Below are 56,406 nucleotides of genomic sequence, written 5' to 3' on the forward strand. Positions count from 1 at the left end.
TGACAGATGGTTCGAGCGGGTTTCTCAACCCCTCAAACCTTCCTCAATTTCTTTCTGTGTGAGACTCGATTACTTTTGCCTTCGGCAATTCCGGAAAATCGCCGCGCGCCGTCATCGAGCACCCACATCTGTCGGCTGTTAGTTTTTAAAGAACATTCGCACGAGGCGCCTTGCCTTCGCTGCGTTGCTGCATCAGCAGCAGAGAAACGAGATTATGAAGAACCTTCCGGTATTCGTCAACAGGTTTTTTGCATCATCGCTTGAAACCCCGCCGACTACACCACCGCGCCGTTTCTGCCGCGGCCCTCGCCGCGTCGCGCCGCAAACCGCGCGCCCCAGCGAAGGACGCGAATCTTAGGCCATCCAAGGCCCAATGACAAGGGCGTGGGCGGAAGTTTTTTATCCACCGCTATTTGCTCGACGTACCCGGCGCCTTCTCCACTTGCGTCACCGCGTCGGAAGATTGGCTGCCCATTCTCGCCGCCAATTCGCGAGCGTCGGGTGAACCGATCGTCCAGTCGTGTAGCACCGTATAAGCCACAGCAAGAAGCGTCGGCCCGATAAACACGCCGAGGAAACCAAACGCGAACGCGCCGCCCAGAATGCCGAGCATCACGAGGATCAGCGGCATGTCACTGCTTTTGCCGATCAGGATAGGCTTGATGACGTTATCGGACATGCCGACGACCAGCACGCCCCAAACCACGAGAAAGATCGCCCAGCCCGTTTCGCCGCCGTGATAAAGCCAGATCGCGGCGGGCAGCCATACCACGACGGGCCCGCCGGGAATCACCGACAGGAAGAAAGTCGCGAGCCCAAGCAGCGCCGGCGCCGGCACGCCCGAGATCCAGCAGCCGAAACCGGCCAACACGCCCTGCACGAGCGCCGTCCCGAGGATGCCGTACACCACGCCCTTTACCGTGCTGCCCGCCAAAGTCAGCAGATAGTCGGCGCGCTCGCCCGCAACGCGGCGCATGCCCGCGTTGAGCCACGCGGCAGCGCCCTCGCCGCCCGTATAGAAGAAGAAAGTGAGGATGATGCTGAGCGCCAGCATTCCGAGACCGTGCGTGACGGCGAGCGCCGCAGCGAGTATCCACTTGCCGGCCGGCGCGGCCAGCACGCGCAGCTGTGCGACCATTTCCGAGTTGCTGCTCGTCACGCGCTCCCAGAACGACTCAATATTCGAGCCGACAAGCGGAACGCGCGCGACCCAATCCGGCAAATCCGGCAAGCCCGAATTCATCAGACGCTCGACGAACGCGGTGATGTCCTTCGCATGCGCGCCCAGCGCAAAACCCGCATAGACGAATGGCCCCAGCACGACGACGAGAATGATGAGCACGATCAGCGTCGCGGCCCATTTACGCCGTCCGCCGAGAGTCGCGGACAATCTGCGATATAGCCCCCACGAGCTGTAGCTGAGAATCGCGCCCCACAGCAGCGCCGTCGTGAACGGCGCCAGCACCAGCAGCGAGCCGCCGACCAGCAGCAGCAGCGCGAACACGGCTGCGAGCCGCTCGATCAGTTGGTCCGATTTCACCATGCGCCTCTCCCGATTGCCATTCCGGCCAGACCGCGGCGACCAACGCGCAGATAGCCAAACGTCCGCAAAAAAGTATAGGAAAGCGCCAACGAAAGCACTGATCGGCGGCAACGATGCTGACAGAACGCGTCGTCACCCGCCCTCTCGCGGCGGCGAGACGCCCGCGCGACGGGCCAACGACTGCCAGCAATGCGTGTCGATAATATGTCGACGCAGAAAGGACTAGAATATATGGTTCTCTGCACACAACCTCCGGATTTATGCGCTCGCGAATCGCCAAACGTCTCCCTCCCGATGCCGACAAGCTGGTCGGTCTTTCGCTCGCGCTTTTCGCCTCGGGCAGCCGCACCGAGGATCGCTTCTGGGAAGCCAAGCTGGACGCGCTGCTCGCAAAAATAGTCCGCAACGGCAACCAGACGACCCTCGACGCTGCGCTCGACCATCTTCAGCAGAATCATCCGGACGCCTACGGCGCCCTCGCTGACATGGCCGAAACGCACAGCGAATCGCTGACCGTCGAGCACGACGGCGTCCAGTACGAAGCGTTGCTGATCGCCGCGCCCGTGCTGGCGTGGACGCGTTATGTGATTCCGTCGGGCTCGCTCAAAGGCGATGCCGCCGACGCGCTGCGCGCGCATCTGCAGGCGCATGTGCTGGCCGATGGCACCCGCGTCGCAATGGCGCCGTTCATGTATAGCATCGACCAGTTGCCGCGTCACCACGTCGAAACGTGGCGCCTCGCGCAGCAACTCGCGCAGGCGGCCGTCGGCGGCGGCAACGCGAAGATCAACTTCGGCGAGCTGCCGGAAACATCACCCATTCTTGCCGATCCGCGCTTCCTGCTGGCCGTCGTCGCGGCGCCTGTCGGCGCGCCCGTGTTCCGCTGGCAGGAAGAAGAGCACGGCTCGCGCATCGAGCGCGGCCAGTGTCTCGAGCAATGGGCCACGCAAGGCGGCGCCAACCTGGCCGTCGTGCTGCCGGGCTGCGAGTTCGAATGCCTGTTGCCCGATGCGTATTACTCGGCCTGCCGCGACGCCGACGAGCGCGTGCGCCCGTACACCGTGCGCACGGCAGTGCGCTATCTGTTCGACACGATCGGCGCGACGCCCGACGAATTGCGCGCGGTGGTCGCGGGCTTCGGCGAGCGGCGCATCGACGAATACCGCATCGGATTCACGCGCCGCGGCAGCAACGATGTCATCTACGGCGTCGTGTGGCCGCTGTACGGCCGCGAGAACGGCGACCCGGGCATCGACGAAGAACCGCAGGAAGCAATGGCGAGCGACGGCCCGCTCGAAGACATCGTCGCGCTGCTGAAAGAAACGGGCATCACCGAAATTCGCCGTCACGCGGGCCGCTTCGAGCCGGAATATTGTGACGACTGCGGCGTGCCGCTTTATGCAGATCCGCTCGGCGAGATCGTTCACGCTGAAATGCCCGAAGATGCCGAGCCCGCGCAACCGCATTTCCACTGATCACTTCAGAATTTTCTCTGCATCGAATCAAGCCCCGCTGAATGCGGGGCTTTTTTTATGGCACTCGTCCTATGCCACCTGGACAGGCCGCCACGAGACAGGGAATTTGTCATCATCGTTGCGATGGTGCATCGCTGCACGACGACAATCTCGTCGTGTGCAACGCGCCGCCACGACCGATCGATCAGGAGGCAGTGCATGCGATTTTCAGTTCTCAACTCGGACGCCGAACGCAGGGAAGGACTCAAGGCGCTTCTGCGGCAAATCGACCGACAGGCACGCTTCGGCGAAGCGCAGGACTGGCCACAGGCCGAGCGCACGTTGCGGCGCCTCGAGCCGGACCTGCTACTGATCGACTGGGAAGACTGGATGTCGCCCGCCGACGCACGCGCGCTGCTCGCCAACCATCCGGGCCTGCCTGTCGCAGTGCTGGTCGACGATATATCGCCGGCTCACGTGCGCGCGCTCGTCGAAAAAGGCGTGCTCGGTGTCATTCCACGCACGACCGATCCACGCGTGATCGTGCGCGCGCTCGAAATGGTTCTGCTTGGCTGTCACTACATCCCGGCCGACGCACTGTCGCTCGACACGCCGACGCACGGCGGCAAGCCGGCACGTCCTCGGACGGAAGTGCGCTCGCTCGAACTGATACCGAAGCCGTCGAAGCGGCCGCGCTTCGCGGGCGGCCTTTCGCCGCGACAGGAACAGATCATGCGCTGCGTCCATATGGGCAGCACGAATAAAATGATCGCACGCGCATTAGGCATCAGCGAGGGCACCGTGAAAATCCATCTGGCGACGATCTTCCAGCAGCTCGGCGCACCGAACCGCGCAGCCGCCGTCGCCATCTACAACGGCTGGCTCACCGCGCAGCTCGAAGTGCTGCGCAGCGGACACAATCGCATCCCACGGCCCGCGCGCGTGACGTCGAACGTCGCGCCGCTTCGTCAGCGCAAGCCGCGCACGTTCCGGTATCCGTTGCCTGCCAACGACAACCCGAATGCGCTACCGATGGCGGCCGAAGCGACGACGCCTTACGGTGCACGCCGCAAGAGCCGCGCGTCCGACGAAGGCGATGTAAAGGTCGAAAGGAAGCAACCGTGAATCGACATAAAACGTTGCTGGCACGGAATCCGCTCACACCTTTGGGCCTTCAACGAGTAATATGAAGACATGGGTTTCCTCTATACGCCGCTTCCGTTGTGGGTCGCTGTCGGTGGCTGGATCGCCGCTGCGGCTCTGCTCGCGCTCACGTTCTGGAAGAACCCATTCAAGCGATTGCAGGAACCCGTGCTTCAGCATGTGTGGCTCGCGATCATCGTCGCCGTATCGGTGCTGTGGGCGACGAACGCATGGCTCGAAGACGGCACCGTGATTCACCTGCTCGGCGCAACGCTCGTCGTCACGCTGTTCGACTGGGGTCTTGCGCTGATCGCGATGGCCGTCGTCACCGGCCTCGCCGCCGTCGTCTTCGATGCACCGTGGCAAGGCATCGCGCTCACGTTCCTCGTATTCGGCGCAGTGCCCGTCGGCGTGTCGACGCTTCTACAGCGCGCAAGCATCGCGTGGCTGCCGCGCAATCTGTTCATGTTCATCTTCGGGCAGGGATTCGTCTCGCCTGCCATTGCCGTTTCGGTTGCGTCGGCGGTTGCACTGGGAACGCATATCGCGCTTGCCGACGGTTCGATGTCCGTTATCCCGGCCGGCTATGTGTTTAGTGTGTTCCTGCTTGCCTCGGGCGAATCGTGGTTCACAGGCATGTCGACGGCCTTGATCGCCGTCTATCGTCCGGCCTGGGTCACGACTTATGATGTGCGGCGCTATCGTCTCGGCGGCCCGCGCACCTGAGTGCTTCGGGAGTTAACCGATGTCTGAAACGCCCACGCCTGCGCGTCTGCAGGCTGACACGCAAGCGGCACAGGCTCACCCATCTCTGCTTGAGTTGCCTCACGACGACGCCGCAAAATATTTCTGCCAGGATTGAACTCAACCCCGTCGATGGGCATCTTATGTGCCTGAAGTCTCCACAGCATTTTTTACCCAGATAGATGGAACGCACCAACGCACCGCGCCGATTGCTGCGGTTGGTCGGCCGGTTAGCGGTGTGGGCTGCGAGCGCATCGCTCGCGTGCGCTATGCCCGCCTTCGCCGATCAGCTCGGGCAGCACAACGACCTCGTCAACAAATTCGTCAACGAAATGCACGCCGATCCGCTTGTCGCGGATTGCGCCGCGCATGGCAATTTCGTCGCGAGCACATCGACGGCTTTCGATCACGTGGAGTTTCCGCCCAGCTCGTTCGATAGCGCGCATGCGGCCATCACCCCCTGGAACGATTCGTTCGACGAAGGCAAGCAGAAGGTCAAGGTCGACAACATCGTGACCGTCGAAGGTCTCGGCATTCCGCAAGGCGGCGGCGATCCGTCGCAACTCAAGTTCCGCTGCGGCTATGTCGGGCCGCAGATGCTCGCGTTCAGCTGGAACGATCCTGTGCCGCCGTTGCACGCGCGGGACTCGCACGGCACGAAAGGCAAGCACGCGGCCGGCGGCAAGGGCTCGAAGAAGAAGTCGGGCGGAAAATCGACGAAGGGCGGCGCAGCCAGCAAACCGGCTAGCGAAAAGAGCAGTAAATCGTCGGGCAAGGCGGTCACGACCAAAAGCAGCGCGACAAAGAGCAATGCCTCAAAGGCAAGCACGAAGAAATCGGCGGCAAAGAAAAAGCAATGACGCTCGCTTGACGGCAGCGTCGAACGTCCGATCAAACGACCAGTAAAAAGCGAGGCCACACATCATGCGTGGCCTCGCTTTTTTTTGCATACTTTTTTGCACACCTTTACTGCGCGTCAATTCGATGCGTACGAGCAGCGAAGCGCCGTCAGGCAAACGCCTCCATATGCCAAAGGATCGCCTGCAGCATCGCCGCGCCGAGCGACGCACTGCGCTCGCCGTTCCAGCCCACGCGTTCGTCGGGCAGATTCGCGTTGTCCTTGAACGGCATTTCCAGCGTCAGCGACAAGCAGCCGAACTCGTTGCCGATGTACTTCGATGCAAGTTTGAGCGCATCCTGCCGATACTTGCTCGCTTCATAACCATACTTGTCCTGGAAGTCGGGACTCGCGCGCTTGAAGCCTTCGACGAACGCCGTCTGTTCCTGCCGTTGCCGCTCGGTAAATCCCGGCAGCATTTCGGAGCCCGCAACGAATACATACGGCAACGCTTCGTCGCCGTGAATATCGAAGAACAGATCGCAGCCGGTCGCGTGAATCGCGTCGCGCACAAGCAGCACTTCGGGGCTGCGCGCGGCGTCCGGCTCCATCCATTCGCGATTCAGATTGGCGCCCGCCGCATTCGTGCGCAGATTGCCGTGAACGCTGCCGTCGGGATTCATGTTCGGCACGATAAAAAAGTCGGCGTAATCGTAGAGCTTGCGCGCGACCGGGTCACCTGACCAGTCGCCCCACCCCGCGAGCCGCTTCACCAGCCCTTCGACGAACCATTCGGCCATCGTCTCGCCCGGATGCTGGCGAGCAATGATCCAGATTTTTTTCTTCTGCTTCAGCGTTCCGTCGTCGAGCAGCGTCGGCGTGCCGAGCGTCAGCAGCGACATCGGCCGCCCTTCGACCGTCTTGCCGAGTTCCGTCAGCGCGGCATGCGGCATCTGTTGGACAGCGCCGAGAAATTCCGAGTGGCGCTCTTCGCTATACGGCTCGAAGTACGCGTAATAGATGCTGTCGAAATCGGGCGTGTGATCGATGGTGAGGACGCGGCCGTCGTACGAGGTCGGCACGCGGAACCAGTTCACGCGGTCGTAGCTCGCGCATGCCTGATAGTTGCGCCAGCCTTCGGCGAACGCGCAGTCGGCGGCGTTCTCGAACGTCATCACGCAGCGCTCGCCGCGCGCGCCCGTCAGACGGAAATAGAACCACTGCGCAAAGTCGGCGTGGCTGTCGGGACGCACGCGCAAACGGATGTTGTCGGCCTGCTCGCACGACAGGACTTCGATCGCGCCGGCATCGAAGTTGCTCGTAATGGATAACGTCATGATCTCTTTTCCTGCTCTCGTGGCGCGGCGTCAGTCCGCGATGCGCCGGCGAAATACGTAAGTGGAATCGTTCGATGCGTCGGCGTCGAACCCATAGCCTTCCGCATCGAAGCCCTTGAGCTGCTCGGGCGCATCGAGGCGATGCTCTACCGCGAAGCGCGCCATCAGCCCGCGCGCGCGTTTCGCGTGAAAGCTGATGATCTTGTAGCGGCCGCCCTTCCAGTCCTCGAACACGGGCGTGACGACGGGCGCGGCGAGCAGCTTCGGCTTGACGGACCTGAAGTATTCCGTCGACGCGCAATTGATCAGCACGCGCGAATCACCGGCCTTTTTCTCAAGCTGCCGGTTAAGCGCCTGCGTGATCCGCTCGCCCCAGAACGCGTACAGATCCTTGCCGCGTTGGTTCGCAAAGCGAGTGCCCATTTCGAGCCGGTAAGGCTGCAACAGATCGAGAGGACGCAAGAGCCCATACAGGCCTGACAGCACGCGCACATGCTGCTGCGCGTAGTCGAGATCGGATGCGGAGAGCGACTTCGCATCGAAGCCTTCGTACACGTCGCCGTTGAACGCGAGCACGGCCTGCTTCGAATTGGACGAGTCGAATTTCGGCGACCAGTCGGCGTAACGCTGAAAGTTCAGATGCGCGAGTTGATCGGAAATGTCCATCAGCGACGCAATGTCTTGCGGCGACAGACGCCGCAGATCGCCGATCAGTTCGGCGGCGTCATCGACAAAATCGGGGATAGTGTGCTTCTTGACGTGCGGCGGGGTGTCGTAGTCGAGCGATTTGGCCGGCGACAGAACGATTATCATAGAGGCTTTCAGGCACGCCGTGCCTGGCGGTCAAAGACGAAAGCCAGATTGTAACGAATGCCCGAAACCCCTGCCTTGCCTCAACAGAACGCCTCCGCGGCCACGCCCGCTGTCGTGCTCGATTCGAACGTGTGGATCGACATTCTCGTGTTCGACGATCCGCACACGCGCCCCATTCTCGCCGCGCTCGAACGCGGTGCGTTGCGCGCGCTGATCGACGCGCGGTGTCTCGCCGAGCTGACGCACGTGCTCGACTATCCGCAATTCGAAAAGCGCGCCGTCGACAAAGCCGCCGCGCTCGCGAGGCTCGCGCGGCTGTCGACGCTCGTCGAGCCGCCCGTTTCCGCCGATCACGCTGACAACGTCGACGACGCGCGCCCGCTGCCCAAATGCAAGGACCGCGACGATCAGAAGTTTCTCGAGCTTGCGCACGCGGTGCAGGCCGACTGGCTGATTTCGAAGGATCGCGCAGTGCTGAAGCTCGCGAAGCGGATTGCGCGCGATTTTGGTTTCCGGATCGCGCAGCCTGCGCCGTTCGTCGCCGAGTGCGCGCTCGCCAGCGACGAGTGCGCCGCGGCCTGAGGCCATCACGAAGCCATCCTGAAGCGGTCCAACAGCTGAAGGCCCATGCGCTTCGAGCCCGGCTCGCAGATGCGCCGCGCAGATTTTCCCTACAATCGAGCATCACACCCGACTCCAACCACATCGACGACCGCGGCCTCGGCAACCAGGCGCCGCATTCGGACCGCGAGATGAACGCACCGCACGACACGACGACCACGCCCATGACGACCACGTCCCCTTCGTTCCCCTCCCGCCTGCCGAATGTCGGCACGACGATCTTCACCGTGATGAGCGCGCTTGCCGTCGAAAAGGACGCAGTCAATCTCGGCCAGGGCTTTCCCGATTTCGATTGCGATCCGCGCATCGTCGAGGCGGTGTCGAATGCGATGCGCGACGGTCACAACCAGTATCCGCCGATGGCAGGCGTCGCACCGCTGCGCCAGGCCATCTCCGACAAGATCTCAAGCCTGTACGGCCGCCGCTACGACGCGACGACGGAAATCACCGTGACGGCAGGCGCAACGCAGGCGCTTCTGACGGCCATCCTGTGCGCCGTGCATCCGGGCGATGAAGTGATCGTCGTCGAGCCGACTTACGACAGCTATCTGCCGTCGATCGAGCTTGCGGGCGGCAAGCCCGTTTTCGTGACGCTCGAAGCACCCGACTACGCGATTCCGTTCGACAGGCTCGCAGCCGCGATCACGCCGAAGACGCGCATGATCCTGATCAACACGCCGCACAACCCGACGGGCACGGTCTGGCGCGCGGACGACATGAAGAAGCTCGAGGAGATCGTGCGCGGCACCAACGTGCTGATCCTGTCCGACGAAGTCTACGAGCACATGGTCTACGACGGCGCGCCGCACGAGAGCGTCGCGCGCTATCCGGAGCTTGCGCAGCGCAGCTTCGTCGTGTCGAGCTTCGGCAAGACGTATCACGTGACGGGCTGGAAGGTCGGCTATGTGGCCGCGCCGGCGCCGTTGATGTCCGAATTCCGCAAGGTTCATCAGTTCAACGTGTTCACGGTCAACACGCCGATGCAACTGGGTCTCGCGCATTACATGCAGGACGCGGCGCCGTATCTGGATCTGCCCGCGTTCTATCAGAAGAAGCGCGACTTCTTCCGCGCCGGCCTGGAAGGCACGCGCTTCAAGCTGCTGCCGTGCACGGGCACGTATTTCCAGTGCGTCGACTATTCGGCCATCAGCGACATGCCCGAAGCCGGGTTCGCGCAATGGCTGACGAGCGAGATCGGTGTCGCGGCGATTCCCGTGTCGGCGTTCTATCACCAGCCGCACGAATCGGGCGTCGTGCGCTTCTGCTTCGCGAAGAAAGAAGACACACTCGCGACCGCGCTCGAACGACTGGCGCGTCTCTGACATGGCGCGCGCGATGTCGCGAACGAACCGCGGTTCTTCGCCATCGCGCGCGAAGCGGTTCAGCGCGCCCGCGTCGTCACTTCTTCCTTTGCGCTTCGATGTACGCCTTGCGGTCGTCCGTCACGCGCTGCGCAGCCGGCCGCGCATTGATCGCCTTCACGTACGGCTTCCAGTCGATGCCGACATCGAGCAGAAAATCGCGTCCGTAAATCGCCTGCGTCGCCATGCCGACGAGCGGCAGGCTCGCAAACCCGGCGACGTCGGCGATGCTAAACCGGTCGCCGCGCAGATACGGCGTGAGCTTCGCAAGCCGTCTGAAGCCGCTTATGTGTTGGATCAGCAGTTTCTCGGTGCGGCCCTTGGTGGCATCGGTGATCGTGCCGCCGAAGAACGCCTGCTTGTACAGATTGCGCGCCGTCAGTTCGAGATGCACGTCGACGAACGTGATCAGCTCGCGCTCTTTCGCGGCTTCCCAGGGGTCAGGCGAGAACATCGCCTTTTCCGGGTAGGCGGCAGCCAGAAATTCGATGATCGCCTGCGACTCGCACAGGCTGCCATGCTCCGTTTCGATGAACGGCACCTTGCCGAGCGGCGAATGCGCGAGAAACGCCTCGTCCTGGCTCGGCATCACAAGCACTTCTTCGAACGGAATGCCGAATTCGAGCAGCGCAAACTTCACTTTGTTGTAATAGTTGGACAGCGCAAAACCGTGCAGCTTGATCATCCAATGTCTCCCTGCGGATGGTTGTCGAAAGTCGTTTGTCGTTCGTCGCGCGTTGCGCCTCCGCACATCGCGCAGCGCGCCGCCGGAACCGACGCGCACCGCGTCAGGCGACGAACGCGATCGATCTGAAACGAACGCACTATTTTAAAATAACCATGGAGTGAGTCACATCATGTCATCCGTCACCTCTCGCCAGTACAGCATCGACACCGTCGGCATCGTCGGAACGGGCGCGATGGGCCGCGGCATCGCGCAGATCGCCGCGCTCGCTGGCCTCAAGGTCCGCCTCTACGATACCAATTCCACCGCGGTCGGCGCCGCGCGGGATTACCTGTCGGACACATTCGCGAAGCTCGTCGCCAAAGGCAAGCTCGACAACTCGCGCTCGCTCGCCGCCCTCGCCTGCGTGACGGGCGCGAACGCGCTCGATGAACTCAAGGACTGCGATCTCGTCGTCGAAGCAATCGTCGAAAAACTCGACGTGAAGCGCGGGCTCTTCAAGGAACTGGAAGGCATCGTCAGCGAGCGCTGCATCCTCGCGTCGAACACGTCGTCGCTGTCGATCACGGCGATTGCGGCCGCATGCGCGGACCCGTCGCGCGTGTTCGGCTATCACTTCTTCAACCCGGTGCCGCTGATGAAGGTCGTCGAAGTGATCGACGGCCTGCGCAGCGATCCCGCTGCCGGCGACGCGCTGATGGATCTGTCGCGCCGCATGGGTCACACGCCTGTGCGCGCGAAGGACATGCCCGGCTTCATCGTCAATCACGCGGGCCGCGGCATGAACACGGAAGGCCTGCGGATCGCGGACGAAGGCATCGCGAGCTTCGTCGACGTCGACCGCATCATGCGCGAGCAGGCGGGCTTCCGGCTCGGGCCATTCGAATTGCTCGACCTGACGGCGCTCGACGTATCGCATCCCGTGATGGAATCGATCTATCACCAGTTCTACGAAGAGCCGCGCTTCACGCCGTCGCCGATCACGGGCACGCGGCTCGCGGGCGGCCTGATCGGACGCAAGGCGGGCGAAGGCTTCTACAAGTATGTCGACGGCAAGCAGCAGGTAGATGCCGAAGCGCCCGCGCCGACGGAACTGCCCAAGCGTGTATGGGTCAGCAACCGCATGCCCGCCGCGCGCGATGCGGTGCTCGAACTCGTCGCGAAGGCCGGCGTCGCCGTGGACGACGGCGCGACGCCCGCCGCCGATTCGCTGATCGTCGTGACGCCGCTCGGTCTCGATGCAACGACGGCCGCCGTCGACGAAAAGCTGGACGCGAGCCGCGTCGTCGCGATCGATACGCTGTTTCCGCTCGTCGGCGCGCAACGCCGCACGCTGATGACGACGCCTGCGACCACGCGCGCCACGCGCGATGCCGCGCATGCGCTCTTCGCGCACGACGGTGTGCCCGTCACCGTGATCCATGATTCGACGGGCTTCGTCGCGCAACGCGTGGTCGCGACCATCGTCAACATCGGCTGCGATATCGCGCAACGCAGGATCGCTTCGCCGCAGGACATCGATCTCGCCGTGACGCTCGGCCTCGGCTATCCGAGGGGACCGCTTGCGCTCGGCGACGCGCTCGGCGCACAAACCATCCTCACGATCCTGCGCAATATCTTCAGCGTGCTCGGCGATCCGCGCTATCGTCCGTCGCCGTGGCTCGCGCGCCGCGCGCAGCTCGGCATGTCGCTGACGCAGGCCGATGCAGCAGACAACAGCGACGCAAAGGAGCAAGCATAATGGCCGCCGAACTGCTCGCCAGCCGCCCCGCCGAAAGCGAATCGACGCTCTTGCTGACGCTTTCGAATCCGGGCGCGCGCAACGCAATGCACCCGGACATGTACGCGGCCGGCATCGAAGCAATGGATACGGCCGAGCGCGATCCGTCGATCGGTGCCGTCGTCATCACGGGCGCAGACCAGTTCTTCTGCGCCGGCGGCAACCTGAACCGCTTGCTGGAAAATCGCGCGAAAGATCCGTCCGTGCAGGCGCAAAGCATCGATCTGCTCGGCGAATGGATCTCCGCGCTGCAGGCCTCGTCGAAGCTCGTGATCGCGGCCGTCGAAGGCGCGGCGGCGGGCGCGGGCTTTTCCCTCGCGCTCGCATGCGACCTGATCGTCGCCGCCGACGACGCGAAGTTCGTGATGTCGTATGCGCGCGTCGGCCTCACGCCCGACGGCGGCGGCTCGTGGTTTCTCGCGCGCGCGTTGCCCCGCCAGGTCGCAACGGAAGTGCTGATCGAAGGCAAGCCGATCGGCGCGACGCGTCTTCATGAGCTTGGGGTCGTGAACCGGCTCGCGAAGCCGGGCGCCGTGCGCGATGCAGCCATCGCATGGGCCGACGATCTCGGCAAGGTGTCGCCGAACGCGAAGGCGCGCATCAAAGGCCTGATCGCGGCGGCGGGCATGCAGTCGCTGCCCGATCACCTCGTCGCGGAGCGCGACAGCTTCGTCGCGTCGCTGCATCATCGCGACGGGCTCGAAGGCATCACGGCGTTCCTCGAAAAGCGCGCGCCCCGCTACAAATGAGCACGCCGACGCAATCGGGCTATCAGTTGCCGAAGCGCCGCCGCATCTATCTGATGCGGCACGGCGACGTTACGTACTTCGATGCGTCGGGCCACACCATCGATCCGGAACGCGTGCCGCTCAACGAGAACGGCTGCGCTCAGGCGGACGCCGCGGGCCGCGCGTTCGCCGTGCAGAACGTGCGCTTCGATCGCGTGATCGTCAGCGGCTTGCCGCGCACGGTCGAGACGGCGCAGCGCGTGCTCGCGCAAATGAACCGGCAGGATCAGCAAGTGGAGATCGAGCCCGCGTGGGAAGAGATACGCAGCGGCAAGCCCGGCTCGATTCCCGCTGCCGATCTCGAAGCGGCGTTCCTCGGCGTGTTCGACGGCATCGTCGCGGAAGACACGCGCTTTCTCGGCGGCGAGACGATCGGCGAACTGTTCGATCGCGTGCTGCCCGCCGTGGCCGCGCTGCGCGACGACACATCGTGGGATGTCGCGCTGCTCGTGCTGCATGGCGGCGTCAATCGCGCGATCCTGTCGCACGCATTGACAGCAGGCGGCCGCACGTTCTTCGGCCATATCTCGCAGGCCACGGGCTGCATCAACGCGCTCGACGTGGGCGACGCGCCGCGCGACTGGGTGGTGCGGCTCATCAATCACTCGCCGCCATCGCCGCTGCATCGCGACGTGCGCAACACGACGATGGAAATGCTTTACGCGCAATTCACTCGAACGAAACGTAGCTAGTCGTCCAATCGTTCATCAACGGAGGAGACATGCCGCAAGACGCGACACCAGCCGGATCGACGACTCATACCGACTACTCCGCTTTCGAAGGCACGCGGCCTGTCAGCGAACGGCAGCGCATCGACGTCGATGTGCTTTCCGTGTGGCTCGCGCAGCACATCGAAGACTTCGCGGGGCCGCTGACGCTCGAACAGTTCGCGGGCGGCCAGTCGAATCCCACCTTCAAGCTCATCACGCCGGCGCGCTCGTACGTGATGCGTGCGAAGCCCGGCCCTTCCGCGAAACTGCTGCCGTCCGCGCATGCGATCGAACGCGAATACCGTGTGATGGATGCGCTGCGCGACACCGACGTGCCCGTCGCGAAGATGCTCGCGCTGTGCGACGACGAAAGCGTGATCGGCCGCGCGTTCTACGTGATGGAGTTCGTGCAGGGCCGCGTGCTGTGGGATCAGTCGCTGCCCGGCATGACGCCTGCGCAGCGCGGCGCGATCTACGACGAGATGAATCGCGTGATCGCCGCGCTGCACAGCGTCGATGTGGAGGCGGCGGGCCTTGCCGGCTATGGCAAGGCGGGCAACTATTTCGCGCGGCAGATCGGCCGGTGGAGCAAGCAGTACCTGGCATCGGAGACCGAGCCGATCGACGCGATGAACCGCCTGATCGAATGGCTGCCGCAGCACATGCCCACAGCGACGGGCGAGCGTGCGTCCGTCGTGCATGGCGATTTCCGGCTCGACAATCTGATCTTTCATCCGCACGAGCCGCGCGTGCTCGCCGTGCTCGACTGGGAGCTGTCGACATTGGGTGATCCCCTCGCCGACTTCGCGTATCACTGCATGGCGTGGCACGTCGATCCCGCGCAGTTTCGCGGTATCGCGGGGCTCGACTGGGCCGCGCTCGGCATTCCCGACGAGGCACAGTACGTGCAACGCTATTGCGAGCGCACGGGCTTCGCGATTCACGGCGACTGGAACTTCTATCTCGCGTACAACATGTTCCGCATCGCGGCGATCCTGCAAGGGATCATGAAGCGCGTGGTCGACGGCACGGCGGCAAGCGAGCAGGCGCTCGACGCAGGCCGTCGCGCGCGGCCGATGGCCGAACTCGCATGGCGCTACTCGCAGAAAGTGCGCTGATTGAACGTCGCCGCTGGCGTTCAGTCAGTCTGTAGAGCGGATTCAAAGTCATCCACGAGGGCAAGATGAATTTCGACTACACCCCGAAGGTCCAGGCATTGCGCGAGAAACTGCTCGCTTTCTTCGACGAATACATTTATCCGAACGAGCAGGCCTATGCCGACGAGGTCGCGCGCAATCGCGAAGCAGGCAACGCGTGGCTGCCGACCGAGCTGATCGAAGGCCTGAAGCAAAGCGCTCGCGATGCGGGCCTGTGGAATCTCTTCTTGCCCGACTCCGAGCGCGGCGCGGGTCTCACGAATCTCGAGTACGCGCCGCTGTGCGAGATCATGGGCCGCGTGCCGTGGGCGCCCGAAGTCTTCAATTGCAGCGCTCCCGACACGGGCAACATGGAGACCGTCGAGCGCTACGGCAGCGACGAGAACAAACGCGAATGGCTGGAGCCGTTGCTGCAAGGGCAGATTCGTTCGGCGTTCCTGATGACGGAGCCGGAAGTCGCGTCATCGGATGCGACCAACATTCAGACGAGCATCGTGCGCGACGGCGAAACGTATGTGATCAACGGGCACAAGTGGTGGTCGTCGGGCGCGGGCGATCCGCGCTGCAAGCTCTTCATCGTGATGGGCAAGACCGATCCCGACGCGCCGCGTCATCAGCAACAGTCGATGATTCTCGTGCCCGCCGACGCGACGGGCGTCACCGTGCATCGTCCCCTGACGGTGTTCGGTTACGACGAGGCGCCGCACGGCCATATGGAAATCACGCTCGACAACGTCCGCGTGCCTGCCGCCAACATGCTGCTGGGCGAAGGACGCGGCTTCGAAATCGCGCAAGGACGTCTCGGGCCGGGGCGAATCCACCACTGCATGCGCCTGATCGGACTCGCGGAACGCGCGCTCGAACTGATGTGCAAGCGCACGCTGCAACGCGTCGCGTTCGGCAAGCCAATCGCCGCGCAGACGGTCACGCAGGAGCGCATCGCTGAGGCGCGCTGTCTGATCGAGCAGGCGCGTCTGCTGACGCTGAAGACGGCGTACATGATGGACACCGTCGGCAACAAGGGCGCGCGCGGCGAGATCGCGATGATCAAGGTCGTCGCGCCGAACATGGCGTGCCAGGTGATCGACTGGGCGATGCAGGCACACGGCGCAGCGGGCATGTGCGACGACTTTCCGCTTGCGTATGCGTACACGACGGCACGCTGGCTGCGCTTCGCCGATGGTCCCGATGAAGTGCATCGCAATGCGATTGCGAAGATTGAACTCGCGAAATATGCGGACGCGGGTGCTGCGTCCGCTTCTCACGCTGGAAGTTAGTTCGTGGTAACGCTGCTGCAGTGCCCGGCTGTCTATCCGGAACACTTGCGGCGCCCTTGTCACGGCGTCAGCGGCCTCAGGCGAACTGTGGTCTAATTTTTTTGTCTCTGCGACGGTTTTTTGCTGGGGTTTTGCTTGGCGTGCCGCAGGCATCCGCGTGTGCGCCTACGCGGCGCGAAGGTTGCCCCGGTGCGGGGCGGCACTTACTTTCTTTGCCGCAGCCGCAAAGAAAGTAAGCAAAGAAAGGGGCTCACGCCGTCAGTGCCAGTTTTTACCCACGGGCTCTCAACGTTCCAGGGCCTCGATCAGTACCTTGGTCACGAGGCGCACAATCCCGCGATGAGTGACGTACCGCCACGATACGCGGTTGATTTGCCAAGGCGCTGCAGATTGAGGCCGTAAAGGATCAGCCGCTGCTCAAGCTGGTATACGTACGTTTTTGCAGGCGCTTGCCGGTCGTTACTGAAGCCGCGATTAGAACCCGGAACGTTGAGGGCCCGTGGATAAAGGTCAAGCGCTGGCGGTGTGAGCGGCTTTCTTTTGCCTGCTTTTCTTTGCCGCTGCAAAGAAAAGTAGGCGCCGCCCCGCGCAGGGGCAACGCCCGCGCCGCCAGGCGCATCGCGGATGCCAGCGACAAAGGCAAACCAAAACCAAACAGCGTCGCTGACAACGAAACACAAGGAGCCACGATGATCGACGTCTATAGCTGGGCAACCCCGAACGGACACAAGATTCACATCATGCTCGAGGAGACGCGCCTCGAATACAAGGCGCATCCCATCAACATCGGCGCCGGCGATCAGTTCACGCACGAGTTTCTGGAGATCAGCCCGAACAACAAGATTCCCGCCATCGTCGACAGCGACGGACCGAAGCGCGCGGACGGCAAGCCGTTTTCGCTGTTCGAGTCCGGCGCGATCCTGATCTACCTCGCCGAAAAGACGGGCAAATTTCTCCCCGCCGGTCCCGCCGCACGTTACGAAACGCTGCAATGGCTGATGTTCCAGATGGGCGGCATCGGTCCGATGCTTGGCCAGACGCACCACTTCCGCGTGTATGCGCCGCAGCCGATCGAATACGCGATCAACCGCTACACGAACGAAGCAAAGCGCCTGTATGGCGTGATGGATACGAAGCTCGGCAAGACGCGCTATCTTGCGGGCGACGACTACACGATCGCGGATATCGCCACGTATCCGTGGACGCGCTCGTGGCAGAACCAGGGCTTGCAGATCGACGAGTTTCCAAACGTGAAGCGCTGGCAGGAAGAGATCGCCGCGCGCCCCGCCGTGCAACGCGGCGTCGAAGTGCTGGCGTCGGAGCGCGTGCCCTTGATGGACGAAAAGGCGAAGGAAGTGCTGTTCGGCGCAACTCAGTACGCGAAGCACTGAGCGAATGCGTCGGTGATGCGTGCCCTTGCGATGCTTTCAAGTTCAACATCGCAACGGCGCTCGAGGGCGTTGCTAGAAATAGTGTCGCGTGATGAACTCCGCGACGCACACGGGGCGCTCGCTGCCTTGCCGTTCGAGCATCACATTCCACACGATCTGCACGCCGCCCTCTTCGACATCCGTCACGCCCGACACGGCAAAGCGCGCGCGCAACTGCGAACCCACGGGCACAGGCGCAGTGAAGCGCACGCGATTGAGCCCGTAATTGACGCCCATGCGCTGCTCGAAGCCGAACGTGCCGACGAGCAGCGCCGGAATCAGCGACAGCGTCAGAAAGCCATGCGCGATCGGTCCGCCGAACGGCGACTCGCGCTTGGCGCGCTCGAGGTCGACATGAATCCACTGATGATCGCCCGTCGCGACAGCAAAGCGATCGATGCTCGCCTGATCGACTTCGACCCAATGGCTCACGCGCGGCGACTGGCCGATGAGCGCGCGCACGTCGTCGGCATGGCCAAGGGTCAGCTCGGGCGTCATGCGGCCGCCCCGGGATTGCGCAGCCCGAAGATCGCCTTCGAACGCACCGTGATCACGAGTTCGCCGCTCTGATTGATGCCCCGCCATTCCGTCGACACGATGCCGCGATCGGGCTTGCTCGCCGATACGCGCTTGTCGAGGATGCTGTTGGTCATGCGGATCGTGTCGCCGGCGCGCACGGGCTTGAACCAGCGCAAGTCGTCGATGCCGGGCGAACCCATCGACGTCGAGCCTTGCAGCATGTTGCGCACGAGCATGCCCATCATTACCGAGCACGCGTGCCAGCCGCTCGCGATCAGCGTGCCGTACGGCGACGCGGCAGCACCGGTATCGTCGACATGGAACGGCTGCGGATCGTACTGCTCCGCGAAGCGGATGATCTCGTCGCGAGTGAACGTGTGCGTGCCGACTTCATATGTCTTGCCGACTTCCATGTCCTCGTAGCTCAAGCCCATCGGTCACCTCGTTGCATATGTTGAAGGCGGCGCTTACGCGTCGGCCGTCGCGAACCCCGGCAGCGCGGCAAAGCGCGCAAGATGATGATCGACATCGCCGAGCGTGGTCTCGATGATCGCAAGGCGCTTGAACAGATGCGCGGCCGCGACCTCGTTCGTCACGCCCATGCCGCCGTGCAGTTGCACCGCCTGCTGGCCGACGAAGCGCGCGGCCTGGCCCACGCGCACTTTCGCTGCGGACACCGCGCGGCGGCGCTCTTCCGCGTCGTCGCTGCTGTAGCGCACGGCCGCGAGATACGTCGCTGAACGTGCCTGCTCGGTGTGAATCAGCATCTCGACCATCCGATGCTGCAACACCTGGAATCGCGCGATGGGCACGCCGAATTGCTGGCGCGTTTTCGTGTATTCGACGGTCGCGTGATTCAGCGCATCGAGCGCGCCGATCGCCTCCGAGCACAACAGCACGATGCCGTAGTCGGCGATGTGCTCGAACGCCGTGGCGCCCGCATGCCTGCCGTTCAACTTGCGCGCCGGCGTCGCGTTGAACGCGAGAGTCGCTGCGCGCTGGCCGTCGATCGTCCGATAGTCGGTGACTTGCGCGGTGGTCTGCGTACTCGCGGTATCGCGTGCGACGACGAAGAGCGCCACTTCGCCGTCGAGCCGCGCGGGCACGATCCAATGATCGGCCTGCGCGCCGTGCAGCACGACCGACTTCGTGCCGCTCAGCACGTAGCCGTCGCCTCGACGCGTCGCCTTCGTTTCGATCGCGAACAGATCGTAGCGCGCGCCCGGCTCATGAAACGCGACGGCGAGCTTGATCTCGCCTTGTGCGGCGCGTTCGAGCAGCGCGGCGTCGTCGCCTTCGCCCGTACCGGACAGCTTCAGCGCTTCGATACCGACAGCCGTCGACCAGTACGGCTCGACGACGAGCGCGCGCCCCAGCTCCTGCATCACGACCAGCATGTCGACGGTGCCGCCGTTGAAACCGCCTTGCGCTTCGGGCACGGGCAGCGCGGTCAAGCCGAGCTCGGTGAACGCGGACCAGTGCTCATTCGATACGCCCGCTTTCGAGCGCACGATCGCCTGACGCGCTTCGAAGCCGTAGTGCTTGTCGAGGTAGCGGCGCAGCACGTCCGCGAGTTGCTGTTGTTCGTCGGTGAAATTGAAGTCCATGCGCCGCTCCTCACAGTCCAAGAATCATCTGCGCGATGATGTTCTTTTGAATTTCGTTCGAGCCGCCGTAGATCGAGGTCTTGCGATAGTTGAAGTAGTACGCGGCGAGCGGCGCGGCATCGTCGTCGCCCGCGATGCTGTGCGCACGTTCGCCTTCGAGGAACGGCACATCGAAAGGCGCGGCAAGCGGGCCAACGGCTTCGAACATCAGCTCCGTCAATCCCTGCTGCACTTCCGTGCCCTTGATCTTCAGCATCGACGCCTCCGGTCCCGGACCGCGCCCGCCCGCTTCGTTCGACACAACACGCTGCACCGTGACTTCGAGCGCCATCAGTTCGATCTCGAGGCTCGCCACTTTCGCGGCAAACAGCGGATCGTGCAGCAGCGGCTTGCCGTTCTTTTTCTGCTTCAGCGCGAGATGCTTGAGAAACACGAGTTCCCGCTTCGACTGGCCGACTCGCGCGATGCTCGTGCGCTCATGTCCGAGCAGATACTTCGCATAGGTCCAGCCCCGGTTCTCGTCGCCGACGAGATTCTCGACAGGAACCTTCACGTCCTCGAAGAACACTTCGTTGACTTCGTGATCCTCGTCGAGCGTGATGATGGGACGCACGGTGATGCCCGGCGTCTTCATGTCGATCAGCAGGAACGAGATGCCCTCCTGCTTCTTCGCGCCGCCGTCGGTGCGCACGAGGCAGAACATCATGTCGGCGTGCTGGCCGAGCGTCGTCCAGGTCTTCTGGCCGTTGACGATGTAATGGTCGCCGATGCGTTCGGCACGCGTGCGCAGCGACGCCAGGTCCGAGCCCGAGCCCGGCTCCGAATAACCCTGGCACCACCAGTCGGTGCCGTCGAGAATGCGCGGCAGATAGCGACGCTTTTGCGCTTCGCTGCCGTACTTCATCAGCACGGGCGCGACCATCGACACGCCGAACGGCAACACCGCCGGTGCGCCGATGCGGGCGCATTCTTCGTCCCAGATATGGCGCTGCGTCGCGTTCCAGTTCGGGCCGCCATATTCGACGGGCCACGCGGGCGCCGACCAGCCCCGCTTGCCGAGCAGCTTGTGCCAGCTCGCGAAGTCGTCGCGATTCAGACGTTTGTGGTTGAGGACTGTGTCGCGCAGCTCGTCAGGCAGATTCGCTTCGAGCCAGGCGCTGACGTCGGCGCGGAACGCGTCGTCGGCGGGGGAATAGTTCAGATCCATGCGCAGTGTCTCCTGGCCGCGGCCTGTCGCCGCTAGGAGCACTGCAATCGATGGCTATTGCAGTGGCTCTTTCAGTGCGGCGGGTACGGGCAGCGGCATCACATCGATGCCTTCTTCGACGAGGGCGCGTGCATCTTCGGGCGTCGTGACGCCCCGGATGCTGCGAGCGGGCGCTTCGTTGTAGTGAATGCGCCGCGCTTCCTCGGCAAAGCGGTCGCCCACGTTCTCGGTCTTTTCCAGCACCTCGCGCAGCGCACGCATCACGTGCGCCTGCAATTCGCTAGCGTTCGCGGGAGCCTTGTCGGTCGTGGCGTTCGTCGCCTTCGACAAATTCAGGCGTGGCGCCGACGGCAAACGGCTCACTTCGGTCGCACCGCAAATCGGACATTCGATCAGCTTGCGGGACAACTGCGATTCGAAGTCATCGGCGGAAGCGAACCAGCCTTCGAACCGATGATCGTGCGGACACTGTAGATCGAGGACCTTCATGTGGAGTCAGGGCTTGCGTATGAGTTTAGCGCAAAATTGAAATTTGTGAACGATCGTTCGTTAAAATTCTTCTGCTTTGGCTCGGGCCGGGTCACATAACGCTCCGACATTTGCGCAAAGCACGAGGTGCACGCAGAACATGGTGATCGGTAATTTTAGCGCGTTGGTGCACGACGCGTCGAAGCGTCCCTGGCCCGCACCACAACGAACGTCGGGGAAGGAAAAACGGCAGCGCGAGGGCTGCCGTTTTGCGGGTGGTCGCTGAGTGGATGCGGGCAGCGTATCAGCCCGCCTCTGCCGAGTTCGTCGGCCACTCGCCCGACAAAAGCTTCTCGAGCCAGAACGTGCCGATGATCGTCTTCACGTCGCTCAGCTGACCCGCGCGTATCCATTCCGACACGTCCGTCACCTTCGCAATAAATGTTTCCAGGAACTCACCGTCGTCGAGCTTGCGTTCGCCTGCCGTCAGGCCGCGCGCGACATAGATGTCGATGAACTCCGTCGAGTACGAAATGATTGGGTGAATACGCGTCAGATAGACGTACTCGCGCGCCGTATAGCCGGTTTCTTCGAGCAGCTCGCGCTTTGCGCAGGTCAGCGAGTCTTCGTCCGGGTCCAGCTTGCCGGCCGGATACTCGTACATCACCTTGCCCATCGCGTAGCGGTACTGGCTCTCCATCAGCACGCGGCCGTCGTCGAAGAGAGGAATCACCATCACGGCGCCGGGATGCTTGACGTATTCGCGCGTCGCGGTTTTGCCGTCGGGCAGGCGCACGGTATCGCACTTGACCGTCATGAAGGGCCCTTGATAAGCCACTTCGCTTTTGATGCAGGTCTCGATGAGCGCAGCGTCGTGATCGGGAAGTTCTGCCATGTGCGGCCTCTTGCGGCGAGAGGCGCGACGGCTGGAACCGTCAGCGCCGTTTGACGAGATATTGAAACGTGAAGCCCGGGAAGGCGAACACGATGAACAGGCTGAACGTGATCGCGTAGAACTGCCAGCCCTGTTCGAAGCGGTTGCCGGCGCGCGCTTCGAGCAGGAAGCCAAGCGCGCCGACAATGAAATACAGCACGATCAGTTCGCCGATTCTGATCCACGCGCTTTTCTTCGCGGCCCTCAAGGGCACGACACCGAACAGGCGTTGATTCAGAAACGGCAAGTTCGCGCCCGCGAGCGCCAACAGCACGACGAACCACCCCGCTGCCGACATTACAGCGGCAGCGTGTGCGAGATCGCGTTCAGGCAGATCGACATCAGCGGACCGGGAACGATGCCGAGCACCAGCACAGCGACGCCGTTCAGTGCCAGCAGCGTACGCTTGCAGGCGTCGCCCGCGAGCGGCGTCGTATCGACGGGATCGTCGAAGTACATCAGCTTCACGATGCGCAGATAGTAGAACGCACCGAACAGCGACGTGATCACAGCGAGTACGGCGAGCCACGTGAGACCCGCGTTCATCGTCGCTTCGAGAACCGCGAGCTTCGCGTAGAAGCCGACCGTCGGCGGAATGCCGGCGAGCGAGAACATCATCACCATCATCACGAACGCGAACACGGGGCTACGCTGGTTGAGGCCCTTGAAGTCGTCGAGCGTCTCGGCTTCGAACTCGCGGCGCGCGAGCAGCATCACGACACCGAACGAGCCGAGCGTCGTCAGCAGATAGATGATGCTGTAGAACATCGCCGAGCCGTATGCGCTCGCGGCCGACCCCGTCTTGCCATCGACTACGCCGGCCAGCAGGCCGAGCAGCACGAAGCCCATGTTCGAGATCGCCGAGTACGCCAGCATCCGCTTGACGTTGCGCTGGACGATACCCGTGATGTTGCCGACGATCAGCGACAACGCTGCGAGGATGACCAGCATCTCCTGCCAGTCGACGGCGAGCGGCAACAGGCCCATCACCAGGAAGCGCAGGCCCCACGCGAACGCCGCGACCTTCGGGCCGCCGCCGACGATCAGCGTCATCGCGGTCGGCGCGCCCTGATAGACGTCGGGCACCCACATATGGAACGGCACGGCACCCATCTTGAACGCGACACCCGCGACGATGAAGATCACGCCGAACAGCAGCACGACGTCGTTGATCCGGCCCGATGCAACAGCCTTCAGCACTTCGTTCAGTTCGAGCGAGCCCGTAGCGCCATAGAGCATCGAGATGCCGTACAGCAGGAAGCCCGAAGCCAGCGCGCCGAGCACGTAGTACTTCATCGCGGCTTCGTTCGACGGGGCGGCATCGCGGCGCAGCGCGATCACCGCATACAGCGACAGCGACATCAGTTCCAGACCGAGGTACAGCGTCAGGAAGTTGTTGCCCGAGATCATGATCAGCTGGCCCAGCAGCGAAAACATGCCGAGCAGGAAGAAGTTGCCCTCGTACAGGCCGCGGTCTTCCAGGTACTTGCGCGAGTAGATGATCGTCAGCGCGTAGCCAAGCGACACGACCGCCTTCATCACGCTGGCGAACGGATCGACCACATACATGCGCGAGAAGAAGTACTGCGGCCCGGCACCCGGCGCGAAGGCTTCGATGGCAAACCAGACGCCGGCCACCACCGACGAAACGAGCGCAATGAAATACGTCGTCTTTCGGCTGTCGGGCCCGGCAAAGGTGTCGTTGAGCCACGCGACGACGATGGCGGCCATCACCAGCGCGTCAGGCAACAAGGCGGTCATAGGAGCGTTTTGCATGATCTTTTAAATTCCTCCGCTCTGCATTACTGCGGTAGCGGCAGCTTCGACTGCGCGACGTGGGAGAGGAGGTTTTCCACCGACACGTGCATCACTTCGGTAAAGGGCTTCGGATAGATGCCCATATACAGCGTCAACGCGGCGAGCACCGCCAGCATGACGAACTCGCGACGGTTGATGTCGACGAGGCTCTTCACGTGGTCGTTCACAACCGCGCCGAAGTACACGCGCTTGTACATCCACAACGTATAGGCCGCGCCGAGAATCAGCGTCACGGCCGCGCCGAACGCAATCCAGAAGTTGTACTGGACAGCGGCCAGAATCACCATGAACTCGCCGACGAAACCGGACGTGCCCGGCAGGCCGCAGTTCGCCATCGAGAACAGCATCACGAGCGCCGCGAACTTCGGCATCGTGTTGACGACGCCGCCGTAGTCGGCGATCTGACGCGAGTGCATGCGGTCGTACAGCACGCCGATGCAAAGGAACATCGCGCCGGATACGAAGCCGTGCGAGATCATCTGCACGATTGCGCCTTCCGTACCGAGCTGGTTGAAGATGAAGAAGCCGAGTGTGACGAAACCCATGTGAGCGATCGACGAATACGCCACCAGCTTCTTCATGTCCGCCTGCACCATCGCGACGAAGCCGATGTAGATCACGGCGATCAGCGACAGCGTGATCACGACGGGCGCGAGGAAATGGCTTGCATCCGGCGCGATGGGCAGCGAGAAGCGCAGGAAACCGTATGCGCCCAGCTTCAGCATAATTGCCGCCAGCACGACCGAGCCGCCCGTCGGCGCTTCCACGTGCGCGTCAGGCAGCCAGGTGTGGACGGGCCACATCGGCACCTTGACGGCGAACGCGAGGAAGAACGCGATGAAGAGCAGCACCTGCGGCGTCATCGACAGCTTCGCGGCTTGCCACGTCGCCAGATCGAAGGTGCCCGTCTGCGTATACAGGTACAGCAGGCCGACCAGCATCAGCAGCGAGCCCATCAGCGTATAGAGGAAGAACTTGAACGCCGCGTACACGCGGTTCGCCCCGCCCCACACACCGATGATGATGTACATCGGGATCAGCGTCGCTTCGAAGAACACGTAGAACAACAAGCCGTCGGCCGCGCAGAACACGCCGACCATGATGCCCGACAGGATCAGGAACGCCGCCATGTACTGCGCGACGTTCTTCGTGATCACTTCCCACGCGCTGATCACGACGATCACCGTGATGAGCGCCGTCAGCACGACGAACCACATCGCGATACCGTCGATGCCAAGGTGATACGTGATGTTGAAGCGCTCGATCCAGTTTGCCTTCTCTTCGAACTGCAATGCTGCCGTGCTCGAGTCGAAGTCCGTGATCAGCGGAATCGTCACGATGAAACTCAGGACAGAGCCGATCAGCGAAATCCAGCGCGCAGGACCGGGATTACGATCTGAACCGATGGCCAGAACCACCAGGCCGAAAATAATCGGCATCCAGATTGCGATACTTAGAATCGGAAACGTCGTGTGCATGTGAAGTGTCTCCAGCCTGTTCTTATTTGCCGCCGAGCGTTACAAACAGGGTCAAGAGCCCCAGCATGCCGATGATCATGGCAAACGCGTAATGGTAGATGTAACCCGATTGCAGGAAACGGATCACGCTCGCGAACCAGCCGATAAAGCGCGCGCTTCCGTTGACAATGCCGTCAATGACCACGACGTCGCCTTCCTTCCACAGGCCACGGCCGATTGCCACGGCGCCGCGTGCGAACACGACTTCGTTGATCTTGTCCATGTAGTACTTGTTATCCAGCAGCGTATAGATCGGACCGAACGTGCGGCGCAGCGTAACAGGCAGATCCGGTCGCTGCAGGTACAGGAACCACGCCACCACGACACCCGCGAGCGCCAGCCATACGGGCACGCCCGTTGCGGCGTGCAGGCCCATCGAGGCCCAGCCCTGGAATTCTTCCGCCATCTCGTGCAGCGCCGGATGGTTTTCGCCGATGAAGATGACCTTCTCGAACGCCACGCCGTGCTGGAAGAAATCGCCGTACAGCATCGGGCCGATGCCGATTGCGCCGATCACGATCGACGGAATCGCGAGCAGGACCAGCGGCAGCCACACCACCCACGGCGTTTCGTGCGGCTCGTGAGCGTGGTCATCGTGACCGTGGCCGTGATCGCCGTGTCCGTGCGCAGCGGCTTCGGCGCCCATCGGCGAGTCGGGATGCTTCGGACCGCGGAAACGCTCTTCGCCGTGGAACACCATGAAGTACATGCGGAACGAGTACAGCGCCGTCACGAACACGCTTGCGACAACCGCGAAGTACGCGAAGCCTGAACCCGGCAGATGCGACAGCTTCACCGCATCGATGATCGAGTCCTTCGAATAGAAGCCTGAGAAGAACGGCGTGCCGATCAGCGCGAGCGAACCGACCAGCGACGTGATCCACGTGATGGGCATGTACTTGCGCAGGCCGCCCATGTTGCGCATGTCCTGGTCGTGGTGCATGCCGATGATGACCGAGCCCGCGCCGAGGAACAGCAGTGCCTTGAAGAACGCGTGCGTCATCAGGTGGAACACGGCGACGGGATACGCCGACACGCCGAGCGCGACCGTCATGTAGCCGAGCTGCGACAGCGTCGAGTAAGCGACGACGCGCTTGATGTCGTTCTGCACGATGCCGAGGAAGCCCATGAACAGCGCAGTGATCGCGCCGATCACCGTGATGAACGACAGCGCCGAATCCGACAGCTCGAACAGCGGCGACATGCGCGTCACCATGAAGATACCCGCCGTCACCATCGTTGCCGCGTGAATCAGCGCGGAGATCGGCGTCGGGCCTTCCATCGAGTCCGGCAGCCACACGTGCAGCGGGAACTGCGCCGACTTACCCATTGCGCCGATGAAAAGGCAGATGCACGCGACCGTCAGCAGGCCCCAGTCGGTGCCCGGGAACGTCAGCGAAGCCAGTTCGTGGCTCTTCGCAAACACTTCGCCGTAGTTCATCGAGCCGCCGTACGCGAGGATCAGACCGATGCCCAGGATGAAGCCGAAGTCGCCCACGCGGTTGACCAGGAACGCCTTCATGTTCGCGTAGATCGCGCTTTCACGCTTGAAGTAGAAGCCGATCAGCAGGTACGACACGAGACCCACCGCTTCCCAGCCGAAGAACAGCTGCAGGAAGTTGTTGCTCATCACGAGCATCAGCATCGAGAACGTGAACAGCGAGATGTACGAGAAGAAACGCTCGTAGCCCGTCTCTTCGTCGGCCATGTAGCCGATCGTGTAGACGTGGACCATCAGCGACACGAAGGTCACGACGCACATCATCATGGCCGTCAGCGTGTCGACGAGAAAGCCGATTTCGAACTTCACCTTGCCGGCCGTCATCCATTCGTACACGGTCGCGTTGAAGCTCGCGCCGTTCAGCACGTCGAGGAAAACGATGCACGAAAGAACAAACGAAATCGCGACGCCGAGGATCGTGATCGAGTGGGCCCCCGCACGCCCGACCGTCTTGCCGAACAGCCCTGCGATCAGCGAGCCGGCCAGCGGTGCGAGCGCAACCGCCAGCAACAGGTTTTCATTGAGTGTCGTTGACATAAGAGCCTGTGCCTGAAATTAACCTTTGAGCTGATCGAGATCCTCGACGTTGATCGTGTCGAGGCTACGGAACAGGGTCACCAGAATTGCGAGGCCGATCGCAGATTCGGCTGCCGCGACGGTCAGCACGAAGAAGACGAAGATCTGGCCATGCACGTCGCCGAGGTAATGCGAGAACGCGACGAAATTCGTGTTGACCGCCAGCAGCATCAGCTCGATCGCCATCAGGATGATGATGACGTTGCGACGGTTCAGGAATATGCCGACGACGCTGATCGCGAACAGGATCGCGCCGAGCACGAGGTAATGGGCAAGTGACAACATTTTTCTCTCCTCTGCGTCAGCTGTTCTTGCCGGCGCCAGCGTCGCCGGTAATGGCTTCAGGTTCAGCCAGACGTTCCTTCTCCGCTGCCATCTTGACCACGCGCACGCGGTCTTCGCGGCGCACCTTCACCTGCTCGGACACGCGCTGGCGCTTGCTGTCCTTGCCGTGACGCGCGGTCAGCGCCATCGCCGCGATGATCGCGACCAGCAGCACGAGGCCGGCCACTTCGAACGCGAAGATGTAATCCGTGTAGATGACCTTGCCGATCAGGCGCGTGTTCGACCAGTCGGCGGCGCCCGCGACGGCGGCCGTCGTGTCGCGTACGGGTTGAACCGTCGCGCCGTAGCCGTGCCACAGGATCAGCGCCGTTTCGACCACGATGATGGCGCCCACCACGGTCGCCATCGGCACGAAGCGTTTGAAGTCGCGCCGCAACACGTCGAGATTGATGTCCAGCATCATCACGACAAACAGGAACAGCACCATCACCGCGCCGACGTACACCAGCACCAGCAGGATCGCGAGGAATTCCGCCTGCAGCAGCATCCAGATCGCGGCCGCGTTGAAGAACGCGAGCACGAGGAACAACGCGGACGCCACCGGGTTGCGCGAAGTGATCACCTTCAGCCCTGACACCGTCAGGAGCAGCGCGAAGATGTAGAACAGTACGGTCGTGAATTCCATGATTACCGATTCATCGTTAGGCCATCGTCAGGCTTGGTGCTTCGGCGCGCGTCTTCTGATACATCGCTTTGTCTGACGCGACACCCAAGCGGTCTGGCAGCGCCGCACGGTTTTGCGCCTGGTAAGCCGCGCGGCGTCGAACTGCTATATCAACCCAAATCAACGATAGGGTGCGTCGGCTGCCTTGTTTGCAGCGATTTCCGCTTCGTAACGGTCGCCGACTGCCAGCAGCATGTCCTTCGTGAAGTACAGGTCGCCGCGCTTTTCGCCGTGATACTCGAGGATGTGCGTTTCCACGATCGAATCGACCGGGCAGCTCTCCTCGCAGAAACCGCAGAAGATGCACTTGGTCAGGTCGATGTCGTAGCGCGTCGTGCGGCGCGTGTTGTCCGCGCGCGTTTCCGATTCGATCGTGATGGCAAGCGCCGGGCACACCGCTTCGCACAGCTTGCATGCGATGCAGCGCTCTTCGCCGTTCTCATAGCGGCGCAGCGCGTGCAGCCCGCGGAAACGCGGCGAAATCGGGGTCTTCTCTTCGGGGAACTGCACCGTGATCTTGCGCTGGAACGTATAGCGTCCCGTCAGCGCGAGGCCTTTCAGCAGTTCGGTCAGAAAGAAGGTCTTGAAGAAGTTTTGGATTGCGGTCATGGTTCGTCCGCCTCCTTAATTCCAGATATTCAACGGCGACATGATCCAGAGGCCGACCACGATCACCCAGATCACGGTAACCGGCAGGAACACCTTCCAGCCCAGACGCATGATCTGGTCATAGCGGTAGCGCGGGAACGTCGCACGCGCCCAGATAAATACCGACAACAGGAAGAATACTTTCAGCACCAGCCAGAAGATGCCCGGAATGAACGACAGGAACCCGAACGGTGCACTCCAGCCGCCGAGGAACAGGACGGAAGCCAGCGCCGAGATCACGATCATGTTGATGTACTCGGCGAGGAAGAAGAGCGCGAACGCCATGCCCGAGTAGTCGATCATGTGACCTGCGACGATTTCCGACTCGCCTTCCACCACGTCAAACGGATGCCGATTCGTTTCGGCGATACCCGAAATGAAGTACACGACGAAGGCAGGCAGCAGCGGCAACCAGTTCCACGACAGGAACGTCACGCCGTGGCTCGCGAAGATGCCGCGCATCTGCGATCCGACGATGTCCGACAGGTTCATCGTGCCTGCCGTCATCATCACGACGACGAGCGCGAAGCCCATCGAGATTTCGTACGACACCATCTGCGCCGCCGCGCGCATCGCGCCGAGGAACGCGTACTTCGAGTTCGACGCCCAGCCCGCGAGAATCACGCCATACACGCCCATCGACGAAATCGAGATCGCGTACAGCAGGCCCGCGTTGATGTCGCCGAGCACGGCGCCCGACTGGAACGGAATCACCGCCCACACCGCGAACGCGGGGACCACCACCATGATCGGCGCGATCAGGTAGATCCAGCGGCTCGCTTGCGTCGGCTGAATGACTTCCTTCAGGAGCAGCTTCAGCACGTCGGCGATCGGCTGCAGGAGACCCGCCGGGCCGACGCGGTTCGGGCCAAGACGCACGTGCATCCAGCCGATCAGCTTACGTTCCCACAGGATCAGGTAAGCCACGCACAGCAGGATCGCGACGGACACCACGAGGATGCGCACGAGTGCCCACACCGTAGGCCAGGCCACGCCGAGAAGCTGGCTGCCGCCCGCGTTGATCGTATCGAACAAGGTCATTTACGCCTTCTCCACCACCAGTTCACCGAACAGGCTGCCCAGCGCTGCACCGGCTGGCGTAGCCGCCGATACGCGGACGACCGTCTCCGCAAGATTCGCATCACGCACGGCCGGAACCTGCACCGAGCGATCGCCCTGACGAACGCGCACCGCGTCGCCTTCCTTCAAATCCAGCTTGTCGAACAGCGCCGCCGGCAAACCGACCGTGTGGGCGGCACGCGCGGCCGCCGTCAGCTGCAACGACTCTGCACGGCGCACGAGCGGATCGGCGTGATAGATCGGCACATCGGCGATGCGCTCGAACGTGCCTTCCGCCGCCTTCGCCGCGCTGCTGCGCGCGATGGCCGCGGTCGTCTCGTTCGACAGGCGCGACGTCAGATCGCCATCGCCCAACGCGTCGACGCGCACTTCTTCAGCCGTGTCGTAATCGAAGCCCGGCACGCCGAGCAGGCTGCCCAGCACACGCAGAACCTTCCATGCGGGGCGCGTATCGCCCAGCGGACGCACGACGCCGTTGAACATCTGCACCGTGCCTTCCGCGTTGATGAACGTGCCGGCCGTTTCCGTGAACGGCGCGATCGGCAGCAGGACGTCCGCGTACTCGGCGCCCGTCTGGAACGGCGACATCACGACGACCATTTCCGCCTGGTTCAGCGCGGCTAGCGCCTGCGCCGGGTTGGCGGTATCGAATTCCGGTTCGAGGTTCAGCAGCAGGTAACCCTTGCGCGGCTGCTCGAAGACTTCGCGGGCGTTCAGACCGCCCTCGCCCGGCAATGCGCCGACGAGATGCGCGCCGACGGTGTTCGCCGCTTCTGTCAGGAAGCCGAGCGAGGCGCCCGTTGCATCAGCGATCCATTGAGCCGCTGCGTGAATGCGCGCGAACTCCGGATGCTGGACAGCGCCGTTGCCGAGCAGCACGACGCGAAGCTCGCCCGTGGTGAGCGATGCCGCCGTCTGCTTCGCGACATCCGACACCTGCGCGCCTGCGAACGCCTCCGGCAACGCGACGCCCTTCGCTTCCGACACGGCGGCAGCGATGCCAGCCAGCTCATTGAGCCATGCCGACGGTGCCGCAGCGATACGTGTAGCTTGCGGAATCAGCGCGTCGTCGCGCGTGGCTTGCAGCAGCGTGATCTTCGCGCCACCCTTGGCTGCCTGACGCAGACGCGCGGCGAACAGCGGATGATCGCGGCGCAGCGACGAGCCGATCACCAATGCCGAGTCGAGCGTCGACAGATTAGCGATAGCCGTACCCAGCCACGGCGTGCCGTTTGCGCCTGCCGGGAAGTCCGTCTGACGCAGACGGAAATCGACGTTCGACGTTCCGACCGCTTCTGCGATCTTCTTCAGCAGGAACAGTTCTTCGACCGTGCTGTGCGCGCTGCCAAGCGTGGCAAGCGCGTCAGCGCCGTGATCCGCCTTGATTCCCTTCAGACCCTTGACGACGTATTCGAGCGCCGTCTGCCAGTCCGTCTCGACCCACTGGCCGCCCTGCTTGAGCATCGGGCGCGTCAGACGTTCCGGGCTGTTCAGGCCTTCGTACGAGAAACGGTCCTTGTCCGAAATCCAGCACTCGTTGATTGCTTCGTTTTCGAACGGCAGCACGCGCATCACGCGGTTGTTCTTCACCTGCACGACGAGGTTCGCGCCGACGGAATCGTGCGGGCTCACCGACTTGCGGCGCGACAGTTCCCACGTACGGGCGCTGTAGCGGAACGGCTTGCTGGTCAACGCGCCGACGGGGCACAGGTCGATCATGTTGCCCGACAGTTCGGAGTCGACCGTCTTGCCGACGAACGACGTGATTTCCGAGTGCTCGCCGCGGCCCAGCATGCCGAGCTCCATCACGCCGGCGATTTCTTCACCAAAGCGGACACAGCGCGTGCAGTGAATGCAGCGCGTCATTTCTTCCATCGAGATCAGCGGGCCGACGTTCTTGTGGAACACGACGCGCTTCTCTTCGCTATAACGCGACGACGACTTGCCGTAACCGACGGCCAGATCCTGCAGCTGGCATTCGCCGCCCTGATCGCAGATCGGGCAATCGAGCGGGTGATTGATCAGCAGAAACTCCATCACGGATTGCTGACCCTTCACCGCCTTTTCCGATTTCGTGCGCACGATCATGCCCGCCGACACCGGCGTCGCGCATGCAGGCACGGCCTTCGGCATCTTCTCGACATCGACGAGACACATCCGGCAGTTGGCCGCAATCGACAGCTTCTTGTGATAGCAGAAGTGAGGGATGTAGGTATCGACCTTATGTGCAGCCTGAATGATCATGCTGCCTTCGGCCACCTCTACTTTCTTGCCGTCTATTTCAAGTTCAACCATGATGGTCAATCTTCCTTAACCTGTTACCGCTCAATCGTTCGCCCGCTCGCCGCTGCGCTTTTGCGCGAAGCGGCGGCTCTCGCGCTTGCCTGTGGCTTTACTCTGGCTTTACGCGGCGATCGTTTCCGATGCCGCCGCTGCGCCCTCATGACCGCCGACGAGGCAACGCTTGTTGGCGACGTGATACTCGAATTCGTCCCAGTAGTGCTTGAGCATGCCGCGCACGGGCATGGCAGCCGCATCGCCGAGCGCGCAGATCGTGCGGCCCATGATGTTCTCCGCGACTGAGTTCAGCAGATCCAGATCTTCCTGGCGGCCGAGGCCGTGTTCGATGCGATGCACGACGCGATACAGCCAGCCCGTGCCTTCGCGGCACGGCGTGCACTGACCGCACGACTCTTCGTAATAGAAATACGACAGGCGCAACAGCGAGCGCACCATGCAGCGCGTCTCGTCCATCACGATGACGGCGCCCGAACCCAGCATCGAACCCGCCTTCGCGATCGAATCGTAGTCCATGTCGGTTTGCATCATGATGTCGCCCGGAACCACGGGCGCCGACGAACCGCCGGGAATCACGGCCTTGATCTTCTTGCCGCCGCGCATGCCACCCGCGAGTTCCATCAGCGTCGAGAACGGCGTGCCGAGCGGGATTTCGTAGTTGCCCGGACGCTCGACGTCACCCGACACCGAGAAAATCTTCGTGCCGCCGTTGTTCGGCTTGCCTATTTCGAGGTAGGCCTGCGGACCGACTTCCAGCAGAAACGGCACGGCTGCGAACGTTTCCGTGTTGTTGATCGTGGTCGGCTTGCCGTACACGCCGAAGCTCGCCGGGAACGGCGGCTTGAAGCGCGGCTGGCCCTTCTTGCCTTCCAGCGATTCGAGCAGTGCGGTTTCTTCGCCGCAGATGTAGGCGCCGTAACCGTGGTGCGCATGCAGCTGGAACGAGAAGCTGGAGCCCATGATGTTGTCGCCGAGGAAACCGGCTGCGCGCGCTTCCTCCAGTGCCTCTTCGAAGCGCTTGTAGACTTCGAAGATTTCACCGTGGATGTAGTTGTAGCCGACCGTGATGCCCATCGCGTACGCGCCGATGGCCATGCCTTCGATCAGCGAATGCGGGTTCCAGCGCAGGATGTCGCGGTCCTTGAACGTGCCCGGCTCGCCCTCGTCCGAGTTGCAGACGAGATACTTCTGCCCCGGGAACTGGCGCGGCATGAAGCTCCACTTCAGGCCCGTCGGAAAGCCTGCACCGCCGCGGCCGCGCAGACCCGAAGCCTTCACGTCGGCGATCACCTGCTCCGGCGGAATCTTCTCTTCGAGGATACGGCGCAGCTGCTTGTAGCCGCCGCGCGCCACGTAGTCTTGAAGATGCCAGTTGTCGCCGTTCAGGCCGGCGAGAATCAGCGGTTTGATGTGACGATCGTGCAAAGACGTCATTTCGAAAGTTCCTCGAGCAGCTGGTCGATCTTCTCGCGGCTCATGAAGCTGCACATGCGATGGTTGTTCACGAGCAGCACAGGAGCGTCACCGCACGAACCCATGCACTCGCCCTCTTTCAGGGTGAACTTACCGTCCGGGGTGGTTTCGCCGAAGTCGATGCCGAGCTTCTGCTTCAGATATTCGGCGGCGCTGTCCGAACCGCCATCGGGACCGAGCTGGCACGGCAGGTTCGTGCAGAGCGTGATCTTGTGTTTGCCGACGGGCGACGTCTCGAACATCGTGTAGAAGGTCGCGACCTCCTGCACGGCGACGGCCGGCATGCCGAGATAGTCCGCGACGAACTCCATCAGTTCGGGCGACAGCCAGCCATGCTCCTGCTGACCGACGGCCAGCGCCGCCATCACGGCGGACTGTTTCTGATCGGCGGGGTACTTCGTGATCGCACGATCGATTTCTTTCAGGCCTTCAGCTGAGATCATTTTCAGACACGACTCTTTCAATTCCTACCGAACGAAAACCTGTCGCGCACTGCGTGTTGCGACAGACCCGGCGTTCCTTTGCTTGACGCGCGCCCCGCTTCTCATGCGTTATCGGCTACGTGAGCGCGCGCCTTGATGAATACTGCTCGTGAATTCGCCTAGCGATCGACTTCACCGAACACGATGTCTTGCGTGCCGATGATCGTCACGGCGTCGGCGATCATGTGACCGCGCGCCATTTCGTCGAGCGCGGACAGGTGTGCATAACCCGGCGCGCGAATCTTCAGGCGATACGGCTTGTTTGCGCCATCCGACACCAGATAGATGCCGAACTCGCCCTTCGGATGCTCGACGGCCGCGTATGTTTCGCCTTCCGGCACGTGGAAGCCTTCCGTGAAGAGCTTGAAGTGGTGAATCAGCTCTTCCATGTTCGACTTCATGCCGACGCGCGACGGCGGCGCGACCTTGTGATTGTCCGTCATCACAGGGCCGGGATTCTTGCGCAGCCATTCAATGCACTGTTTCGCGATACGCGTGGATTGACGCATTTCTTCGACGCGCACCAGATAGCGGTCGTAGCAATCGCCGTTTACGCCCACGGGGATGTCGAAGTCCAGCTGGTCATACACTTCGTACGGCTGCTTCTTGCGCAGATCCCACTCGATGCCCGAGCCGCGCAGCATCGCGCCCGTCAGGCCCAGTTGCAGCGCGCGCTCCGGACTCACGACGCCGATGCCGACCAGACGCTGCTTCCAGATGCGGTTGTCGGTGAGCAGCGTTTCGTACTCGTCGACGTACTTCGGGAAGCGGTTGAAGAAGTCTTCGATGAAATCGAGCAGCGAGCCCTGGCGGTTCTCGTTCAGCTTCGACAATGCCTTCGCATTGCGAATCTTCGATGCCTTGTATTGCGGCATCGCGTCCGGCAGATCGCGATACACACCGCCCGGACGATAGTACGCAGCGTGCATCCGCGCGCCGGACACCGCCTCATACACGTCCATCAGGTCTTCGCGCTCGCGGAACGCGTAGAGGAACACCGCCATCGCGCCGACGTCGAGCGCATGCGCGCCGATCCACATCAGGTGGTTCAGCACGCGCGTGACTTCGTCGAACAGCACGCGGATGTACTTTGCGCGAATCGGCACGTCGATGCCGAGCAGCTTTTCGATTGCGAGCACATAGCCGTGCTCGTTGACCATCATCGACACGTAGTCGAGACGGTCCATGTACGGCACCGACTGGATGAACGTCTTGCTCTCCGCGAGCTTTTCCGTCGCGCGGTGCAGGAGGCCGATGTGCGGATCGGCGCGCTGGATCACTTCGCCGTCGAGTTCGAGCACGAGGCGCAGCACGCCGTGCGCTGCCGGGTGCTGAGGGCCGAAGTTGAGCGTGTAGTTCTTGATCTCTGCCATGACGTTCTCTTAGTGTTTCAGGCCGCCATAGTGATCCTCGCGGATCACGCGCGGCGTGATTTCCCGCGGCTCGATCGTCACCGGCTGATAGACGACGCGCTTCTCTTCCGGGTCGTAGCGCATTTCGACGTAGCCGGAAACCGGGAAATCCTTGCGGAACGGATAACCGATGAAACCGTAATCGGTCAGGATGCGGCGCAGGTCCGGATGACCTTCGAAGACGATGCCGTATAGGTCGAATGCTTCGCGCTCGTACCAGTTGGCCGAATTCCAGATCTCGACGACCGACGGAACCAGGGGCACAGCGTCGTCCGGCGCGAACACGCGCACGCGCAGGCGCCAGTTGTTCGAGATGGACAGTAGATGCAGGACAGCGGCAAAACGCGGACCTTCGTAAGCGCCTTCACCGTAAGTTTGATAGTCGACACCACACAGGTCGATCAGTTGCTCGAAGTGCAGCGTCGCGTCATCGCGCAGACGCGTGGCCACTTCGAGGTAATCGCCCGCTTTCACGACGATGGTCAGCTCACCGATGGATTCGGTGACGCTCGTCAGGCGGCCGCCAAAGGCCGCCTCGAGGTTCGCTTTGAGGGTCTCGAGTTTGGTTGCCATATTGTGGGGGAGGCTCTGGCCTTATTGACGGGCGATGGTATTGGTGCGGCGGATCTTCGCCTGCAGCTGGATCACGCCGTACACCAGCGCTTCAGCCGTGGGCGGGCAGCCCGGCACATACACATCGACGGGGACGATACGGTCGCAGCCACGCACCACCGAATACGAGTAGTGATAGTAGCCACCGCCGTTCGCGCACGAACCCATCGAGATCACCCAGCGCGGCTCGGCCATCTGGTCGTAGACCTTGCGCAGCGCGGGCGCCATCTTGTTGCACAGCGTGCCGGCGACGATCATCACGTCCGACTGTCGCGGACTTGGACGAAACACCACGCCAAAACGGTCGAGGTCATAACGGGCTGCGCCCGCATGCATCATCTCGACAGCACAACACGCGAGACCGAACGTCATCGGCCACAGTGAACCGGTACGCGTCCAGTTGATCAGCTTGTCAGCCGTGGTGGTGACAAACCCTTCCTTCAAGACCCCTTCGATACTCATTTGCTTTCCACTCCAGACGGGCGGCGAGCCATCGCCACCCCTACATACCGGCGATTAACCCGTCATTCCCAATCAAGGCCACCTTTCTTCCAGATATAGGCGAAGCCCAACAGGAATTCGAGCAGAAAAATCATCATCGAGATGAAGCCCGGCCAGCCGATATCGCGCAGGGCAACACCCCACGGGAACAGGAACGCCGTTTCAAGGTCGAAAATGATAAAGAGAATGGCAACCAGGTAGTAGCGCACATCGAACTTCATGCGCGCATCTTCGAACGCTTCGAAGCCGCACTCGTACGGTGCGTTCTTTTCGGTATCCGGCCGATTCGGACCGAGGATCTTGCCGATACTGACCAGTGCTACGCCTAAACCGGTGCCCACGAGGAGGAACAACAAAACGGGGAAATAGGCTGCGAGGTTCAAAGCTATCCTCAATCGGTTGGTTCTGAGTGACGCCAGGAGACGCGGACCATTTTGAACAACCCCTGACGCGAAACACTTCGGGATGCTTGATGTCGAAAGCCCACAGCAAACACCACCCTAGAAGTGAAAATGCCAGCCGAAGCTGAAGCAAGCGGCTGGCATTAGATAACATTGGTGCCGACGGCGAGACTCGAACTCGCACAGCTTTCGCCACTACCCCCTCAAGATAGCGTGTCTACCAATTTCACCACGTCGGCACTGTCTGCAATCCGGGAAAACAACTTGTAAAACCCGCGAATCGCTTCAAGACTTGAATTCTAACCCGTTTAAGCAGTTTGTTCAACGCACAAACGCGTTTTCTTCGAAGATTTATTTCGGCACATCTTGGCCTGGCGCAGAAGCTGCGGATGCAGCAACTGCAGCCGATGCATTAGCGGGTGCAGACGCAGCAGGAGCAACGGATGCAGCCGCAGGAGCCGTTGCAGGAGCACTGCCAAGGACGCCCGCCGAAGGTTTCGAGTGATACGCGCCGATGTACGTCAGTGCCAACGTGGTGGCGAAGAACACTGCTGCCAGTATCGCAGTCGTACGTGACAGAAAATTAGCAGAGCCCGTCGCGCCGAAGAGACTGCCCGACGCGCCGCTACCGAAGGCCGCGCCCATGTCGGCGCCCTTGCCGTGCTGCAACAGCACGAGGCCGATGACGCCAAGCGCCGACAGCAACTGCACGACAATGATCAACGTTTTCAAATACAGCATCACACTCACCTGGGTCTTTATTTAACCGCGCAACAACACACATGCTGCGCGCAATGGGTCATCCTCGCCCGGGCACTCTGCCTTGCTTGGTCAGCGCGCGGCGGTCGCCGCGACGGCTGCACTGCAGATTGCCAGGAAATCCTTGTCTTTCAGCGACGCGCCGCCGATCAAACCGCCGTCGATATCCGGCTGACTGAACAACTCTTCCGCGTTCTCCGGCTTCACGCTGCCACCGTACAGCAGCGGCACGCTTTCCACGTCGTCGCCCCTCATTGCGAGACGCGCGCGCAAGAACGCATGAACGTCCTGCGCCTGTTGTGCCGTCGCGCTCTCCCCGGTGCCGATGGCCCACACGGGCTCATACGCAACGACGATGCGAGCCGAATCTTCCACCGACAACGTCGCGAGCACCGCATCGAGTTGCGCGCCCACGATCTGCTCTGTCCTACCCGACTCGCGCTCTTCAAGCGTTTCGCCGACGCAGACGATCGGCGTCAAACCTGCCTCGAGCGCGCGCTGTGCCTTGACAGCGACGGTCTCGCCGCTTTCGCGGTGATACGCACGACGCTCGGAGTGTCCGACGATCGCAAACGATGCGCCAAATTCCGCTGCCATTTCGGCAGCGACTTCACCGGTATAGGCACCCTGCGTATGCGCGGACACATCCTGCACGCCCCACGCGACGCGGCCGCCTTCCAGCAGCGACTGCGCTTGCGGCAGATAAGGACACGGCACGCATACGCCGACTCGCACATCGTCCGGAAGATCGTCCGCGCCAAGCGATACGGCTTGCAGCAGCACGCGGTTGTCGGCAAGCCGACCGTGCATCTTCCAGTTACCGACTACCAGTTTTGCTCGTTGTTTCGCCATCGTCTCGCTCGTTTCGTCGTGGTGCGGGTCCTGGGCGCGTCCGCTTCGTCAGCGCCCCCAGCTCTCTGGTGCCCGCGGTCCGCCTGCAAAATTCATGCAGAACGCGCAAAACACACGATTTTACTGTGTGCTGACAGACCGGGTCAAACTCAATTAAATGGGCGCTGTCAAGCATCCGCGCCCCAATTCAGCACGATCTTGCCGACGTGCAGGCTGCTTTCCATCAGCTCGTGCGCCTGCGCCGCCTGCGCCGCCGGGAATACCTTGTAGATCACCGGCTTGATCGTGCCGTCTTCGAGATGCGGCCACACGCGCTCCTTCAGTTGCGCCGCGATCTTCGCCTTGAATTCGACTGGACGCGGACGCAGCGTCGAGCCCGTCACCGTCAGGCGACGGCGCAGAATGTCGTTCAGATTCACTTCGACCTTGGCGCCGCCGAGCAGCGCGATGATCACGAGGCGGCCGCCATCGGCGAGCGCCTTCAGTTCGCGTGGCACGTAGCTGCCCGCCACCATGTCGAGAATCACGTCGACGCCACGGTCATTCGTGAGCGACTTGATCACTTCGACGAAATCTTCCGTCTTGTAGTTGATCGCACGTTCCGCGCCAAGCGCCTCGCACGCACGGCACTTTTCGTCCGTGCCGGCTGTCGCGAACACGCGATAGCCGAGTGCATGCGCGATCTGGATCGCCGTCACGCCAATGCCGCTCGAACCGCCCTGCACGAGGAACGTCTCGTTCTCGCCGCCCTCGCCTTTACCGAGCAACGCACGGTCAAAAACATTGCTCCAGACAGTGAAGAAGGTCTCGGGCAAGGCCGCCGCTTCGACATCGGAAAACCCCTTCGGCACAGGCAGACACTGCAACAGCGGCACGGCCGCGTATTCCGCGTAGCCGCCGCCCGCCATCAGCGCGCACACGCGATCGCCGATCTTGAGACCGAACGGATTGCGCTTCTCGTCGATATTTCCGCCGACGATTTCGCCCGCCACTTCCAGCCCCGGCAGATCCGACGCGCCAGGCGGCGGCGCATAGCCGCCCTTGCGCTGAAACACGTCCGGACGATTCACGCCCGACGCGGACACTTTGATCAGCACTTCGCCCGCTTTCGGCTCAGGCATCGGCCGCTCGGCGAGCTTCAAGACTTCCGGCGCACCGAATTCGGTGATTTCGATTGCGTTCATCGTCGTCTCTCCCAAGGTCTGGATAGCGCTGCAAATCGGCCACGAAAACCAGTTCGCACTGCAATCCACCCTACATGAAAAACGGCCGGCGCGCTTTTGCGCTACCGGCCGTCCTGCTTTCACTGCATTACTGCTGCGGCGTCGGTTCCGTCTGCGCCGCTTCGTTCAGAAGCGCCTTCGCCGACAGACGCACACGACCCTTTTCGTCCGTCTGGATGACCTTGACCTTCACTTGCTGGCCTTCCTTCAGGTAGTCGTTGATGTCCTTGATGCGCTCGTTGGCGATTTCGGAGATATGCAGCAGACCGTCCTTGCCCGGCAGCAGGTTCACGATCGCGCCGAAGTCCAGCAGCTTGAGCACCGTGCCTTCGTAGATCTGGCCCACTTCGACTTCGGCCGTGATGTTCTCGATGCGCTTCTTCGCTTCCGCCATGCCTTCGCTGCTCGTGCTCGCGATCGTGACGACGCCGTCGTCCGAGATGTCGATCGTCGTACCCGTTTCTTCCGTCAGCGCACGGATCACCGAACCGCCCTTGCCGATCACGTCGCGGATCTTTTCCGGATTGATCTTGATGGTGATCATGCGCGGCGCGAACTCGGACAGTTGCGTGTTTGCACCCGAAACGGCCGCCGTCATCTTGCCGAGGATATGCATGCGGCCTTCCTTCGCCTGCGCGAGCGCGACCTGCATGATTTCCTTGGTGATGCCCTGGATCTTGATGTCCATCTGCAGCGCCGTTACGCCGTCAGCCGTGCCCGCCACCTTGAAGTCCATGTCGCCGAGGTGATCTTCGTCGCCGAGGATGTCCGTCAGCACAGCAAACTTGTTGCCTTCGAGGATCAGGCCCATCGCGATGCCCGCGACGTGCGCCTTCATCGGCACGCCGGCGTCCATCAGCGCGAGGCAGCCGCCGCACACCGATGCCATCGACGATGAACCGTTCGACTCGGTGATTTCCGACACGACGCGAATCGAGTAGCCGAACTCGTCCGCGGTCGGGAGACACGCGACCAGCGCGCGCTTCGCGAGACGGCCGTGGCCGATTTCACGGCGCTTCGGCGAGCCGACGCGGCCCGTTTCACCCGTCGCGAACGGCGGCATGTTGTAGTGGAGCATGAAGCGATCACGGTACTCGCCTTCGAGCGCGTCGATGATCTGCTCATCGCCCCTCGTGCCGAGCGTCGCGACGACGAGCGCCTGCGTCTCGCCACGCGTGAAGAGCGCCGAGCCGTGCGTACGCGGCAGCACACCCGTGCGGATTTCGATCGGGCGAACGGTGCGGGTATCGCGGCCGTCGATACGCGGCTCGCCGTTCAGGATCTGCGAGCGGACGATCTTCGCTTCGATGTCGAACAGCACGTTGCCGACGGCTGCCTTGTCGGCTGCCACGGTGCCCGCTGCTGCCGCTTCTTCTTCCAGCTTCGCCTGCGTCGCTGCGTAGATTTCCTTCAGGCGGGTCGAGCGAGCCTGCTTGTCGCGCGTCTGGTAAGCCGCAGCCAGATCGGCATAAGCAATCTCATTGACGCGCGAGATCAGCACTTCGTTCTTCGGCGCCGGCTGCCAGTCCCACTCAGGCTTGCCGCCTTCACGAACGAGTTCGTGGATCGCGTCGATGGCCGTTTGCATCTGCTCGTGACCGAACACGACGGCGCCCAGCATTATGTCTTCCGGCAGTTGATCCGCTTCGGATTCGACCATCAGCACCGCGCGCTCCGTACCGGCGACGACGAGATCGAGGCGCGATTCCTTGCTTTGCGTGCGAGTCGGGTTCAGCACGTACTCGTTGTTGACGTACGCGACGCGCGCAGCACCGACGGGACCGTTGAACGGCAGACCCGACACGGCGAGTGCAGCCGACGCGCCGATCAGCGCGGGGATGTCGGCCGGGACTTCCGGGTTGATCGACATCACGTGCACGACGACCTGCACTTCGTTGTAGAAGCCTTCCGGGAACAGCGGACGCAGCGGCCGGTCGATCAGGCGCGAAATCAGCGTTTCGCCTTCCGACGGACGGCCTTCGCGGCGGAAGAAGCCGCCCGGAATCTTGCCTGCCGAGTAGGTCTTTTCGATGTAGTCGACGGTCAGCGGGAAGAAGTCCTGGCCCGGCTTCGCCGTCTTCGCGCCGACGACGGTCGCCAGCACGACGGTGTCTTCGATATCGACGAGCACGGCACCGCCCGCCTGACGGGCGATCTCACCCGTTTCCATGCGAACCGTGTGCTGGCCCCACTTGAACTCTTTGACGACCTTGTTAAACATAGACATTTGTCCTCCTTGATCTTTTGGTCATGCCGCGCAACCCCGTTGAACTGCGGCCGCGCGGCACCGTCAGGACCGAAGCCTTTCGGGTAGAGGAGTGTTATGCCATTCCAGAGAATCGCGTGGACGCCTCCACTTGCACGCGAACCGCTGGAATGACACAGCGCCCTACCCTGAAGCCCGGTTTTGTTTCGTTTTGCCCGCGACGCAAGCAGCGCGCCAGACGGGTGATTCGATGGCAAACCTCACACGAAGCGTACCGTCGAAAAACAAAATGCCTGTATCAGCGGAACTGACACAGGCATCTTGCTGACAGAAAGTCCGATGCGTCCGATTACTTACGCAGGCCCAGCTTCTCGATCAGAGCGCGGTAACGATCGGCGTCCTTGCCCTTCAGGTAGTCGAGCAGCTTGCGACGACGGCTCACCATGCGCAGCAGACCGCGGCGGCTGTGATGATCCTTCGTGTGGGCCTTGAAGTGAACCGTCAGTTCGTTGATGCGCGTCGTGAGCAGCGCGACTTGAACTTCGGGGGAGCCGGTGTCGTTTGCGCCACGTGCAAATTGCGCGACGACGTCGGATTTCTTGATTTCAGCTACGGACATGTTGATTTCCTTTGAATCAAACAGGCGGTCACGGAAGAAAGGCCGTGCCGTGCGGTTACAACAAAACGAGTCGCGTATTGTATCACAGCCGGATCATCCGGCGAACCCCGCCGTTTCGGGCCGTGCTTCGCGCAGGGGTCCGAGCGCCGTATTGCGGTCCGTTTTGGGTCGGTTTTTTGGGGCGCTTTCGGGTTCATCACAGGCTCATTCACGGGCTTATTCAGGGCCGCTTCATCCGGCACGTCGTGGCCGCAACAGTGCGTTCGGGCGGCAGCGCCAGCACGGTCCGGAAGCCATATTGCGAGCCCTCGTTGTCGAACTGGACGCCCTGCATGCCAGCCTTGTCCATTTCCATCACGTAAAGGGGCTGGATCAGTTGATGATCGTCGGCGCGCATCCACGACGGGTGGAAGCCGTTGTCGTACTTCATGCCTTCGAGCGCCTTCGCGACCTTGTCGGGCTGCGCGCTGCCCGCACGGCTCATCGCTGCCGCCAGCATTTCGATCATCAGCGGCATGCGCAGCACCGGGTAGTCGTCCTGCGCAGCCGGGAACCGCTGGCGGAACGACGCGTACCATGCGTCCGATGCCGCGCCGCCCGCGTTCGGATGCCAGTCGGCGACGGCGACCACACGCTTCACGCCCGCGTCACCGAGCGCGGCCGGCGCGCCGAGGCTGTTGCCGTAGAACGTGTAGAACTTCGTATCGACGCCCTGCTCGCGCGCCGCCTTGACGAGCAGCGTCAGATCGTTGCCCCAGTTGCCCGTGATCACGGCGTCGGCGCCGCTCGCGCGAATCTTCGCGATGTACGGCGCGAAATCCTTCACGCGGCCGATGGGGTGAAACTCGTCGCCAGCCACGACGACATCCGGCCGCTTCGATGCAAGCGCCGCGCGCGCCAACGTGCTCACGTCATGCCCGAAGCTGTAGTCCTGATTCAGCAGATAGACCTTCTTCACCGACTTGTCGCGCTGGATCACATCCGCGAGCGCGTCCATCCGCATGCCTGCGTGCGCGTCGAAGCGAAAGTGCCAGAAGCTGCAGTTCGCGTTGGTGAGCGCCGGATCGTCGGCGGAATAGTTGAGGAACAGTTCGCGATTGTCCGGCTCACGCCTGTTCTGCTTGTCAATCGCAGCCAGCAGCGCCGCCGCTACGGCCGAGCTGTTGCCTTGCGCGATGAAGCCGATGTGTCTGTCGGCGGCCGCGCGCAATTGCACGAGCGCCTCTTCCGCGCTGCCCTTGCTGTCGAGCACGACGAGTTCGAGAGGATGCGCGCCGTCCGCGAGCTTCACGCCGCCGCGCGCGTTGACCGTCTCGACACCGAAGCGCAGATTGCGCTCGACGGCCGCGCCCGCGTTCGCAAACGGACCGGACATGCCTTCGATCATCGCGATGCGGATCGGCGCTCCCGGCGGGCGTTCTGCGCATGCACGCTCGCTGCTGGCCACGCTGCGATTGCCGCGATTGCCAGCGTCATCGCTGCCACTGCCGCCCTGGTCGATTTTGTTTTCATCAGCGGGTCTCATCTGTCGATCGAAGCGCGGATCATAGGACGGCGCGCCGCCCACGAGCAAGCGAATACGCGTCTCTCCGAACGCAAGGCCCAAAAATCTTTTGACCCAGCACGTGTCAAAATATCTGCTCGCAATGAACTTGCATGGGACGGGAGTAACAGCGAAAGCATCAACTCCTGTCGACGGCACAATAACAATCAACCATCGAACGCCATCGGAGGTGTCATGTTCAACCGCCTTTCATCCGTCGCGCCGACGATGCCGGGCTTGCGTACGGCGCGCGGCGCGCTGGCCGTTCTCGCTTGCGCGGGCGTCATTCTCGCCGGCTGCGCGCAGCCCTGGCAGAACTATCAAGAGGGCGCGGACGCGTCGACGATCGTCGCCCGCCTCGGGCCGCCGCGCGAAGTCTACGATCTGCCGAACGGCGGCAAGCGCCTGATGTGGCCGACGCAGCCGATGGGCGAAACGACGACGGCCGCCGACGTCGACGCGTCCGGCAAGATCGTGAACGTGCGGCAGGTGCTGCAGCCGAACGAGTTCTATCGCGCGGAAATCGGCAAATGGACGCGCGACGACGTGCTGGTCAACTTCGGTCGCCCCGTCGAAACGAACTATTTCCCGCTGATGAAGCGCGAGGTGTGGACGTATCGCTATCAGGAGGACAACGTCTGGTACATGATGTACAGCTTCTATTTCGACGACCAGGGCATCCTGCGTCTGACGCAGAAGACGCCCGATCCGCTGCACGATCCGGATCGGCGTAGCTTCTTCTGAAGCCGCCTCCTGTCCGAGCCAATAACGAAAAAGCCGCCGGTCGAGGTGGCTTTTTTCATGGAACGCGCAGCCGATAAAAACCCCGCCGCAGCGGGTTTTTTCGATGCAACCGAACACAACGAACGCGCAGTCAGATTTCCGCGCGCTGCGGATTCAGCTTGTCCTGGCCTGCATACAGACGGTTGAGCGCCGAGATATACGCCTTCGCCGATGCAGCGACGATATCCGGGTCCGTACCCACGCCGTTCACGATGCGCCCCGCCTTCGACAGGCGCACGGTCACTTCGCCTTGCGCCTGCGTGCCCGTCGTGATCGCGTTGACGGAGTACAGCAGCAGTTCCGAGCCGCTACCGACTTCGGTTTCGATCGCGTTCAGCGTCGCGTCGACGGGACCGTTGCCGTTCGCCTCGCCGACCACTTCCTTGCCTGCGACCGAGAACACGATCCGCGCATGCGGCCGCTCGCCCGTTTCCGAATGCTGCGACAGCGACACGAACTTGTAATGCTCCTTCTCCTGCGCTTCCGCCGACTCTTCCGCGACGATCGCGATGATGTCCTCGTCGAAGATTTCGGCCTTGCGGTCCGCCAGTTCCTTGAAGCGCTGGAACGCGAGGTTCAGTTCGCTTTCGCTGTCGAGCGTGATGCCGAGTTCCTGCAGACGCTGCTTGAACGCGTTGCGCCCCGACAGCTTGCCGAGCACGATCTTGTTCGCCGTCCAGCCCACGTCTTCGGCGCGCATGATTTCGTACGTGTCGCGCGCCTTCAGCACGCCGTCCTGATGGATGCCCGACGCGTGCGCAAACGCGTTCGCGCCAACCACGGCCTTGTTCGGCTGCACGACGAAACCCGTGATCTGCGACACGAGCTTCGACGCCGGCACGATCTGCGTCGTGTCGATGCCGAGGTCGAGGCCGAAGTAGTCCTTGCGCGTCTTCACGGCCATCACGATTTCTTCGAGCGACGTATTGCCCGCGCGCTCGCCGAGACCGTTGACCGTGCACTCCACCTGACGCGCGCCGCCGATCTGCACGCCCGCCAGCGAGTTCGCCACGGCCATGCCGAGGTCGTTGTGACAGTGCACCGAGAAGATCGCCTTATCCGAATTCGGAATGCGCTCGCGCAGCGTCTTCACGAGATTGCCGTACAGTTCCGGCACGCCGTAGCCGACGGTATCCGCGATGTTGATCGTCGTCGCGCCTTCCGCGATCACGGCTTCGAGCACGCGGCACAGGAAGTCCATGTCCGAGCGGCTGCCGTCTTCCGGCGAGAACTCGACGTCGTTCGTGAACTTGCGCGCGAAACGCACGGCCAGCTTCGCCTGCTCCAGCACCTGCTCGGGCGACATGCGCAGCTTCTTTTCCATGTGCAGCGCGGACGTCGCGATGAACGTGTGGATGCGGAAGTGATCGGCGGGCTTGAGCGCGTCGGCGGCACGCTGGATGTCCTTGTCGTTCGCGCGCGCGAGCGAGCAGACCGTGCTGTCCTTGATCATGCCTGCGATCGTGTGGATCGCGTCGAAATCGCCGTTCGAGCTGGCGGCGAAGCCTGCTTCGATCACGTCGACTTTCATCCGTTCGAGCTGCTTCGCGATGCGGATTTTTTCTTCCTTCGTCATCGACGCTCCGGGCGATTGCTCGCCGTCGCGCAACGTCGTGTCGAAAATGATGAGCTTGTCTGCCATCTCAGGTCTCCAGGGGGATTCGGTTGGTTTGAATCAGGAAAACGGAATTCGAGTGTTTGCGCCACCACCGCAGGCGACGCTAAACAACGAACGAGGCAAACGGAGGGCGAAAACGATCAGCGCGGCAGGCGCGCTAGAGCTAGCGAGCTTAGTAGCTTGCCGGCTTGAAGAGACAGGAAGGGGAACTTGGAAAGTGCCATGCCAGCGACTATAGCGGCAATCCCGAAAACGCGCAATTGAGGCTAACCAGGGCGGCCATAGGATTTGCCAGCGGCCTGCGATCGCCACACTCACGTTCACGTCGCGAAGGTGAATCGGCGGTGCAAACGAGCAAGACGAACCGTGGACAGGAACCGGCAAGAAAAAACGGCAGCCCGAAGGCTGCCGTTCCGTTTCCATTTCACTGCGCTGCGTGTAAGCGCCGTCAGTTCGGACGCTGCGACGAGCGCGCCGGATTGCCCATTCCGCGCATAGCGCGGTACGCCCAGAACACGTACCCGGAAAAGCCGTACAGCACGAAGAGGCCGAACAGCATCAGCGGCGGGTCCGACGACACCAGCACGAACGCGACCACCACCAGCAGGATCGCCGCGAACGGCACACGATGGCGCACGTCGAGCGCCTTGCCGCTGTAGAACGGTGCATTCGACACCATCGTGACGCCCGCGTAGATGGTCAGCGCGAACGCGACCCACGGCAGCCACACGAGCTTGAGCGGCACGCGGTTGTCGGTGGCGAGCCACACGAAGCCCGCGATCAGCGCGGCCGCGGCCGGGCTCGGCATGCCCTGGAAGAAGCGCTTGTCGACGACGCCGATGTTCGTGTTGAAGCGCGCGAGACGCAGCGCCGCGCCCGAGCAGTAGACGAACGCCGCAAGCCAGCCCCACCGGCCGAGGTCCTTGAGAATCCACTCGTACATCACGAGCGCCGGCGCGACGCCGAACGACACCATGTCCGACAGGCTGTCGAACTGCTCGCCGAATGCGCTTTGGGTATGCGTCATGCGCGCGACGCGGCCGTCCATGCCGTCGAGCACCATCGCGACGAAAATCGCGATCGCCGCGACTTCGAAGCGCACGTTCATTGCCTGCACGACAGCGAAGAAGCCGCAGAAGAGCGCGGCCGTCGTGAACGCGTTCGGCAGCAGATAGATGCCGCGCTTGCGCAGGAATTGCTGACGCGCGGCGCGCCGGCTGTCGATCACGGCGGATTCCGCTACGACGGGCGGCTTGTTGCGTCGGAACGGACGCGGCTGCGGCGCACCGCTGCTGCGAGGACGACGCGGTTTGAATGCGGCCATCGAACTCTCCCTGTGCCGCTTATAGCTCAGCCAGAATCGTGGACGACGCGGACACCTTCTCGCCGATCGACACACGCGGACGGCTGCCCATGGGCAAATACAAGTCGACGCGCGAACCGAAGCGGATGAAGCCATAGCGCTGGCCGCGCGTCAGCGGCTCGCCCGCCCTCACGTAGCAGAGAATGCGCCGCGCGATCAGGCCGGCGATCTGCACGGAGGTCACGGTCGCACCGCTCGCGGTTTCGATGACGATCGCGTTACGTTCGTTTTCCGTCGAGGCTTTATCGACAGCAGCATTCAGATACGCGCCCGGAAAGTACTCGACCTTCGAGATCGCGCCGTCGACGGGCGAGCGCTGCGAATGCACGTTGAACACGTTCATGAACACGCTGATCTTCAGCGCTTCGCGGTTCGCATACGGATCATGCGCGGTTTCGACTGCGACGATGCGGCCATCCGCCGGGCACAGCACCGCGTTCGCCTGGGTCGGGATAGGACGGGCAGGATCGCGGAAAAACTGCACGATGAAGATGACCAACAGCCAGAAAATCCAGGCAATGCCGAACCCTGCGACGAAGTGGATCAACAACGCAACGACGACCGCGACGGCGATGAACGGCCAGCCTTCGCGCGCGATGATCGGATGGGGGTAACTCATAAGTGGGTTCAGTCTTTTGGAAAACCGTAGGATAGCAAAAGCCGTCCAGGGTTCAGCACACCTGGACGGCTTTTTGATGCTTCCGGCGCATTTCGTGCGCCGGAGTGCGAAAAACAGGCAGATTAGTTCTTCGACTGATCGACCAGCTTGTTCTTCGCGATCCACGGCATCATCGCGCGCAGCTTCGCACCGACCTGCTCGATCTGGTGCTCGGCGGTGATGCGGCGACGCGACTGCAGCGTCGGCGCACCAGCGCGGTTTTCGATGATGAAGCTCTTCGCGTACTCGCCCGTCTGGATGTCCTTCAGGACTTCCTTCATCACCTTCTTCGTTTCGTCCGTGATGATGCGCGGGCCCGTCACGTACTCGCCATACTCGGCGTTGTTCGAGATCGAGTAGTTCATGTTCGCGATGCCGCCTTCGTAGATCAGGTCGACGATCAGCTTCAGTTCGTGCAGGCACTCGAAGTACGCCATTTCCGGCGCGTAGCCCGCTTCGACCAGCGTTTCGAAGCCGGCCTTGATCAGGTCGACGGTACCGCCGCACAGCACGGCCTGCTCGCCGAACAGGTCGGTTTCCGTCTCTTCGCGGAAGTTCGTTTCGATGATGCCGGCACGGCCGCCGCCGTTCGCCGCTGCGTACGACAGCGCGATGTCGCGCGCCGCGCCCGATTTGTCTTGCGCGACAGCAATCAGGTGCGGCACGCCGCCGCCGTTCTGGTACGTGTTGCGCACCGTGTGGCCCGGCGCCTTCGGCGCGATCATGATGACGTCGAGGTCCGCGCGCGGGATCACCTGGCCGTAGTGCACGTTGAAGCCGTGCGCGAATGCGAGCGCCGCGCCCTGCTTGATGTTCGCGGCGACTTCCTTCGCGTACACGTCGGCGATCTGCTCGTCGGGCAGCAGCATCATCACGACGTCCGCGCCCTTCACGGCTTCCGCCACTTCCTTCACCGCGAGGCCAGCGTTCTCAGCCTTGCTCCACGATGCGCCGCCCTTGCGCAGACCCACCGTGACGTTCACGCCGCTTTCCTTCAGGTTCAGCGCGTGAGCATGGCCTTGCGAGCCATAGCCGATGATGGTGACCTGCTTGCCTTTGATGAGGGAGAGGTCAGCGTCCTTGTCGTAGAAAACTTTCATGTCTGTTCCTTGGCGAAATTCAGAAAAATTCAAAGCTGCGTGTGTGTGCTGCGGGGCCCGGCGGATGACGCGGCGCCAGGCCCGGATCGAACCGGCTTTTGTGGCTCGTCATCAAACCTTCAGGATACGCTCGCCGCGTCCGATGCCCGAACCGCCCGTGCGGACCGTTTCGAGAATCGCGGTGGCGTCGAGCCCTTCGATGAACGCGTCGAGCTTCTCGCTCGCGCCCGTCAGCTCGATCGTGTAGGTCTTTTCGGTGACGTCGATGATGCGGCCGCGGAAAATATCCGACATACGCTTCATCTCCTCACGTTCCTTGCCGACCGCCCTTACCTTGATCAGCATCAGCTCTCGCTCGATGTGGGCGCCCTCGGTCAGGTCGACCACTTTCACCACCTCGATCAGGCGGTTCAGATGCTTCGTGATCTGTTCGATCACGTCGTCCGAGCCAATGGAGACGATGGTCATGCGCGACAGCGAGCGGTCTTCCGTCGGTGCCACCGTCAAGGTTTCAATGTTGTAGCCGCGTGCGGAGAACAGGCCGACCACGCGCGACAGCGCGCCCGGTTCATTTTCCAGCAGGACGGAAATGATGTGTCTCATGTTCGCTTCTTCCAGATGTCGATGCAGGCGATACGTGCCTTTATGCGATCTGGCGCCGCTCCATCCGCTCTCGCCTTTTGTGAAGACGCGCATGACGAAGCCGGCGCACAAACGCGCTCGTTATAGATCTTCCGACCCGAGGAGCATCTCCGTGATGCCCTTGCCGGCCTGAACCATCGGCCAGACGTTTTCGGTCGGGTCGGTCTGGAAGTCGAGAAACACCGTGCGATCTTTCAGGCGCAGCGCTTCCTTCAGCGCCGGCTCGACATCCGCAGTCTTTTCGATGCGCATGCCGACGTGTCCGTACGCTTCGGCGAGCTTCACGAAATCGGGCAGCGCATCCATGTACGAATGCGAATAGCGCTTGCTGTATTCGATCTGCTGCCACTGGCGCACCATGCCCAGATAGCGGTTGTTGAGCGAAACGATCTTGACGGGCGTGTCGTACTGCTTGCAGGTCGACAGCTCCTGGATGCACATCTGGATCGAGCCTTCGCCCGTGATGCAGACGACGTCGTCATCCGGATGAGCCATCTTGACGCCCATCGCCGCCGGCAAGCCGAAGCCCATCGTGCCGAGGCCGCCCGAGTTGATCCAGCGGCGCGGCTTGTTGAAGCGGTAGAACTGCGCGGCCCACATCTGATGCTGGCCCACGTCCGAGCACACGAACGCGTTGCCGTCCGTCAGCTCCCACAGTTTTTCGACCACGTACTGCGGCTTGATGATTTCGCTTGCGCGGTCGTACTTCAGGCAGTCTTTCGAGCGCCAGCCTTCGATGTCCTTCCACCACGCGGCGAGCGCTTCCGTGTCGGGGCCATGCTCGGCCGTCTGCAGCTGCTCGATCAGCTCCTTCAGTACTTCCTTCACGTCGCCGACGATCGGGATGTCGACCTTCACGCGCTTCGAGATCGACGAAGGGTCGATGTCGATGTGAATGATCTTGCGCGGACGCGACGCGAAGTGAGCAGGGTCGCCGATCACGCGGTCGTCGAAGCGCGCGCCGATCGCGATCAGCACGTCGCAGTGCTGCATCGCCATGTTGGCTTCGTACGTGCCGTGCATGCCGAGCATGCCGAGGAATTTCTTGTCAGCGGCGCGATAGCCGCCGAGTCCCATCAGCGTGTTCGTGACAGGATAGCCGAGCAGATCGGCGAACTGGTTCAGCTCGCGCGATGCGTCCGCGAGGATGATGCCGCCGCCTGTATAGATGTATGGGCGCTTCGCCGACAGCAACAGCGCAACGGCCTTGCGGATCTGGCCCGAGTGGCCCTTCGTGACGGGGTTGTACGAACGCAGGGATACGCTCTTCAACGGCTCGTACTGGCAAGGCGCCTTCGACACGTCCTTCGGAATGTCGATCAGCACAGGGCCGGGCCGGCCGGTACGGGCGATATAGAAAGCTTTCTTGACGGTGGCGGCGAGATCGCGCACGTCCTTCACGAGGAAGTTGTGCTTCACGCACGGACGCGTGATGCCGACCGTATCGCACTCCTGAAACGCATCCTGGCCGATCGCGGCAGTCGGCACCTGGCCGCTGATGATCACCATCGGGATCGAGTCCATATAGGCCGTCGCGATGCCCGTCACCGCATTGGTGACGCCGGGGCCGGAGGTCACGAGGCACACGCCGACCTTGCCGGTCGAGCGCGAATAGGCGTCGGCGGCGTGAACCGCGGCCTGCTCGTGGCGCACGAGGATATGCTGGAACTTGTCCTGCTTGTACAGCTCGTCGTAGATGTAGAGTACCGAGCCGCCGGGATAGCCCCAGACAAACTCGACGTCTTCGTCGGCCAGTGCCTTCATGAGCACGGTGGCGCCGATCGAGTCAGCTTCGTGAGGGGGTGTGGTATCCGACGTGGAGAATTCCGCGCTGGGCATATTCATCGTTCACCTTTCGAATTTTCGGCAAAAAATTGATCGGGTGCTCTCTGCCGGGCTTGTGGCTCGGGTTCAAGCGGCGCGTCCAGTTTGACAGGCGAGCTTCTTGGGCTCGACTCAAATGAGACAAGTCACTTATGTTGCGAACCGTAGACGATAGCTACGATGTGCCCGCTGGTCAAGCAAATATTTCCATGATTGACGGCGGCTGCCCTTCCGTCGTCCACTTCTGACCGCTTTGCCCAAACCGCGTGAACGGTCAACGAAGCTCGACCGAATGCTGGTTGCAAGCCGCATGGTTGCCGCGTTTTTCCCCGATTCGCGCGAAAGTTTGTTAGCATCCGCGAGTTTCACGACATTTTTCGACCGATTCCGCGCACACTCGCTGCGCCGACCCCCAACGGATGGCATCAGACAAGGAACTCGCCGATTTTCTGGCGGGCGTCGAAAGGCGCGCGTTCAAGCAGACGGTCTACGCCGTGCGGGACGATGACGCGTCGCTCGACATCGTGCAGGACGCGATGATCAAGCTCGCCGAAAAATACGGCGACCGCCCTGCCGCTGAGCTGCCGCTTTTATTTCAGCGTATTCTCCAGAATGCGATGCACGACTATTTCCGTCGGCAAAAGGTGCGCAATACCTGGGTGACGCTGTTCTCGTCGTTAGGCAATGCTGAAGACGAGGACTTCGACCCGCTGGAGACGTTCGAAAGCCAGGACGGCGCAACGGGCGCGGAAAGCGGCGAGCAGCAGCTCGAGCGCGAGCAGGTGCTGCAGTTGATCGACGACGAGATCCAAAAATTACCGGCACGTCAACGAGAGGCGTTTCTGATGCGTTACTGGGAAGATATGGATGTCGCTGAGACTGCTGCCGCGATGGGCTGCTCGGAAGGCAGTGTGAAAACCCACTGCTCGCGAGCCACGCACACGCTGGCGCACGCGCTCAAGGCCAAAGGAATCACGCTATGAGCTCCGCTCTCGAAATAAAAGAAATCGAGTTTGCGCGGCAGCTTCGCCGCGCGCTCGACGAAAACGCTGCCCGCATTCCGACCGCCACCACCGACCGGCTCGCCGCCGCGCGCCATGCCGCGCTCGCCCGCAAGAAGCCCGAGGCCGTGCATGCGCCCGCCTTCGTGCCTGTCTTCGTCGGCGCCGGGACGCTCGCGGACATGCCGCAACAGGAAGCGTCGCGCCGCCTGCCGCGCCTGCGCAAGCTCGCGCTCGCGTGGCCGCTGCTTGCGCTCGTTATCGGGCTCGCGGGCATCGCGTGGTGGGAAGACCACCAGCGCACGGCCGAGCTCGCCGATATCGACGCCGCCATGCTGAGCGACGACCTGCCGCTCAATGCCTATCTCGATCACGGGTTCAACGCGTATCTGACGCGCAACCACTGACGGCGGAGAGTTGACGGGTGAGTTATAAGCGCGGCCTCGCCGTTGTGTCCGGATGCGTGATCGCAGCCTTGGTGTCATTCGGCGCCACCTTTCCGCGCTTCTATCCGACACCCACGCCGGCCGCGGCGCCCGCCGCCGGCGCGCCCGCGAAGCCGGCGGCCGCCCCCGCGCTGACCGTCGAACTGCCCGCTCTGCCGACGTCGAGCAGTCCGCTTGCGTGGGCGAAGCTGACCAGCTCCGAACACATGGCGCTCGCGCCGTTCGCTTCGCAGTGGGACAGCTTCAGCGAAGAACGCAAGCGCAAGTGGCTGAAGATCGCGTCGCGCTACCCGAAGATGACACCCGAAGCGCAAAAGCGTCTCCACGAGCGGATGACGGAATGGGTGCGCATGACGCCCGAGCAGCGGCGTGTCGCGCGCGAGAACTACCAGGTGTCGAAGGAACTGCCGCGCGAGGCGCGTCAGAACGCGTGGAAGGCGTATCAGCAGCTCTCCGAAGAGCAGAAGCAGAAGCTCGCCGCGAGCGAGCACAAGCGCCGCCCCACCGTCGTCAGCGCGCCGCCTTCGGGCAAGTCCGAGATCAAGGACATCAACCGTCTCGTCAACGGCAAGGACAAGCTCGCGAGCGTGCCCGTGCCGCCGGCAGCGGGGGCATCGGCGGGCGCAGCGGCGGGCATGGCGCCCGCGCCGGGCGCGCCTGCCGTTCCCGCCGCCGGCAGCTTCGTTCCGGCGTCGCCGACACCCGTCTCGCCTTCCGACGCGCCGTCGATCTTCAACGGCTCATAATCTCCCGCGAGCCCGCGCCGCGGGCTCTTCAACGGCAACCGAGGCCTCGCCCGTGTCCACTTCCGTCGACTCCGCAGCCCTGCCGCCCAAGCCAGAATCCCCCGAACTCGCCGCGCCCACCGTGCGCCGGCGTCTGGCGACGCTGATGTACGAAGGCGTGCTGCTGTTCGGCGTGGTGTTCTTCGCGGGCTATCTGTTCAGCACGCTCACGCAGCAGCGCAACGGGCTCGTGCATCACAACTGGCTCGCGGCGTGGGTCGCTCTGGTGGTCGGCGTGTATTTCGTCTGGTTCTGGACGCACGGCGGACAGACCTTGCCGATGAAGACGTGGCGGCTGCGCGTCGTCGGCGCGAGGGATGGCGGGCGCCTGTCGGTTGCGCGCGCAATGCTGCGCTACGTGTTCGCGTGGCTGTGGTTCTTGCCGCCGCTCGCGCTGCATCCGCTGCTCGGGCTCGCCGTGCCGCAGACGTTGATCTTGGCCGCCGTGTGGTTCGTCCTGTACGCGGCCATCGGCCGGCTCGGCGCGAGCCGGCAGTTCCTGCACGACCGGCTGGCCGGCACGCGGATCGTTTCGTTGCCGCGCTGACGCGTCGGGCAGCGGTCAAAAGGCTTCGCCACTGCCCGCCCTCCTGCTTTGGCGCATGCTTACGTTCGCCTCACGCATGCGCGGCGTCCACGGCCGCGCCTTCTCACGTGGATGCACGCGCCCAGGCGCGCACTCATGCAAGCGCGACCGTCAACGCTCAGGGCCGCGCCTTCTCCTCGCGCCCTGGCGCATTCATGACCACGCGCCGGCCGCGCAGCCGCGCGAGCATCGTTTGCGGATTCATCCGCGTCTGCTGCAGGAACACCGCGACGACGATGATGAGCCCCTTCAGCACCAGCTGGGTATTGCTGTCGATGTTGTTGAGCAGCAGGATGTTGCCGAGAAAGCCGAAGATCAGCACGCCCGCCACCGTCCCCGCAATCCGTCCGACGCCGCCCATCAGGCTCGTTCCGCCGATCACCACAGCCGCGATCGCATCCAGTTCCCAGCCGACGCCCGCGTCGGCCTTCCCTTGCCGGTACTGCGCCGCATACAGCACGCCGACCAGCGCCGCGAGCATGCCCGAAATCGCATATGCGGCGATCTTGTGGCGATCGACCTTGAGCCCCGAAATGCGCGCGCACTTCTCGTTGCCGCCGATCGCATACAGGTACTTGCCGAACACCGTGCGATTGAGCACGAAGTCCGCGATCAGCGCGATCACGATGAAAAAGAGCGCGGGCACGGGCACGA

56 protein-coding genes and 1 tRNA gene (1 of these 57 only partly in view) are annotated in these 56,406 nt (G+C 62.6%); 17 read left to right on the forward strand and 40 right to left on the reverse strand.

The window, feature by feature from the left end:
• Positions 1-409 precede the first annotated feature (409 nt).
• Positions 410-1,540, reverse strand: coding sequence for an AI-2E family transporter (locus AB4Y32_RS03410; RefSeq protein ID WP_368720531.1), 1,131 nt, complete (start codon positions 1,538-1,540; stop codon positions 410-412).
• Positions 1,541-1,803: 263 nt separating this feature from the next.
• On the opposite strand from AB4Y32_RS03410, the gene AB4Y32_RS03415 reads away from it, so the two are divergent.
• The 4 genes from AB4Y32_RS03415 to AB4Y32_RS03430 all read left to right on the forward strand — a co-directional run bounded on the left by AB4Y32_RS03415 (position 1,804) and on the right by AB4Y32_RS03430 (position 5,744).
• Positions 1,804-3,018, forward strand: coding sequence for a DUF2863 family protein (locus tag AB4Y32_RS03415; protein WP_368719999.1), 1,215 nt, complete (start codon positions 1,804-1,806; stop codon positions 3,016-3,018).
• A gap of 198 nt (positions 3,019-3,216) precedes the next feature.
• Positions 3,217-4,122: a DNA-binding response regulator gene (locus AB4Y32_RS03420; protein WP_368720000.1), complete on the forward strand. Its 906-nt coding sequence runs from the start codon at positions 3,217-3,219 to the stop codon at positions 4,120-4,122.
• Positions 4,123-4,191: 69 nt separating this feature from the next.
• Entirely contained in the window at positions 4,192-4,866 is a 675-nt protein-coding gene (locus tag AB4Y32_RS03425; RefSeq protein WP_368720001.1) for an energy-coupling factor ABC transporter permease, read from the forward strand.
• A gap of 200 nt (positions 4,867-5,066) precedes the next feature.
• On the forward strand, positions 5,067-5,744 hold the full coding sequence (locus AB4Y32_RS03430; RefSeq protein WP_368720002.1) for a BspC domain-containing protein: 678 nt from the start codon (positions 5,067-5,069) through the stop codon (positions 5,742-5,744).
• Between the two features lie 148 nt (positions 5,745-5,892).
• Here AB4Y32_RS03430 and AB4Y32_RS03435 read toward each other — a convergent pair whose 3' ends face one another.
• Positions 5,893-7,059 carry a M14 family metallopeptidase gene (locus tag AB4Y32_RS03435; protein WP_368720003.1) on the reverse strand — a complete coding sequence of 389 codons (1,167 nt, stop codon included), beginning with the start codon at positions 7,057-7,059 and terminating at the stop codon, positions 5,893-5,895.
• A gap of 30 nt (positions 7,060-7,089) precedes the next feature.
• Positions 7,090-7,872, reverse strand: coding sequence for a peroxide stress protein YaaA (gene yaaA / locus AB4Y32_RS03440; RefSeq protein ID WP_368720004.1), 783 nt, complete (start codon positions 7,870-7,872; stop codon positions 7,090-7,092).
• A gap of 57 nt (positions 7,873-7,929) precedes the next feature.
• Here yaaA and AB4Y32_RS03445 point away from each other — a divergent pair, with 57 nt between their 5' ends.
• Positions 7,930-8,454, forward strand: a complete 525-nt coding sequence (locus AB4Y32_RS03445; protein WP_368720005.1) for a putative toxin-antitoxin system toxin component, PIN family — start codon at positions 7,930-7,932, stop codon at positions 8,452-8,454.
• Between the two features lie 170 nt (positions 8,455-8,624).
• Entirely contained in the window at positions 8,625-9,815 is a 1,191-nt protein-coding gene (locus tag AB4Y32_RS03450; RefSeq protein WP_368720006.1) for a pyridoxal phosphate-dependent aminotransferase, read from the forward strand.
• A 76-nt stretch (positions 9,816-9,891) separates the two neighbouring features.
• On the opposite strand, the gene AB4Y32_RS03455 is transcribed toward AB4Y32_RS03450, so the two are convergent.
• Positions 9,892-10,539 carry a glutathione S-transferase family protein gene (locus AB4Y32_RS03455; RefSeq protein ID WP_368720007.1) on the reverse strand — a complete coding sequence of 216 codons (648 nt, stop codon included), beginning with the start codon at positions 10,537-10,539 and terminating at the stop codon, positions 9,892-9,894.
• Positions 10,540-10,711: 172 nt separating this feature from the next.
• Between AB4Y32_RS03455 and AB4Y32_RS03460 the strand changes: the two genes are divergently transcribed.
• From AB4Y32_RS03460 to AB4Y32_RS03480, 5 genes are all read left to right on the forward strand, one after another.
• Entirely contained in the window at positions 10,712-12,280 is a 1,569-nt protein-coding gene (locus AB4Y32_RS03460) for a 3-hydroxyacyl-CoA dehydrogenase (RefSeq protein ID WP_368720008.1), read from the forward strand.
• Entirely contained in the window at positions 12,280-13,068 is a 789-nt protein-coding gene (locus tag AB4Y32_RS03465) for an oxepin-CoA hydrolase, alternative type (RefSeq protein ID WP_368720009.1), read from the forward strand. The genes AB4Y32_RS03460 and AB4Y32_RS03465 overlap by 1 nt, the downstream gene beginning before the upstream one ends.
• On the forward strand, positions 13,065-13,799 hold the full coding sequence (locus tag AB4Y32_RS03470) for a histidine phosphatase family protein (RefSeq protein WP_368720010.1): 735 nt from the start codon (positions 13,065-13,067) through the stop codon (positions 13,797-13,799). Before AB4Y32_RS03465 ends, AB4Y32_RS03470 begins: the two co-directional genes overlap by 4 nt.
• Positions 13,800-13,828: 29 nt before the next feature.
• A complete protein-coding gene (locus AB4Y32_RS03475; RefSeq protein ID WP_368720011.1) occupies positions 13,829-14,935 on the forward strand; it encodes a phosphotransferase in 1,107 nt (368 codons plus the stop codon).
• Positions 14,936-15,000: 65 nt separating this feature from the next.
• Positions 15,001-16,251: an acyl-CoA dehydrogenase family protein gene (locus AB4Y32_RS03480; protein ID WP_368720012.1), complete on the forward strand. Its 1,251-nt coding sequence runs from the start codon at positions 15,001-15,003 to the stop codon at positions 16,249-16,251.
• A gap of 317 nt (positions 16,252-16,568) precedes the next feature.
• Here the strand turns inward: AB4Y32_RS03480 and AB4Y32_RS03485 are convergent, their stop codons facing one another.
• Positions 16,569-16,931: a hypothetical protein gene (locus AB4Y32_RS03485; RefSeq protein WP_368720013.1), complete on the reverse strand. Its 363-nt coding sequence runs from the start codon at positions 16,929-16,931 to the stop codon at positions 16,569-16,571.
• Between the two features lie 9 nt (positions 16,932-16,940).
• Here AB4Y32_RS03485 and AB4Y32_RS03490 point away from each other — a divergent pair, with 9 nt between their 5' ends.
• Positions 16,941-17,642, forward strand: a complete 702-nt coding sequence (locus AB4Y32_RS03490; protein WP_368720014.1) for a glutathione binding-like protein — start codon at positions 16,941-16,943, stop codon at positions 17,640-17,642.
• A 72-nt stretch (positions 17,643-17,714) separates the two neighbouring features.
• On the opposite strand, the gene AB4Y32_RS03495 is transcribed toward AB4Y32_RS03490, so the two are convergent.
• From AB4Y32_RS03495 to AB4Y32_RS03630, 28 genes are all read right to left on the reverse strand, one after another.
• Positions 17,715-18,179 carry a MaoC family dehydratase gene (locus tag AB4Y32_RS03495; protein WP_368720015.1) on the reverse strand — a complete coding sequence of 155 codons (465 nt, stop codon included), beginning with the start codon at positions 18,177-18,179 and terminating at the stop codon, positions 17,715-17,717.
• Complete coding sequence (locus AB4Y32_RS03500) at positions 18,176-18,634, reverse strand: MaoC family dehydratase (RefSeq protein WP_368720016.1); 459 nt, start codon at positions 18,632-18,634, stop codon at positions 18,176-18,178. The genes AB4Y32_RS03495 and AB4Y32_RS03500 overlap by 4 nt, the downstream gene beginning before the upstream one ends.
• A 33-nt stretch (positions 18,635-18,667) precedes the next feature.
• Positions 18,668-19,807, reverse strand: a complete 1,140-nt coding sequence (locus tag AB4Y32_RS03505) for an acyl-CoA dehydrogenase family protein (protein WP_368720017.1) — start codon at positions 19,805-19,807, stop codon at positions 18,668-18,670.
• Positions 19,808-19,817: 10 nt separating this feature from the next.
• On the reverse strand, positions 19,818-21,014 hold the full coding sequence (locus AB4Y32_RS03510; RefSeq protein ID WP_368720018.1) for an acyl-CoA dehydrogenase family protein: 1,197 nt from the start codon (positions 21,012-21,014) through the stop codon (positions 19,818-19,820).
• Between the two features lie 54 nt (positions 21,015-21,068).
• Entirely contained in the window at positions 21,069-21,503 is a 435-nt protein-coding gene (locus AB4Y32_RS03515; RefSeq protein WP_368720019.1) for a DUF1178 family protein, read from the reverse strand.
• Positions 21,504-21,786: 283 nt separating this feature from the next.
• Positions 21,787-22,377: an NUDIX domain-containing protein gene (locus AB4Y32_RS03520; protein WP_368720020.1), complete on the reverse strand. Its 591-nt coding sequence runs from the start codon at positions 22,375-22,377 to the stop codon at positions 21,787-21,789.
• A gap of 40 nt (positions 22,378-22,417) precedes the next feature.
• Positions 22,418-22,714: a DUF2818 family protein gene (locus AB4Y32_RS03525; protein ID WP_368720021.1), complete on the reverse strand. Its 297-nt coding sequence runs from the start codon at positions 22,712-22,714 to the stop codon at positions 22,418-22,420.
• Positions 22,714-24,192 (reverse strand): NADH-quinone oxidoreductase subunit NuoN, encoded by a 1,479-nt coding sequence (nuoN, locus tag AB4Y32_RS03530; protein WP_368720022.1) that lies wholly within the window; start codon positions 24,190-24,192, stop codon positions 22,714-22,716. The genes AB4Y32_RS03525 and nuoN overlap by 1 nt, the downstream gene beginning before the upstream one ends.
• Positions 24,193-24,218: 26 nt before the next feature.
• Positions 24,219-25,712, reverse strand: a complete 1,494-nt coding sequence (locus AB4Y32_RS03535; protein WP_368720023.1) for an NADH-quinone oxidoreductase subunit M — start codon at positions 25,710-25,712, stop codon at positions 24,219-24,221.
• 22 nt (positions 25,713-25,734) lie between these two features.
• On the reverse strand, positions 25,735-27,789 hold the full coding sequence (nuoL, locus tag AB4Y32_RS03540; protein WP_368720024.1) for an NADH-quinone oxidoreductase subunit L: 2,055 nt from the start codon (positions 27,787-27,789) through the stop codon (positions 25,735-25,737).
• 18 nt (positions 27,790-27,807) lie between these two features.
• The gene (gene nuoK, locus AB4Y32_RS03545; protein ID WP_368720025.1) at positions 27,808-28,113 is read right to left on the reverse strand and encodes an NADH-quinone oxidoreductase subunit NuoK; all 306 of its coding nucleotides are present in this window, start codon (positions 28,111-28,113) and stop codon (positions 27,808-27,810) included.
• 16 nt (positions 28,114-28,129) lie between these two features.
• Positions 28,130-28,798, reverse strand: a complete 669-nt coding sequence (locus AB4Y32_RS03550; RefSeq protein ID WP_152762447.1) for an NADH-quinone oxidoreductase subunit J — start codon at positions 28,796-28,798, stop codon at positions 28,130-28,132.
• A 159-nt stretch (positions 28,799-28,957) separates the two neighbouring features.
• Positions 28,958-29,446, reverse strand: coding sequence for an NADH-quinone oxidoreductase subunit NuoI (gene nuoI / locus AB4Y32_RS03555; protein WP_012401389.1), 489 nt, complete (start codon positions 29,444-29,446; stop codon positions 28,958-28,960).
• Positions 29,447-29,461: 15 nt separating this feature from the next.
• Positions 29,462-30,526: an NADH-quinone oxidoreductase subunit NuoH gene (gene nuoH / locus AB4Y32_RS03560; protein ID WP_342936310.1), complete on the reverse strand. Its 1,065-nt coding sequence runs from the start codon at positions 30,524-30,526 to the stop codon at positions 29,462-29,464.
• Complete coding sequence (gene nuoG, locus AB4Y32_RS03565) at positions 30,527-32,860, reverse strand: NADH-quinone oxidoreductase subunit NuoG (protein WP_368720026.1); 2,334 nt, start codon at positions 32,858-32,860, stop codon at positions 30,527-30,529. It lies immediately after the preceding gene.
• A 108-nt stretch (positions 32,861-32,968) separates the two neighbouring features.
• Positions 32,969-34,297: an NADH-quinone oxidoreductase subunit NuoF gene (gene nuoF / locus AB4Y32_RS03570; protein WP_368720027.1), complete on the reverse strand. Its 1,329-nt coding sequence runs from the start codon at positions 34,295-34,297 to the stop codon at positions 32,969-32,971.
• On the reverse strand, positions 34,294-34,779 hold the full coding sequence (gene nuoE, locus AB4Y32_RS03575; protein WP_090864399.1) for an NADH-quinone oxidoreductase subunit NuoE: 486 nt from the start codon (positions 34,777-34,779) through the stop codon (positions 34,294-34,296). The genes nuoF and nuoE overlap by 4 nt, the downstream gene beginning before the upstream one ends.
• 158 nt (positions 34,780-34,937) lie before the next feature.
• Positions 34,938-36,191 carry an NADH-quinone oxidoreductase subunit D gene (locus tag AB4Y32_RS03580; RefSeq protein ID WP_368720028.1) on the reverse strand — a complete coding sequence of 418 codons (1,254 nt, stop codon included), beginning with the start codon at positions 36,189-36,191 and terminating at the stop codon, positions 34,938-34,940.
• A gap of 9 nt (positions 36,192-36,200) precedes the next feature.
• Positions 36,201-36,803, reverse strand: coding sequence for an NADH-quinone oxidoreductase subunit C (locus tag AB4Y32_RS03585; RefSeq protein WP_368720029.1), 603 nt, complete (start codon positions 36,801-36,803; stop codon positions 36,201-36,203).
• A gap of 21 nt (positions 36,804-36,824) precedes the next feature.
• Complete coding sequence (locus AB4Y32_RS03590) at positions 36,825-37,304, reverse strand: NuoB/complex I 20 kDa subunit family protein (protein ID WP_006052903.1); 480 nt, start codon at positions 37,302-37,304, stop codon at positions 36,825-36,827.
• Between the two features lie 62 nt (positions 37,305-37,366).
• A complete protein-coding gene (locus tag AB4Y32_RS03595; protein ID WP_007588164.1) occupies positions 37,367-37,726 on the reverse strand; it encodes an NADH-quinone oxidoreductase subunit A in 360 nt (119 codons plus the stop codon).
• A gap of 172 nt (positions 37,727-37,898) precedes the next feature.
• Positions 37,899-37,983 (reverse strand) — tRNA-Leu (locus AB4Y32_RS03600).
• Between the two features lie 112 nt (positions 37,984-38,095).
• Entirely contained in the window at positions 38,096-38,485 is a 390-nt protein-coding gene (gene secG / locus AB4Y32_RS03605) for a preprotein translocase subunit SecG (protein WP_368720030.1), read from the reverse strand.
• A gap of 90 nt (positions 38,486-38,575) precedes the next feature.
• Entirely contained in the window at positions 38,576-39,355 is a 780-nt protein-coding gene (gene tpiA, locus AB4Y32_RS03610) for a triose-phosphate isomerase (protein WP_368720031.1), read from the reverse strand.
• Between the two features lie 167 nt (positions 39,356-39,522).
• Positions 39,523-40,539, reverse strand: coding sequence for an NAD(P)H-quinone oxidoreductase (locus AB4Y32_RS03615; RefSeq protein WP_368720032.1), 1,017 nt, complete (start codon positions 40,537-40,539; stop codon positions 39,523-39,525).
• A gap of 127 nt (positions 40,540-40,666) precedes the next feature.
• Complete coding sequence (gene pnp / locus AB4Y32_RS03620; protein ID WP_368720033.1) at positions 40,667-42,805, reverse strand: polyribonucleotide nucleotidyltransferase; 2,139 nt, start codon at positions 42,803-42,805, stop codon at positions 40,667-40,669.
• Positions 42,806-43,133: 328 nt separating this feature from the next.
• On the reverse strand, positions 43,134-43,403 hold the full coding sequence (rpsO, locus tag AB4Y32_RS03625) for a 30S ribosomal protein S15 (RefSeq protein ID WP_012401401.1): 270 nt from the start codon (positions 43,401-43,403) through the stop codon (positions 43,134-43,136).
• Between the two features lie 220 nt (positions 43,404-43,623).
• Positions 43,624-44,928 (reverse strand): branched-chain amino acid ABC transporter substrate-binding protein, encoded by a 1,305-nt coding sequence (locus tag AB4Y32_RS03630; RefSeq protein ID WP_368720034.1) that lies wholly within the window; start codon positions 44,926-44,928, stop codon positions 43,624-43,626.
• 246 nt (positions 44,929-45,174) lie between these two features.
• On the opposite strand from AB4Y32_RS03630, the gene AB4Y32_RS03635 reads away from it, so the two are divergent.
• Positions 45,175-45,690, forward strand: a complete 516-nt coding sequence (locus tag AB4Y32_RS03635; protein WP_368720532.1) for a hypothetical protein — start codon at positions 45,175-45,177, stop codon at positions 45,688-45,690.
• Positions 45,691-45,820: 130 nt separating this feature from the next.
• Here the strand turns inward: AB4Y32_RS03635 and AB4Y32_RS03640 are convergent, their stop codons facing one another.
• The 6 genes from AB4Y32_RS03640 to AB4Y32_RS03665 form a co-directional block, all read right to left on the reverse strand.
• Positions 45,821-47,371, reverse strand: coding sequence for a 2-isopropylmalate synthase (locus AB4Y32_RS03640; RefSeq protein WP_087733296.1), 1,551 nt, complete (start codon positions 47,369-47,371; stop codon positions 45,821-45,823).
• 424 nt (positions 47,372-47,795) lie between these two features.
• Complete coding sequence (gene pssA, locus AB4Y32_RS03645; protein ID WP_152762421.1) at positions 47,796-48,671, reverse strand: CDP-diacylglycerol--serine O-phosphatidyltransferase; 876 nt, start codon at positions 48,669-48,671, stop codon at positions 47,796-47,798.
• Positions 48,672-48,690: 19 nt separating this feature from the next.
• Positions 48,691-49,329, reverse strand: coding sequence for a phosphatidylserine decarboxylase (locus AB4Y32_RS03650; RefSeq protein WP_368720035.1), 639 nt, complete (start codon positions 49,327-49,329; stop codon positions 48,691-48,693).
• Between the two features lie 122 nt (positions 49,330-49,451).
• Complete coding sequence (gene ilvC / locus AB4Y32_RS03655) at positions 49,452-50,468, reverse strand: ketol-acid reductoisomerase (protein WP_368720036.1); 1,017 nt, start codon at positions 50,466-50,468, stop codon at positions 49,452-49,454.
• A 111-nt stretch (positions 50,469-50,579) separates the two neighbouring features.
• A complete protein-coding gene (ilvN, locus tag AB4Y32_RS03660; protein ID WP_007588180.1) occupies positions 50,580-51,071 on the reverse strand; it encodes an acetolactate synthase small subunit in 492 nt (163 codons plus the stop codon).
• A 120-nt stretch (positions 51,072-51,191) separates the two neighbouring features.
• Positions 51,192-52,955: an acetolactate synthase 3 catalytic subunit gene (locus AB4Y32_RS03665; protein WP_368720037.1), complete on the reverse strand. Its 1,764-nt coding sequence runs from the start codon at positions 52,953-52,955 to the stop codon at positions 51,192-51,194.
• 398 nt (positions 52,956-53,353) lie between these two features.
• Between AB4Y32_RS03665 and AB4Y32_RS03670 the strand changes: the two genes are divergently transcribed.
• From AB4Y32_RS03670 to AB4Y32_RS03685, 4 genes are read left to right on the forward strand one after another with little or no spacing between them, the layout of a single operon-like run.
• Positions 53,354-53,917 (forward strand): RNA polymerase sigma factor, encoded by a 564-nt coding sequence (locus AB4Y32_RS03670; RefSeq protein WP_087733301.1) that lies wholly within the window; start codon positions 53,354-53,356, stop codon positions 53,915-53,917.
• A complete protein-coding gene (locus AB4Y32_RS03675; RefSeq protein WP_368720038.1) occupies positions 53,914-54,342 on the forward strand; it encodes a DUF3619 family protein in 429 nt (142 codons plus the stop codon). Before AB4Y32_RS03670 ends, AB4Y32_RS03675 begins: the two co-directional genes overlap by 4 nt.
• 17 nt (positions 54,343-54,359) lie before the next feature.
• Positions 54,360-55,127 carry a DUF3106 domain-containing protein gene (locus tag AB4Y32_RS03680; RefSeq protein WP_368720039.1) on the forward strand — a complete coding sequence of 256 codons (768 nt, stop codon included), beginning with the start codon at positions 54,360-54,362 and terminating at the stop codon, positions 55,125-55,127.
• A 52-nt stretch (positions 55,128-55,179) separates the two neighbouring features.
• Entirely contained in the window at positions 55,180-55,713 is a 534-nt protein-coding gene (locus AB4Y32_RS03685) for an RDD family protein (protein ID WP_368720040.1), read from the forward strand.
• A gap of 157 nt (positions 55,714-55,870) precedes the next feature.
• Here AB4Y32_RS03685 and AB4Y32_RS03690 read toward each other — a convergent pair whose 3' ends face one another.
• Positions 55,871-56,406 carry the 3' portion of an ABC transporter permease gene (locus tag AB4Y32_RS03690; protein WP_368720041.1) on the reverse strand. Its footprint extends 817 nt past the window's final position, so the window shows 536 of its 1,353 coding nt (coding positions 818-1,353); its start codon lies beyond the right edge, outside the window; its stop codon occupies positions 55,871-55,873.

Origin of the sequence: Paraburkholderia phymatum (genome assembly GCF_040965635.1) — a bacterium.
GTDB classification, from domain to species: Bacteria; Pseudomonadota; Gammaproteobacteria; order Burkholderiales; family Burkholderiaceae; genus Paraburkholderia; species Paraburkholderia phymatum_B.

What these genes read in the sequence shown, in the direction of transcription:
- AB4Y32_RS03500 (WP_368720016.1), bottom strand. Translation starts at nt 18,634, where the DNA reads ATGGGCTTGAGCTACGAGGACATGGAAGTCGGCAAGACATATGAAGTC.
- AB4Y32_RS03460 (WP_368720008.1), top strand. Translation starts at nt 10,712, where the DNA reads ATGTCATCCGTCACCTCTCGCCAGTACAGCATCGACACCGTCGGCATC.
- AB4Y32_RS03550 (WP_152762447.1), bottom strand. Translation starts at nt 28,798, where the DNA reads ATGGAATTCACGACCGTACTGTTCTACATCTTCGCGCTGCTCCTGACG.
- AB4Y32_RS03430 (WP_368720002.1), top strand. Translation starts at nt 5,067, where the DNA reads ATGGAACGCACCAACGCACCGCGCCGATTGCTGCGGTTGGTCGGCCGG.
- AB4Y32_RS03465 (WP_368720009.1), top strand. Translation starts at nt 12,280, where the DNA reads ATGGCCGCCGAACTGCTCGCCAGCCGCCCCGCCGAAAGCGAATCGACG.
- AB4Y32_RS03470 (WP_368720010.1), top strand. Translation starts at nt 13,065, where the DNA reads ATGAGCACGCCGACGCAATCGGGCTATCAGTTGCCGAAGCGCCGCCGC.
- AB4Y32_RS03665 (WP_368720037.1), bottom strand. Translation starts at nt 52,955, where the DNA reads ATGAATATGCCCAGCGCGGAATTCTCCACGTCGGATACCACACCCCCT.
- pssA (WP_152762421.1), bottom strand. Translation starts at nt 48,671, where the DNA reads ATGGCCGCATTCAAACCGCGTCGTCCTCGCAGCAGCGGTGCGCCGCAG.
- AB4Y32_RS03435 (WP_368720003.1), bottom strand. Translation starts at nt 7,059, where the DNA reads ATGACGTTATCCATTACGAGCAACTTCGATGCCGGCGCGATCGAAGTC.
- AB4Y32_RS03495 (WP_368720015.1), bottom strand. Translation starts at nt 18,179, where the DNA reads ATGACGCCCGAGCTGACCCTTGGCCATGCCGACGACGTGCGCGCGCTC.
- AB4Y32_RS03650 (WP_368720035.1), bottom strand. Translation starts at nt 49,329, where the DNA reads ATGAGTTACCCCCATCCGATCATCGCGCGCGAAGGCTGGCCGTTCATC.
- AB4Y32_RS03585 (WP_368720029.1), bottom strand. Translation starts at nt 36,803, where the DNA reads ATGGCAACCAAACTCGAGACCCTCAAAGCGAACCTCGAGGCGGCCTTT.
- AB4Y32_RS03475 (WP_368720011.1), top strand. Translation starts at nt 13,829, where the DNA reads ATGCCGCAAGACGCGACACCAGCCGGATCGACGACTCATACCGACTAC.
- pnp (WP_368720033.1), bottom strand. Translation starts at nt 42,805, where the DNA reads ATGTCTATGTTTAACAAGGTCGTCAAAGAGTTCAAGTGGGGCCAGCAC.
- AB4Y32_RS03505 (WP_368720017.1), bottom strand. Translation starts at nt 19,807, where the DNA reads ATGGACTTCAATTTCACCGACGAACAACAGCAACTCGCGGACGTGCTG.
- AB4Y32_RS03510 (WP_368720018.1), bottom strand. Translation starts at nt 21,014, where the DNA reads ATGGATCTGAACTATTCCCCCGCCGACGACGCGTTCCGCGCCGACGTC.
- AB4Y32_RS03415 (WP_368719999.1), top strand. Translation starts at nt 1,804, where the DNA reads ATGCGCTCGCGAATCGCCAAACGTCTCCCTCCCGATGCCGACAAGCTG.
- AB4Y32_RS03515 (WP_368720019.1), bottom strand. Translation starts at nt 21,503, where the DNA reads ATGAAGGTCCTCGATCTACAGTGTCCGCACGATCATCGGTTCGAAGGC.
- AB4Y32_RS03640 (WP_087733296.1), bottom strand. Translation starts at nt 47,371, where the DNA reads ATGGCAGACAAGCTCATCATTTTCGACACGACGTTGCGCGACGGCGAG.
- AB4Y32_RS03675 (WP_368720038.1), top strand. Translation starts at nt 53,914, where the DNA reads ATGAGCTCCGCTCTCGAAATAAAAGAAATCGAGTTTGCGCGGCAGCTT.
- nuoG (WP_368720026.1), bottom strand. Translation starts at nt 32,860, where the DNA reads ATGGTTGAACTTGAAATAGACGGCAAGAAAGTAGAGGTGGCCGAAGGC.
- AB4Y32_RS03420 (WP_368720000.1), top strand. Translation starts at nt 3,217, where the DNA reads ATGCGATTTTCAGTTCTCAACTCGGACGCCGAACGCAGGGAAGGACTC.
- nuoN (WP_368720022.1), bottom strand. Translation starts at nt 24,192, where the DNA reads ATGCAAAACGCTCCTATGACCGCCTTGTTGCCTGACGCGCTGGTGATG.
- AB4Y32_RS03450 (WP_368720006.1), top strand. Translation starts at nt 8,625, where the DNA reads ATGAACGCACCGCACGACACGACGACCACGCCCATGACGACCACGTCC.
- nuoL (WP_368720024.1), bottom strand. Translation starts at nt 27,789, where the DNA reads ATGTCAACGACACTCAATGAAAACCTGTTGCTGGCGGTTGCGCTCGCA.
- AB4Y32_RS03525 (WP_368720021.1), bottom strand. Translation starts at nt 22,714, where the DNA reads ATGTCGGCAGCGGGGTGGTTCGTCGTGCTGTTGGCGCTCGCGGGCGCG.
- AB4Y32_RS03520 (WP_368720020.1), bottom strand. Translation starts at nt 22,377, where the DNA reads ATGGCAGAACTTCCCGATCACGACGCTGCGCTCATCGAGACCTGCATC.
- AB4Y32_RS03630 (WP_368720034.1), bottom strand. Translation starts at nt 44,928, where the DNA reads ATGAGACCCGCTGATGAAAACAAAATCGACCAGGGCGGCAGTGGCAGC.
- tpiA (WP_368720031.1), bottom strand. Translation starts at nt 39,355, where the DNA reads ATGGCGAAACAACGAGCAAAACTGGTAGTCGGTAACTGGAAGATGCAC.
- AB4Y32_RS03670 (WP_087733301.1), top strand. Translation starts at nt 53,354, where the DNA reads ATGGCATCAGACAAGGAACTCGCCGATTTTCTGGCGGGCGTCGAAAGG.
- nuoF (WP_368720027.1), bottom strand. Translation starts at nt 34,297, where the DNA reads ATGACGTCTTTGCACGATCGTCACATCAAACCGCTGATTCTCGCCGGC.
- nuoE (WP_090864399.1), bottom strand. Translation starts at nt 34,779, where the DNA reads ATGATCTCAGCTGAAGGCCTGAAAGAAATCGATCGTGCGATCACGAAG.
- secG (WP_368720030.1), bottom strand. Translation starts at nt 38,485, where the DNA reads ATGCTGTATTTGAAAACGTTGATCATTGTCGTGCAGTTGCTGTCGGCG.
- AB4Y32_RS03615 (WP_368720032.1), bottom strand. Translation starts at nt 40,539, where the DNA reads ATGAACGCAATCGAAATCACCGAATTCGGTGCGCCGGAAGTCTTGAAG.
- AB4Y32_RS03480 (WP_368720012.1), top strand. Translation starts at nt 15,001, where the DNA reads ATGAATTTCGACTACACCCCGAAGGTCCAGGCATTGCGCGAGAAACTG.
- nuoI (WP_012401389.1), bottom strand. Translation starts at nt 29,446, where the DNA reads ATGACCGCAATCCAAAACTTCTTCAAGACCTTCTTTCTGACCGAACTG.
- AB4Y32_RS03535 (WP_368720023.1), bottom strand. Translation starts at nt 25,712, where the DNA reads ATGCACACGACGTTTCCGATTCTAAGTATCGCAATCTGGATGCCGATT.
- ilvN (WP_007588180.1), bottom strand. Translation starts at nt 51,071, where the DNA reads ATGAGACACATCATTTCCGTCCTGCTGGAAAATGAACCGGGCGCGCTG.
- AB4Y32_RS03425 (WP_368720001.1), top strand. Translation starts at nt 4,192, where the DNA reads ATGGGTTTCCTCTATACGCCGCTTCCGTTGTGGGTCGCTGTCGGTGGC.
- rpsO (WP_012401401.1), bottom strand. Translation starts at nt 43,403, where the DNA reads ATGTCCGTAGCTGAAATCAAGAAATCCGACGTCGTCGCGCAATTTGCA.
- yaaA (WP_368720004.1), bottom strand. Translation starts at nt 7,872, where the DNA reads ATGATAATCGTTCTGTCGCCGGCCAAATCGCTCGACTACGACACCCCG.
- AB4Y32_RS03580 (WP_368720028.1), bottom strand. Translation starts at nt 36,191, where the DNA reads ATGGCAGAGATCAAGAACTACACGCTCAACTTCGGCCCTCAGCACCCG.
- AB4Y32_RS03590 (WP_006052903.1), bottom strand. Translation starts at nt 37,304, where the DNA reads ATGAGTATCGAAGGGGTCTTGAAGGAAGGGTTTGTCACCACCACGGCT.
- AB4Y32_RS03455 (WP_368720007.1), bottom strand. Translation starts at nt 10,539, where the DNA reads ATGATCAAGCTGCACGGTTTTGCGCTGTCCAACTATTACAACAAAGTG.
- AB4Y32_RS03635 (WP_368720532.1), top strand. Translation starts at nt 45,175, where the DNA reads ATGCCGGGCTTGCGTACGGCGCGCGGCGCGCTGGCCGTTCTCGCTTGC.
- ilvC (WP_368720036.1), bottom strand. Translation starts at nt 50,468, where the DNA reads ATGAAAGTTTTCTACGACAAGGACGCTGACCTCTCCCTCATCAAAGGC.
- AB4Y32_RS03490 (WP_368720014.1), top strand. Translation starts at nt 16,941, where the DNA reads ATGATCGACGTCTATAGCTGGGCAACCCCGAACGGACACAAGATTCAC.
- nuoK (WP_368720025.1), bottom strand. Translation starts at nt 28,113, where the DNA reads ATGTTGTCACTTGCCCATTACCTCGTGCTCGGCGCGATCCTGTTCGCG.
- AB4Y32_RS03445 (WP_368720005.1), top strand. Translation starts at nt 7,930, where the DNA reads ATGCCCGAAACCCCTGCCTTGCCTCAACAGAACGCCTCCGCGGCCACG.
- nuoH (WP_342936310.1), bottom strand. Translation starts at nt 30,526, where the DNA reads ATGACCTTGTTCGATACGATCAACGCGGGCGGCAGCCAGCTTCTCGGC.